Source organism: Kitasatospora sp. NPDC058046, assembly GCF_042885595.1.
Lineage (GTDB): Bacteria > Actinomycetota > Actinomycetes > Streptomycetales > Streptomycetaceae > Kitasatospora.
In genome coordinates, this window is record NZ_JBHVRS010000037.1 from 1 (window position 1) to 56,857 (window position 56,857).

Here is a 56,857-nt window from a genome sequence, read left to right on the forward strand (position 1 = left end):
CCGCGACGACGATCTTCGCGGAGGTGGTGGCGCGGGTGGGGGCGGCCGCGTTAGAGCTTGCGAAGTCCACTGAGGACCCTTTCGAGCAGCGTGACATCGGGCGTTCCGCCCGACTCGCCCGCGGCGGCGGGCTGGTGGATGGCGACGAGACCGGCCTCGGCAAGGTCGGCGACGAGGATGCGGGCGACACCGAGCGGGACGCCGGCCAGTGCGGAGATCTCCGCGATGGACTTGACCTCGCGGCAGAGGCTGACGATCCGGGCGTGCTCGGGCAGCAGCCCGCCGGCCCGGTCGGCCGAGCCGGTCGTGGAGATCAGGGCCTCGATGGCGAGCTGGTACCGGGGGCGGGTCCGTCCGCCGGTCATCGCGTACGGGCGGACCAGCGGCTGCTGCTCGTAGCCGTCGGACTGCTGCCCGCCGTAGCCGCTGCCGTACCCGTTGCCGTACGGGCCGGCGGGTGTCGAAGGCGGGGTCATGGGTCCTCCTAGTGCTGCAGCCTTGGGCAGCCGGTTCCAGCTGGGGCGGTGCCAGCTGAGGCGGGATCAGCTGCCTGAGGGTAGCTGAGGGTGTGGCGCCGGGTCCGGTCGGGTCGGACCCGGCGCGGTCGGGACGGTGGGTGAGCCGCGCGGGTCCCGGTCAGTGCAGGAGACTGCCCTGGAGTTCCGCGCGGAGTGCGGGGGTGAGGACGGCGCCGGCGCGGTCGACGAGCAGGGCCATCTCGTAGCCGACGAGGCCGATGTCGGAGTCCGGCGCGGCCAGGACGGCGAGTGCGGAGCCGTCGCTGACGGCCATCAGGAACAGGAAGCCCCGTTCCATCTCGACGACGGTCTGGTTGACCTCGCCGCCCTCGAAGATCCGGCTGGCGCCGGAGGTGAGGGAGGTGAGGCCGGAGGCGACGGCGGCGAGCTGGTCGGCGCGGTCCCGGGGGAAGCCCTCGGACATGCACAGCAGGAGGCCGTCCGCGGAGACCACCACGGTGTGGGACACCCCGGGGGTGTTGTCCACGAAATTGGTGATCAGCCAGTTCAGGTTCTGTGCGGCCTGGCTCATCTGGTTCAACTCAACGCTCCTGGTGATCTGCGCCGTTGCCGTCGCTCCGGCCACCGAAACTATCGAATCCGGGCTGCTGGGCACCATGCTGGTGGCCCGCCTGGTTGGCGGCCTGCTCGGCCCCGGCGCGGCGGCCCTGCTGGATGCCGCGGCGCAGGTTGGTCAGTCGGCCGCGGACCTCCTCGGGGGCCCGGGAGACCTGCGGGCCGGTCAGCGGCGAGGCCTCGGCGGTGCCGGAGACCAGGTTGGCCTGCGGGGTCCGCCGGGGCAGGCCCGACATGGTGACACCGCTGGTCGAGGGCTCGCGGATCTGCTCGGCGCGGCGCCAGCGCTCGTCGTTCGCGGACGGACGCCACGGCGCGTCGCCGGTGCCCGGCTGCGGCTGGCCCTGCGGCTGCTGCTGGTTCTGCTGCGGCTGGCCCTGCGACTGCTGCGGGGCCTGCTGCTGCGGAGCCGGCTGGGGAGCCCGCTGCTCGTCGGCCGACGGCTGGAACTCCGGTGCGGCGGTGCCGGGGCGGCGCGGCTGGTACGGCCGCGGCCGCGCCTGCTGCGAGCCGTCGGACTGCGGGAACCAGGGCTGCTCCTCGCCGCCCGGTCGGCCCGCGGCCTCGGACGGGCCGGTCGGCAGCGCCATCGGCTCCTGGTGCGGCAGCGGAAGCGGCTGCGGCTGCTGCGGGGCCTGCTCCTGGCGCACCGGTTCCGGACGCGGCGGGTTCGGCACGTTCGGCAGCACCGGCTCGACCAGGCCGAGGCCCAGCGGGTCGCGCGGGTCGATCTGGCTGGCCTCGAAGCGCGGACGGGCGAACTGCTGGGTGCTCTCCACCGGCGCCGGCTCGGCCGACGGCAGCGGCTGGGGCTGCTGCGGGGCCTGCGGCGGCAGCTGCGGCTGGCGGTCGCGCTGCGGCGCGTCCGGGCCGGGGCGCTGCGGACCGCGCGGACCCTGGGCGGCGGGCCGGCCGGGGGCGCCGGGGCCCTGCGGGGCCGGACGGCGCTGCGGCAGGCCGTCCTGCGGACGGTTGCCCGGACGGGCACCCTGCTGCGGCGCGCCGGGGCCACCGGGGCCACCGGGACCGCCGGGGCGGCCGTGCTGCGGCTGCTCGCCAGTCCGGGCACCCGGACCGCCGTCGAACCCGCCGGCGGGACGCGGACGCTCCTGGCCGGGCCGGCCGGGCAGGCCGGGCTGGGACTGACCGGCCTGCGGCTGGCCCTGCTGCGGCTGACCGGGCTGCTGCTGACGGCCGCGGCGGGGCAGGCCGTTCGGGCCGCTCTGCGGCGGGCCCTGGCGACCCGGGGCGCGCTGCGGCAGACCGCCCTGCGGGGCCTGCTGCGGAGCCTGCTGGTTCTGCTGCTTCTGCGGGGCCTGCTGCTTCTGCTGCGGCTGGGCGGGCCGCTGGCCCTGGCCCTGCTGACCGCCGCCCTGTGGGGCGGGGTTCTCCCGCAGCGACTGGCCGACCTTGCGGGTCGGCAGACCGCCGCCGGACGCACCCGGACCGCCCGGCGCACCGGGACCGCCCGGCGCACCCGGACCGCCCTGCGCGCCCGGGCCGCCCTGCGGACCGGGACCGGTCGGAGCGCCCGGACCGCCCTGGCCGAGCTGCGGACGGCCGCCCTGCGGGGCACCGGCGGCCGGACCGCCCTGGCCGAGCGCGGCCGGACCGTTCTGGCGGCCGGGCGGCACCTGGCGCTGCTGGCGCGGCGTCGGGGTGACCCCGCGCTGCTGCTTGCCCTGGCCGGAGCCGGGCCGGCCGGCGCCGCGGCGGTCGCCCGAATTGGTGACGTCCACCGGGAGCATGACCAGCGCGGTGGTGCCGCCGGAGTCGCTGGGGCGGAGCTGGATGCGGATGCCGTGTCGCAGGGACAGGCGGCCGACCACGAAGAGGCCCATGCGGCGGGAGACCGAGACGTCCACCGTCGGCGGGTTGGCGAGGCGCTCGTTGATCTCGGCGAGGTCGTCGGGGCTCAGGCCGATGCCGGTGTCGTGGATCTCGACCAGGACGCGGCCGTCCGGCAGCGCGTGGCCGGTGACCCGGACGCGGGTCTGCGGGCTGGAGAACGAGGTGGCGTTCTCCAGCAGCTCGGCGAGCAGGTGGACGAGGTCGTTGACGACGCGGCCGGCGACCTCGGCCGACGGCACGGCGGCGAGCTCGATGCGCTCGTACTGCTCCACCTCGGAGGCGGCGGCGCGGAGCACGTCGACCAGCGGGACGGGCCTGGTCCAGCGGCGGCCCGGGTCCTCACCGGCGAGGACGAGGAGGTTTTCGCCGTTGCGGCGCATGCGGGTCGCGAGGTGGTCCAGCTTGAAGAGGTTGGCCAGCTGGTCCGGGTCCGCCTCGCGGCTCTCCAGCTCGGAGATGAGCGACAGCTGGCGCTGGATGAGGCCCTGGCTGCGGCGCGAGAGGTTGGTGAACATCGCGTTGATGTTGCCGCGTAGGAGGGCCTGCTCGGCGGCGAGGCGGACGGCCTCGCTGTGCACCATGTCGAACGCGTGGGCCACGTGGCCGATCTCGTCGGTGGAGTCGACGGCGACCGGCTCGACCGTGGTGTCGACGTCGTGCGGGTCGGCCTCGGAGAGGGTCTTGACCAGCTCGGGCAGACGGCGCTCGGCGACGTCCTCGGCCGCGGCCTGGAGGCGGGTCAGCGAGCGCACCATCGAGCGGGCGATCAGACCGGCGCCACCGAGGGCGACGAGCAGCACCAGGGCGACCGCGACACCGATGATCAGGGCGTCGGCGTCGGCCTGGGACTGGAGGTCCTGGGCCTTTCCGTCCAGGTTCTCGATGAGCTTGGACTCGATCCGGCGCTCGGCGGTGATCTTGGAGCTGGCCTTCTCGTACCAGTCCTTGTAGCTGACCGCCTCGGTCTGGCGGATGCCGCTCTGGGTGAGGATCGTGGAGGCGTAGCGGTCGGCGTCGGCGACCACCGAGTTGTAGCTCAGCTGGCTGCGCAGGTTGTCCAGGTCGTGCGCGGTGTAGATGTTGTTGAAGCTCGCGATCGCGTTGTCGTACGAGCTGCGCAGACGGATACCGAAGGACTCGTCGCTGGGGCTGAGGTCCGGGGTCTTCGGGTTGGCGAGCGCGGCGCTGATCAGGGCCCGCTGCTGCGAGGTCGCGTTCTTCGCCAGCGAGAACTGCTGGAGCGCGCGGGTGGAGACGACCAGGTCCTTGTTGTTCGACGCGAGCGCGATGTCCTGGGTGATGGACAGCAGGTCTCGGATGATCACGTCGTAGGCGGTGATCGTCGACTGGATGTTCTGGTTGTTCTGGTACGGCAGGCTGCGGGTGTCCGCGATCGAGTTCAGGTCCTTGCGGATCTGGAGCAACAGCGCCTTGCCGCCGGACAGTTCGAGGTTCTCGAACTTGTCGGAGGACGCGGTGAAGGTGCGGCTCAGGTCGTCGGTGGACTTGCGGGCCGCGACGATGTCGTCGTCCAGCGGGGCGGTCGGGTCGTGGGTGATCGGGCCGGCGCTGATGTCGCGCTCGGTCTGCAGCGCGTCCGCGAGGTTGGTCGCCTTCTTGGCCAGGTCGGACAGGTTGGCCATCTGGGCGAGTTGCTGCGAGTTCTCCATCGAGGTCTGGATGCGCAGGCCACCGAGGACCAGCGAGACCATCACGGGGAGGGCGAGCAGCGCGATCAGTCGGGTGCGGATGCGCCAGTTGCGCATCGCGAGCCGGTTCAGACCGGTGGCGCGGCGCCTGGTCAGCGAGGTCCGGAGTTTGTCCCGGGCGGACTTCCGCTCCTGCCCGTCCTCCTCCGGCCGTCCGAGGGCCTCGGGTGTCACCGGCTCGGCCGGGCCGCCGGGGGCCGCCGCCTGTTGGGGGGCTGCCACAGGCTCGCGCGACTCCGGGTTCCCCGCGGCGCCGCTACCCCTTTTGAAACGTCCCTGCACTGGCGTCGCAACCTCTGGACCGGGCGTCCCGCCGCGTCGCCACGGCCTGGACGGTGTCGAGTTTCCATCCGCCCCCCGGCCGGTCCGGGAGAGCGGGCACCGGGGTGGACCACTCCCTACCCACGGTCCGTCGCATTCCAGCACAGCCGGGGAATCCCAACAAGGGCCGCAGGTACCGGGGGTCCGGCGCTACCGACCGCTTGTGCGATCTCACTGACTGTGCGGTAACAGGACCGGAATACCGCCTTTTTCGGACACTCGCCGGATACATGCCAAGCAGACCCGGGATCGGGAAGAGTCACAGACCTTCCGGAATGCCCCTTATCGGGTGGAATGTCGGAAAGTCCCGGAGCGACGATATGTCGGATATCTGTATTTTGCTCGTCAATTTGTGAGCAAAATCACAGTCTAATGTGTAGCTTTGGTCACGGTCTCTATGGAATGAGATCTCGTAACCTGGCTGTCTCCGGAGCACGGCCCCGATCAGCCTGCCCAGAACCCCTCCGAATCAATCGGAATCCATCAGGCCGGTGCCGATCCGCCGCGGTCGGCCAGGCCATGACCACGAGGTGCTCTCGATGTCCCAGGCGAAGAACGCCACCAAGTCCACGCTGTCCTGCCGCCCCACGGCGAACCCGCGCCGGACGACGCTGGCCTCGGTCGAGGACTTCAGCACGATCCCGGGTGCCCGCAAGCCCGAGGACGTCCTGACCTACGGCACCGAGCTGCCGGCCGCCACGGCCAACCCGCGCCGCACCCAGCTGATGGTCGCCCCGGTCGTCGTCCCGCAGGACTGACCCCGCACGGCACCGCACCGCACCGCGCCGAGGGCGCCGTCGTCACACCGGTGGCGGCGGCGCCCTCGGCGTCGCGCGGTGCGCGCTTCCGTCCCGACCGTCCTGAACAGGGGCAAAGCGGTCAGCCGGGGCCCCACGCGATAGCCTGGAGGCCGATTGACGGGGCCGCGCCCACTGCGGGCGGGAGCCCTCCAGCGCCCGGGCGCGCCCCGGGCGGCCGACGAAGCGAGGGGTAGCCCAGCCGTGCGCATTGCCAGGTTTTCCGTCCGGGAAGGGAGCCCTGCCGCCGGCAGCGTCTCCTTCGGCGTAGTGGAGGGCGACCCTTCCCGGCCCGAGTCGCTGGTCGTCCACGCGCTGGCCGGCCACCCGTTCGGCCAGCCCCAGCCCACCGGCGAGAGCTACCGCTTCCAGGACGTCCGGCTGCTCAGCCCGATGCTCCCGAACAAGATCGTGGCGGTCGGCCGCAACTACGCGGCGCACGCGGCGGAGCTGGGCAACGACGTCCCGGACGTCCCGCTCACCTTCTTCAAGCCGTCCACCTCGGTGATCGGCCCGACCGAGAGCATCGCCTACCCGCCGTTCTCCTCGGACGTCCACCACGAGGCCGAACTCGCCGTGGTGATCGGCCGGATGTGCCGCGAGGTGCCGCTGGACCGGGTGCCCGAGGTGATCCTCGGCTACACCTGCGCCAACGACGTCACCGCCCGGGACGTCCAGCAGCGCGAGGGCCAGTGGGCCCGGGCCAAGGGCTTCGACACGGCCTGCCCGCTGGGCCCGTGGATCGAGACCGACCTCGACCCGAGCGACCTCGCGATCACCTGCACGGTCAACGGCGAGCTCCGCCAGACCGGCCGCACCTCCCTGATGGTCCGCTCGGTCGCCGAGCTGGTCGTCCACATCTCCGAGGCCATGACGCTGCTGCCCGGCGACGTCATCCTCACCGGCACGCCCGCAGGGGTGGGCCCCCTCAACGTCGGCGACGAGGTCGCCGTCTCCATCGAAGGCATCGGCACTCTCACCAACAAGGTGATCAAGCGTGGCTAACACTGACCCGGCCGTCCGGGTTCGCTTCTGTCCCTCCCCGACCGGCAACCCCCACGTGGGCATGGTCCGCACGGCCCTGTTCAACTGGGCCTACGCCCGCCACAACGGCGGCACGCTGGTCTTCCGGATCGAGGACACCGACTCCGCCCGCGACTCCGAGGAGTCGTACAACCAGCTGCTCGACGCGATGCGCTGGCTCGGCCTGGACTGGGACGAGGGCCCCGAGGTCGGCGGTCCGGACGCGCCGTACCGGCAGTCGCAGCGGATGGACATCTACGCCGATGTCGCCCGCCGCCTGCACGAGGCCGGCCACGCCTACCACTGCTACTGCTCCACCGAGGAGCTGGACGCCCGCCGCGAGGCCGCCCGCGCGGCCGGCAAGCCCTCCGGCTACGACGGCCACTGCCGCGAGCTGACGGAGGAGCAGGTCGCCGTCTACAAGCTGGAGAAGCGCGAGCCGATCCTGCGCTTCCGGATGCCCGACAAGACCCTCTCCTTCGACGACCTGGTGCGCGGCACGCTCACCTTCGAGCCGGAGAACGTCCCGGACTACGGCATCGTCCGGGCCAACGGCGCCCCGCTGTACACCCTGGTCAACCCGGTGGACGACGCCCTGATGGGCATCACCCACGTGCTGCGCGGCGAGGACCTGCTGTCCTCCACCCCGCGGCAGATCGCCCTGTACGCCGCGCTCGCCGAGATCGGCGTCGGCGACGGCACCACCCCGCGCTTCGGCCACCTGCCGTACGTGATGGGCGAGGGCAACAAGAAGCTCTCCAAGCGCGACCCGCAGTCCTCGCTCAACCTGTACCGCGAGCGCGGCTTCATCCGCGAGGGCCTGCTCAACTACCTGTCCCTGCTGGGCTGGTCGCTGGCCGAGGACCGCGACCTGTTCGACATGGACGAGATGGTCGCCGCCTTCGACGTCGCCAAGGTGAACGCCAACCCGGCCCGCTTCGACCTGAAGAAGTGCGAGGCGATCAACGCCGAGCACGTCCGCCGGCTGGCCCCGGAGGACTTCGTCCGCCGCCTGGTGCCGTTCCTCCAGGGCGCCGAGCTGCTGCCGGCCGAGCCCACCGCCGAGCAGCTGGACCTGCTCGCCAAGGTGGCGCCGCTCACCCAGGAGCGGATGGTCGTGCTGAGCGAGATCGTGAACATGGCCGGCTTCCTGTTCGTGGCGCCGGAGAAGTTCGCCCTCGACGCGGACGACGCCGCCAAGGTGCTGACCGCGGACTCCCGCCCGGTGCTGGAGGCCAGCATCAAGGCGCTGGAGGAGCTCGCGGACTTCACCCCGGAGCCGATCCAGGCCGCGCTGCGCGAGGCGCTGGTGGAGGGGCTGGGCATCAAGCCCAAGTTCGCCTTCACGCCGCTGCGGGTGGCCGTCACCGGCCGACGGGTCTCCCCGCCGCTGTTCGAGTCCATGGAGCTGCTGGGCCGCCCGGAGACGCTGCGACGGCTGCGGGCCGCCCTGGACGCCCTCCCGGCCGCCTGAGGCACCCTCCCGGGCGCTCGCTGACGGATCCCTGCCGGACCGGCCCTCCACGGGCCGCCGAGCAGGCCGCGGGCCCGGCCTCGTGCCGGGCCCGCGGCGTACCCGGAGGTCATCCGCAGGCCTCCCGCAGGCCGCCCGGGGTTATCGATTTTGGAGCCGGGGCCGACGTCGGGTAATGTTCTTTCTGCGCCGCCCGGGAGGGAACGGACGAGGGAGCGAAAGCCCCTCGGAAGGGACCGACCGAGAGGCGCAACGCCTGAGAAGGGCCCGCAGGGGTTCAACTCTGGTGGGGTATGGTGTAATTGGCAGCACGAGTGATTCTGGTTCATTTAGTCTAGGTTCGAGTCCTGGTACCCCAGCGCAGTACGTGAGTACAGCACACAAAAGAAGATCAAGCCCCCGTTGTGTAGCGGCCTAGCACGCTGCCCTCTCACGGCAGTAGCGCCGGTTCGAATCCGGTCGGGGGTACGGATCCCGCAAGGGATCACCTGGAAAGCCCCCGTTGTGTAGCGGCCTAGCACGCTGCCCTCTCACGGCAGTAGCGCCGGTTCGAATCCGGTCGGGGGTACGGATCCCGCAAGGGATCGCCAGGAAGCCCCCGTTGTGTAGCGGCCTAGCACGCTGCCCTCTCACGGCAGTAGCGCCGGTTCGAATCCGGTCGGGGGTACTTCAGAGCAGGAAGCCGGTGGGCTCGCCCATCGGCCCTTGCTTTGTGTTGGGGTATGGTGTAATTGGCAGCACGAGTGATTCTGGTTCATTTAGTCTAGGTTCGAGTCCTGGTACCCCAGCCAGAAATTGGAAAGGCCCCGGTTGTCCGGGGTCTTTTTCGTTGTGCGTCGAAGGCTTTCCGAAAGGGCCCCACCCGTGACCGGGTGGGGCCCTTTCGGCGTTCCGTGAGGCCTCCGCGCGACCCTTCCCGGGGGTCTTCGCAGGCTCCTCCGGGCAGCCCTCGCGGAGCCTCCGCCGAGCCTCCGCGGGGCCCGGCCGGCCGGGGGCGGACGGGGGGTCGCGCACTGTCCATGCGCTAAGACCGCGATCTCACTCCGCGAGACACAAGTTCAATCTCCGGCGAAAAGCGCCACTCTGGACGGGAGCGGCCCGGGAGTCTCAGGGCGGCGCACACGCTTTGACCTCGACGACACGAGAAGGCCGGCAACGCGGCCGGCTGGAGGGAATCCGATGGGACGGACACTCGCAGAGAAGGTCTGGGACGACCACGTCGTGCGGCGCGCGGAGGGCGAACCCGACCTCCTCTTCATCGACCTCCACCTGCTCCACGAGGTCACCAGCCCGCAGGCCTTCGACGGGCTGCGGCTGGCCGGCCGTACGGTCCGCCGCACCGATCTGACGATCGCCACCGAGGACCACAACACCCCCACCCTCGACATCGACAAGCCGATCGCCGACCCGGTCTCCAAGGTGCAGCTGGAGACCCTGCGCAGGAACGCCGCCGAGTTCGGCGTCCGGATCCACTCGCTCGGCGACGTCGAACAGGGCGTCGTGCACGTCGTCGGCCCGCAGCTCGGCCTGACCCAGCCCGGCATGACCGTGGTCTGCGGCGACTCCCACACCTCGACCCACGGCGCCTTCGGCGCGCTGGCGTTCGGCATCGGCACCAGCCAGGTCGAGCACGTGCTGGCCACCCAGACCCTGCCGCTGGCGCCGTTCCGGACCATGGCGGTCACCGTCGAGGGCGACCTGCCCGAGGGCGTCACCGCCAAGGACCTGATCCTGGCCGTCATCGCGAAGATCGGCACCGGCGGCGGCCAGGGCTACGTCCTGGAGTACCGCGGTTCGGCGATCCGGAGCCTCTCCATGGAGGCCCGGATGACCGTCTGCAACATGTCGATCGAGGCCGGCGCCCGGGCCGGCATGATCGCCCCGGACGAGACGACCTTCGCGTACCTCCAGGGCCGCCCGCACGCCCCGCAGGGCGAGGACTGGGACGCCGCCGTCGCGTACTGGCGGACCCTGGGCACCGACGAGGACGCGGTCTTCGACCACGAGATCTTCATCGACGCGAGCGAGCTGACCCCCTTCGTCACCTGGGGCACCAACCCGGGCCAGGGCGCCCCGCTGGGCTCGAACGTGCCGGACCCGGCCTCCTTCGCCGACCCGCAGGAGCGCCTGGCCGCCGAGAACGCCCTGACGTACATGGGCCTGGAGGCCGGCACCCCGCTGCGCGAGGTCAAGGTCGACGCCGTCTTCGTCGGCTCCTGCACCAACGGCCGGATCGAGGACCTGCGGGCCGCCGCGGCCGTCGTGGAGGGCCGCCGGATCGCCGACGGCGTACGGATGCTGGTCGTCCCCGGGTCCGTCCGGGTCGCGCTCCAGGCCGTCGAGGAGGGGCTGGACAAGGTGTTCACCGCGGCCGGCGCCGAGTGGCGCCACGCGGGCTGCTCGATGTGCCTGGGCATGAACCCCGACCAGCTCGCCCCGGGGGAGCGCTGCGCCTCCACCTCGAACCGCAACTTCGAGGGCCGGCAGGGCAAGGGCGGCCGCACCCACCTGGTCTCCCCGCAGGTCGCCGCCGCGACCGCCGTGCTGGGCCGCCTCGCGTCCCCCTCCGACCTGACCGCCGACGTCGCTCCCGTGGAGGCCTGAGCCATGGAGAAGTTCACCACCCACACCGGCCGGGCCGTCCCGCTGCGCCGCAGCAACGTGGACACCGACCAGATCATCCCCGCCCACTGGCTCAAGAAGGTCACCCGATCCGGTTTCGAGGGCGGCCTGTTCGAAGCCTGGCGCAAGGACGAGTCGTTCATCCTCAACCGGCCCGAGCGGCAGGGCGCCACGGTCCTGGTGGCCGGTCCCGAGTTCGGCACCGGTTCCTCCCGGGAGCACGCCGTCTGGGCGCTCCAGAACTACGGCTTCCACGCGGTCATCTCCTCGCGCTTCGCCGACATCTTCCGGGGCAACTCCCTGAAGAACGGCCTGCTGACGGTCGTCCTGCCGCAGGAGACCGTGGAACGACTCTGGGCGCTCACGGAGAGTGACCCTTCGGCCGAGATCACCGTCGACCTGGAGGCGCGCGAAGTACGGGCCGAAGGCGTCACGGCGGCCTTCGAACTGGACGACAACGTCCGGTGGCGGCTGCTCAACGGGCTGGACGACATCAGCATCACGCTGCGGAACGAGGCCGACATCGCGGCCTTCGAGGAGACCCGTCCGGCCTTCAAGCCCCGTACTCTGCCGGTCGCCTGAGTTCCCCTCAGAACAAGCATTCTGACGATCCACCGCGTGGCCCGTGCCCCCCTCGGGGGGGCCGGGCCATCCGTCGTTCCGGAGCACGAGTTAGCGCCGGGGTCCGCCCCGGATTGCCCATTTGGCTTTGCGGAAGAGGGGCCCGCGCAAGTACAACTGCGGGTAGATGGCACAATCAGTACATGCACCGGCACCATGAACCTCCGTACGCGGGCGGCGAACCCGCGACTGAGGACTCCATGGGCCGGCCATCCGAACGCCGAATTGACGACCGGCCGGACGTCACCTCCGCACCAGCTGAGGGGCCGGACGACCAGGAAGTCGTAGCGCTCTACGCGCTTGTGGCCGAGCGGTTGAAGCAAGCTCACGCCCGCGTGCATGCGCTGAACGTGTCTGCCGATGCAAAGACCGCTCTCACCCGTCAACTCCTCATCGTCACCGAGACCGCCAAGCGCGATCTTCCGGAGGCGGCAAGGCGGTTGAGTCGCTTTGTACATGACCTCGACGAGGGGCCCCCGCCGCTCGACTGAGGTCGCCGACGCGCAAATCCATTGCGACACTAGGGTGATTCGCGCGTTTGGTAATTGAAAGTCCGCAGATACATACCTAACGTGCGAAAAGAACGGATGGAATCATCCGGCGCCCGTTTCCGAAGGGGAAGACGTGAACAAGGCTCAGCTTGTCGAAGCGGTGGCCGAGCAGCTGGGCGGTCGCAAGGCTGCCGCAGAGGCCGTCGACGCAGTGCTCGACACCATGGTCCGTGCCGTTGTGGCCGGTGACCGGGTCTCGGTGACCGGGTTCGGCACCTTCGAGAAGGTGGAGCGCTCCGCGCGCTTCGCCCGCAACCCGCAGACCGGCGAGCGCGTCAAGGTCAAGAAGACCTCGGTCCCGCGCTTCCGTCCGGGCCAGGGCTTCAAGGACCTGGTCAGCGGCAGCAAGAAGCTGCCGAAGGAAGGCCCCTCGGTGAAGAAGGCCCCCAAGGGCTCCCTCACCCCGGGCAAGAGCGGCGTGGCCGCCACCCCGGCCGCCAAGCGTGCCGCCACCAAGCGCGCCGCCGCCGCTGCCGCCGCCCCGGCCGCCAAGAAGGCCGCCGCCAAGAAGACGGCGACCACGGCCGCCGCCAAGAAGGCGACCACCACGGCCGCCGCCAAGAAGACCACGGCGACCGCCAAGAAGTCCGCCGCGAAGACCACCGCCGCGAAGACGACGGCCGCGAAGACCACCGCCGCCAAGAAGGCGACGGCGACCGCGACCAAGGCCGCCGCCACCAAGAAGACGGCCGCCGCGAAGAAGGCGACCACCACGGCCGCCGCCAAGAAGACCACGGCCACCGCCAAGAAGGCGGCCGCCACCGCCAAGAAGACGGCGCCGGCGAAGAAGACCGCCACCCGCAAGACCACCGCGCGCAAGACCTCTGCCAAGTAAGTCCCGCGCGACCGTCTTCGGACGGCCTTCGGCCCAGAGCCGCGGCACCCCCCCTCCCGTGAATTCGCGGAGACCGGTCGCCGCGGCTCTTTCGATTTCCGGGCGCTTAGTCAGGAATCCGCGGCGTGCGTCGGCAGGGGGCGGTTCCGAGCGGGGTGGCGGGGTGCGGGCCGGTCCCCGGCGGGGCCGGTCGGGCCCGAAGGTTCCGGCGGCGTGGGTGGAGCCCGACGGGGCCGTCAGCCCTCGGCGGGGTCGGGGAAGGTCTGGAGCGTCACGAAGACCACCCGGCGGGCCTCGCCGGTGCCCTCGGTGCGGATCCGCACCCGCTGTCCGGGGCGCAGCAGCCGCAGGCCGCCGGCGTCGAAGGCGGCCGCGTCGAACGGCACCGGGGTCCCGTCGTCGAGCAGCACGGAGCCGGCCCGGGTGGCGGGGTCGAAGGTGAACGCGGTGGCCTGCATGCGTGCAGCATAGCGAGCGGCCCCGCCCGGGCCGGGGAGCAGGTCGGCGCCGGGCCGGGCGGGCTCCGGAGGGTGTCGCGGAGGGGCCGGGGCGGGTTCAGCGCAGGCTCAGGCGGGCGAACAGCGCGCTGGTGTGCGGGCCGAGGCCGAGCGCCGCGGCCTCGCCGAGGTCCGTCCCGGTGTCCACGTCCCGGCGCACCGACTCCACGTCCGGCAGGCGCAGTTCGAGCGCGCCGCCGGCCGCGTGCCGGGCCCGTGAGCCGTCCCCGAAGGCGGGGGAGAGCGGGCGCCCGGGCGTGCAGGCGAGCAGGGTGGTGCCGAGGCCGGGGGAGTCCGGCAGGAAGGCCCGGCCGTCCGGCGGCACCGCGCCCAGCACCCGGGTCAGTTCGGCTGGGCGCAGCGCGGGGAGGTCCGCCGAGAGCGCCGCCAGCGGGGCCCGCGGGGCCAGGGCCAGGGCGGCCGCGGCGCCGTGCGCCAGGGCCCGGTTGAGGCCGCCGCCGGGCTCGTCGGCGACCACCAGGGCGCCGAGCGCGGCCAGCCGGGCGCCGGCCTCGGCGTCGCGGGTGACCACCAGGACCCGGTCGACGTCCGGGGTGGCCAGGGCGGCGGCGACGGTGTCCAGGGCGAAGGACAGCGCCAGGTCGGCCCGGTGCGGCCCGGCGTACGGGGCCAGTCTGCTCTTCGCCAGGGCGAGCGGCTTGAGCGGGAGCACCAGCGACCAGCCGGCCGTGGGTGCGGGGGGCGCGACGGGCTCACTGGGGCGTACGGTGTCCTGGGTCACCGGCGTCATTCTGGCGCCGGTCCCGGAGCCCTCGCCAGGCCGTTCGAGCTGTGCGGACGTGCGTTTGATCACGCCCGCCGGGCGGGTTGGCGCGGTTGCTCGACAGCCGGTGAGCGGGCGGGCGACACTGTTCCGCGCCCGTGGCCCGGGCACCGGCGGAAGCGGTGCGCGGCACCGGGACACCAAGACCGCGGTAATCCGTGCCGCATCGGATGAGAAGGAGCTGGGGTGGCCCGCCGCTCGTACGCCAAGTTCGGCAACGCCGACTACGGCATCTGGTACCGCTTCGCGGCCGTGCTGGTGAAGCCGGTGACGACCGCCCTGGTGAAGCCCGACTGGCGGGGCTGGGAGCACGTTCCGAGGAACGGCGGCTTCATCGCCGCGGTGAACCACAACTCGATCATCGACCCGGTGATCTACGCGCACTGGCAGTACAACAGCGGGCGTCCGCCGCGCATTCTCGGCAAGTCCTCGCTGTTCTCCGTCCCCTTCATCGGGTTCATGCTGCGCAAGACCGGCCAGATCCCGGTGTTCCGCGAGTCCACCGACGCCGCGCAGGCCTTCCGGGCCGCGATCGACGCGGTCAACGGCGGCCAGTGCGTGCAGTTCTACCCGGAGGGAACGCTCACCCGGGACCCTGACCTCTGGCCGATGACCGGCAAGAGCGGGGTCGCCCGGGTCGCGCTGATGACCGGTGCGCCGGTCATCCCGGTCGCGCACTGGGGCGCCCACGAGATCATCCCGCCGTACGGCCGTCCCGGTTTCGGGAAGGGCCGGTTCAACCTGTTCCCGCGGCACCGGGTCACCGTCGCGGCCGGGCCGCCGGTGGACCTGAGCCGGTACCAGGGGCAGGAGCTCACCGCCCAGGTGCTCGCCGACGCGACCGAGGACATCATGACGGCGATCACCGCCGTGCTGGCCGAAGTCCGGGGCGAGGAGCCGCCGGCCGAGCGCTACGACATGCGCAAGGCCGCCCGGGAGCGCGCCGCGGCCGCGCTGGCCGAGCGCCGGCGCGCCAAGGGCGAGCCGGGCAAGGGCACCGAGGAGGCCGGCAAGTGACCCGTTGCGCCGTGATGGGAACCGGCTCCTGGGGCACCGCGTTCGCGATGGTGCTCGCCGACGCGGGCTGCGAGGTCGTGCTCTGGGCCCGCCGCCAGGAGCTGGTGGACGCCGTCAACTCCACCCACGAGAACCCGGACTACCTGCCGGGCGTCCGGCTGCCCGACACCGTCCGGGCCACCACCGACGCCGCCGAGGCGCTGGCCGGCGCCGACTTCGCGGTGCTCGTGGTGCCCTCGCAGACGCTGCGCGACAACCTGGCCGCCTGGACGCCGCTGATCGAGCCGCAGACCGTGCTGGTGAGCCTGATGAAGGGCATCGAACTCGGCACCGCCAAGCGGATGAGCGAGGTGATCGACGAGGTCACCGGGGTCGGTCAGGAGCGCGTCGCGGTGGTCAGCGGGCCCAACCTGGCCAAGGAGATCGCCAACCGGCAGCCCGCGGCCAGTGTGGTCGCCTGCTCCGACGAGGCGGTCGCCAAGCGGCTCCAGGCGGCCTGCCACACGCCGTACTTCCGGCCGTACACCAACACCGACGTGGTGGGCTGCGAACTCGGCGGCGCGGTCAAGAACGTGATCGGCCTGGCGGTCGGCATGGCGGCCGGCATGGGGCTGGGCGACAACACCAAGGCGACGCTGATCACCCGCGGGCTGGCCGAGACCACCCGGCTCGGCGAGGTGCTGGGCGCGGACCCGCACACCTTCGCGGGGCTCGCCGGGATGGGCGACCTGGTGGCCACCTGCTCCTCGCCGCTGTCCCGCAACAACACCTTCGGCATGAACCTGGGCCGGGGCATGACGCTGGAGGAGGCCCGCGCGGCCACCCGGCAGACCGCCGAGGGCGTCAAGTCCTGCGAGTCGGTGCTGGACCTGGCCCGGCGCAACGGGGTCGACATGCCGATCGTCGAGGCCGTGGTGGACGTGGTGCACAACGGGCGGCCGACCCAGGAGGCGCTGCGGGCGCTGATGTCGCGTTCGGCCAAGCCGGAGCGGCGCTGACCCGAGCGGCGCTGACCGGAGCGGCGGCGCCGAGGGTGCGGCGCCGCTGACTTCCCGGAAGGGCCTCGCACGGTAGTCTCAAACCCGATATGAGCATCGAACAGTCCTCCCCGAACCGGTCCGACCGGAAGCCGCGCGTCGCGCTGGTCTTCGGCGGGCGCAGCTCCGAGCACGCGATCTCGGTCTCCACCGCGGGCAGTGTGCTCAGGGCGATCGACCGCGACAAGTACGACGTGCTGCCGATCGGCATCACGCACGAGGGCCGCTGGGCGCTGACCAGCGACGAGCCGGCCCGGATGGCCATCACCGACGGGAAGCTGCCGGACGTGGCGCACGTCGCCGAGGGCGTCGACGGCCAGGTCGCGCTGCCGGTCGCCCCGGGCGACCGCGAGGTGGTCCTGACCGAGCCGGGCAGCGCCCCCAAGGCCCTCGGCGAGGTCGACGTGGTCTTCCCGCTGCTGCACGGCCCGTGGGGCGAGGACGGCACGCTCCAGGGCCTGCTGGAGCTCTCCGGCGTCCCGTACGTCGGCAACGGCGTGCTGGCCAGCGCGGCCGGCATGGACAAGGAGTTCGCCAAGCGGATCCTCGCCTCGCACGGTCTGGACGTCGGCCGCTACACCATCGTGCGGCCGCGCGACTGGGAGACCGAGGCGGGCCGCGCGGCGGTGCGCGAGCGGGCCGCCGAGCTGGGCCTGCCGCTGTTCGTGAAGCCCTGCCGGGCCGGCTCCAGCATCGGCATCACCAAGGTGAAGGACCTGGCCGACCTCGACGCGGCGATCGAGGAGGCCCGCCGGCACGACCCCAAGCTGATCATCGAGGCGGGCGTGACCGGCCGCGAGATCGAGTGCGGCGTGCTGGAGTTCGAGGACGGCCCGCGGGCCAGCGTGGCCGGCGAGATCCTGGTCGGCGAGGGCTTCGACTTCTACGACTTCGAGGCCAAGTACATCGACTCCTCGGACGTGAAGATCCCGGCGGACCTCACCGCCGCGGAGCTCGCCGAGATCCAGCGCCAGGCGGTCGAGGCCTTCGAGGCGCTCGGCTGCGAGGGCCTGGCCCGGGTGGACTTCTTCCTGCTGGAGGACGGCACCTGGATGATCAACGAGATCAACACCATGCCCGGCTTCACCCCGATCTCGGCCTTCCCGAAGATGTGGGAGGCCAGCGGGGTCTCGTACCCGGAGCTGATCGACCGGCTGCTCGCGACGGCGCTGCGGCGCTCGACCGGGCTCCGTTAGGGCCTGTCTTCGGACTCGCGTCTGCGGGGCGACGCCGGGGCACGCACCTCGCCGCGTTGTCGTCGGTCGCCAATGGCCCCCAGCCTTCGGCCGGGAGGTGCCCCCACCGCAGTGGCTCCCTCCTCCGCCTTGCGATGCACGCACCCCAACGCCGCCCCGCCCGCCCTCCGGGCGAACGACGGGAGTCCGAGGACAGGCCCAGCGAACGTGCGGAGGGCGGGCCGGGAGCTTCCCGGCCCGCCCTCGGTGCGTCGGGGACCCGTTCGGCTCAGCCCGGGACGTTGGCCTTGACCGCGCCGCTCAGCGCGGCCGCCGGGTCGAAGGGGTTCTTCGCGGCCCCGGCCGGGACGGTCACCTCGACGTAGGCGGCGCGCATGGTCGTCACGAAGCGGTAGCCGCCGTCGGCGAGCTTCTGCGACCACCAGGTGACGTCGTCGACGCTCGGGGACCAGTCCGAGGCGTGGTCGCCGTCCAGCTCCTCCGGCCGGTCGATGCCGCAGCGCAGCACCGTCCGGGGCGAGTCGCCCCAGCCGGCCACGTACGGCGAGGCGGGCGACGGGTCCCGGCGGGCGTGGCCGAGCAGGTCGGCGGGCAGCGCGGCGGCGAGCGCCCGGCAGTACCCGGCCGCCCGGCCGGTCGGCTGCGGGACCTCGACCGCCGGATCGGCCGGGCTCCAGCTGCCGACCAGCGCGACGACGGTGCAGGTCAGGGCGACGGGCAGGGCCAGCCAGCGGACCGGGGCCGGCAGGGCGGTCAGCGCCTCGGGGACGCGCAGTTCTCTGGCCACCCGCCGATGGTAGCCGGGGCCCGGACGGCCGGTACGGGCCGGTGCGCCGGCTCACGGGCACACCGGCTCACGGGTGCACCGGTCTACAGGTGCACCGGTCTACAGGTGCACCACGGGACAGGTGAGCGTGCGGGTGATGCCGTCGACCTTCTGGACCTGGGCCACCACCATGCGGCCCAGCTCGTCCACCGTCTCGGCCTCGGCCTTGACGATCACGTCGTAGGGGCCGGTGACGTCCTCGGCGCTCAGGACGCCGGGGACCCCGGCGATGGTCCGGGCCACGGCGGTGGCCTTGCCAACCTCGGTCTGGATCAGGATGTATGCCTGTACCACGGGGACCTCCCGGCGGCCGGTTAGGGGGGATAGCCGCCGTGATCGCCCGGTCAGGTGTGTGGGTGGGTGGGCTCACCGGCAGTCTGATCACCACGCTACCGCGCTGCGGGCCGGGGAGGGGAGACCTCGATGCTCCCGAAGGGCGTACGCTGCGCGCGGGGGAGCGCGACGGGGACCGAATCGGATGGAAACGCGAGAGGACGGCAGATGCAGGGGACCGTGGGCGAGCTCGGCGAGTTCGGCCTCATCAGGGAGCTGACCGCCCGGGTACCGCTCACCGATGCCGTCGACCTCGGCCCGGGTGACGACGCCGCGGTGGTACGGGCTCCGGACGGCCGGGTGGTGGCGACCACGGACGTCCTGATCGAGAACCGGCACTTCCGCCGGGACTGGTCCACCGCCTACGACGTGGGCCGCAAGGCCGCCGCCCAGAACCTCGCCGACGTGGCCGCGATGGGGGCGGTGCCGACCGCCATCCTGCTCGGCCTGGTCGCCCCCGCGGACCTGCCGACCACCTGGGCCACCGAGTTGATGGACGGGCTGCGCGACGAGTGCCAGGTGGCCGGGGCGACGGTGGTCGGCGGCGACGTGGTGCGCGGCGACACCGTCACGCTGGCCATCACGGCGCTCGGGGACCTCCAGGGGCGGGCGCCGGTGACGCGCTCCGGCGCGCAGGTCGGCGACGTGGTCGCGGTGACCGGCTGGCTCGGCTGGTCGGCCGCCGGCCTGACCGTCCTCCAGCGCGGCTTCCGCTCCCCGCGCGCCTTCGTCGAGGCGCACCGCCGGCCCGAACCGCCGTACCACGCGGGCCCGGCGGCGGCCGACCTGGGCGCGACCTCGATGGTCGACGTGAGCGACGGGCTGGTCGCCGACCTCGGCCACGTCGCCCGGGCCAGCGAGGTGGACATCGACCTCAAGGCCGCCGACTTCGACGTCCCGGCGCAGATGGCCGACATCGGCCAGGCGGTCGGGGTGGACCCGCTGGTCTGGGTGCTCTCCGGCGGCGAGGACCACGCGATCGTCGCCACCTTCCCGCGCGGGATCCAACTCCCGGCCCGCTGGCGGGTGGTGGGCGAGGTGACCGGCCGCCCGACGGGCAGCCGCAGCGGCCGGGTGACGGTCGACGGCGCGCCCTGGGACCGGGTCGGCGGCTGGGACCACTTCGCCGAGTAGCGCGCGGCCGCGCGCCGATCCCCGTACGGCGGGCGGCGCGTGACGCTCCGGTGTGCGGGGGACGGGCTTCGCGGGTGCGTTGTGCGTAGGCTTGCGACACCCCGGCCCGCCCGTCCGGCGCGGGCGGCCCGAACCACTGCGAGCGGGAGCACACCACAGATGCGCATCGGTGTACTGACCAGCGGCGGCGACTGCCCCGGCCTCAACGCGGTGATCCGCTCGGTGGTGCACCGGGGCACCGACGTCCACGGGGACGAGATCGTCGGCATCCTGGACGGCTTCCTCGGACTGATCGAGGGCCGCACCAGGACCGTCACGCACGACGACGTCACCGGCCTGCTCACCCTCGGCGGCACCATCCTGGGCTCGGCCCGGGTGCGGCGGGACCGGATCGCCTGGGCGGTGGAGAACGCCAGGACGCTCGCCCGGGAGATCGGCATCGACGCGCTGATCGCGATCGGCGGCGAGGGGACGCTGACCGCCGCCAAGCTGTTCAGCGACGCCGGACTGCCCGTGGTCGGGGTGCCGAAGACCATCGACAACGACATCGACGCCACCGACGTGACCTTCGGCTTCGACACCGCCGTGCACGTCGCGACCGAGGCGATCGACCGGCTGAAGACCACCGCCGAGTCCCACCAGCGCGTCATGGTGGTCGAGTTGATGGGACGGCACACCGGCTGGATCACCCTCACCGCGGGCATGGCGGGCGGCGCGCACGGCATCCTGATCCCGGAGAAGCCCTTCGACATCGAGGCGGTGGCCCGGATAATCGAGGACCGCTTCGCGCGCGGCAAGAAGTTCGCCATCATCGCCGTCGCCGAGGGCGCCTCCCCGGTGCCCGGCACCATGCGCTTCGACCACGGTGAGGTCGACCAGTACGGCCACCGGACCTTCGGCGGGATCGGCAACCGGCTCGCCCACGAGCTGGAGGACCTGCTCGGCAAGGAGGCCCGCCCCGTCATCCTCGGCCACGTCCAGCGCGGCGGCACCCCGACCGCCCGGGACCGGGTGCTCGCCACCCGGTTCGGCTGGCACGCGGTGGAGGCCGTCCACCAGGGGGCGTTCGGGCACTTCACCGCGCTGCGCCGGACCGGCATCGAACTGCTGCCGATCGGCGACGCGGTGACCCGGCTGAAGACGGTGCCGGAGGACCGCTGGGCGGAGTCCGAAGCGGTGCTGTGAAACGGCGCGGGTAGGTTGGGGCCATGGCTTCGACTGCTCCCCCCCGCGTGCTCACCGTCGCCGGCTCCGACTCCGGCGGCGGCGCCGGCATCCAGGCCGACCTCAAGGCGATGCTCGCCCTCGGCGTCCACGGCATGAGCGTGATCACCGCCGTCACCGCGCAGAACTCGCTCGGCGTCCAGGGCTACTGGGAACTGCCCGCCGAAGCCGTCCGGGCGCAGTTCCGCAGCGTGGTGGACGACATCGGGGTGCAGGCCGTGAAGACCGGGATGCTCGCCTCGGTCGAACTCGTCGAGACCGTCGCCGAACTGCTGGCCGGGGTGGACGCCCCGGTGGTGGTCGACCCGGTCGGGGTCTCCAAGCACGGGGACGCGCTGCTGGTCGCCGAGGCCGTCGCCACCGTCCGCGAGAAGCTGCTGCCGGTCGCCACCCTGGCCACCCCCAACCTGCACGAGGTGACCCAGCTCACCGGGCTGGCCGTCGAGGACGAGTCGCAGATGCTGGACGCCGCCAAGGCGCTGGTCGACCTCGGGCCGCGCTGGGCGCTGGTCAAGGGCGGCCACCTGCCGGGCGAGGCCGCCGACCTGCTGTACGGCGGACCGGACGAGGTGCACTGGTTCCGGGCACCGCGCTACGACAACCGCCACACCCACGGCACCGGCTGCACGCTGGCCAGCGCGATCGCGGCCGGCCTGGCCAAGGGCGAGCCGCTGCCGCTGGCGGTGGCCTCGGCCAAGGAGTACATCACCGGCGCGATCGCCGGGGGCTTCGCCCTGGGCGCCGGCATCGGCCCGGTCGACCACGCCTGGCGCTGGCGCTAGCGGAGGCCCGGAACGTCCGGAACATCCGGAAAACAGCGGTGGGCGGACTCCTCAGAGGAGCCCGCCCACCACGGTCACGTCCGGAAATCGGCGCAACCGGCCACGGAAACAGTGGAGCCGGCCCATCCGAGGATGAACCGGCTCACTGGAGGACCGGCATGCCGGTCTGCGCGTCAGCGCGAGACCTTACCGGCCTTGATGCACGAGGTGCAGACGTTGAGCCGCTTCGGCGTCCGCCCAATCACAGCGCGCACCGTCTGAATGTTGGGGTTCCAACGACGGGGGGTACGGCGGTGAGAGTGGGAGATGCTGTTGCCGAAGCCCGGCCCCTTGCCGCAGACGTCGCAGTTGGCAGCCACAGGAGTCACTCCAAGACTTCAGATCAGATACTTTCGAAAACCCCACTCAGCCACCAGAACACTCGCGTGAACCAGACCGGACAAGGGGGTGAGCCTGGACGGTTCCAGGCAACCGGAAGAGCATACAACGCTTGCTTCCGTCCCACGAAACTACCATGACCGGCCGAGTGATCGCTCCTGCCCGCCGGACCGGACGGCCCTCCCCGCCCCCCGATAACCTGCCGGTATCACCCCTTGCCGCCGCCCGGCCCGCGTCACCGCCCCGGGCCGCCGCGGCGTCCCGTCCGGAGGAGACCTGGTGCTGCACACGCTCGACGCCCCGGCCGTGCGCACCTGGTGCCAGCTCGCCCTGCGCGCGCTCGGCCAGGCCCGCGAGGAGATCGACGCGCTCAACGTCTACCCCGTCCCGGACGGCGACACCGGCACCAACCTCTACCTGACCGTCGAGTCCGCCGCCGCCGAGGTGGAGAGCCGCTTCGCCGACCCCGCCGCCGACCCCGCCGCCGACCCGGCCCCCGGGCTGGCCGAGACGGTCCGGGCGATGGCCCGCGGCGCGCTGGTCGGCGCCCGGGGCAACTCCGGGGTGATCCTCGCCCAGTGGCTGCGCGGCACCGCCGAGACGCTCGCCGAGGGCGGCGGCGCCGAACAGCTGCGGGCCGCCCTGCAGCGGGCCGCCGACTCCGCCTACCAGGCCGTCGCGGAGCCCGTCGAGGGCACCCTGCTGACCGTCGCCCGGGTCGCCGCCCGGGAGGCCCACCGGGCCGGGGACGGGCTCGCCCAGGTCGCCGACACCGCCTACCGGGCCGCCCGGGACGCGCTGCGGCACACCCCCGAGCAGCTCGCCGTCCTGGCCGAGAACGGGGTGGTGGACGCCGGCGGGCGCGGCCTGGTGGCCGTCCTCGGCGCGCTCGCCGACGCCGTCGCCGGGCAGCAGCCGATGGGGCCGGTCGCGCTGCGCGGGGACGTCCGGGCCGTGGAGAGCTGCGAGACGCACCTGCGGCCGCCCGGCCCCGGCCACCCCGCCTTCGAGGTCATCTACCTGCTGGACGCCCCCGACGAGGCGCTGCCCGCGCTGCGCGAGCGGCTCGGCGGGCTCGGCGACTCGCTGGTGATCGGCGGCGGCGACGGCCTGTGGAACGTGCACGTCCACGTGGACGACGCGGGCGCCGCCGTGGAGGCCGGGGTCGGCGCCGGGCGCCCGCACCAGATCCGGATCACCCACTTCGCCGAGGCCGCCGCCCGCTCCGGCACCGCCGCCGAGCGCGGCGAACGCGAGGAACGGGCCCGCGCGGTGCTCTCGGTGGTCTCCGGCGGGGGCCTGGCCGAGCTCTGCGAGCAGGCCGGCGCCGTCGTCCTGCACGCCGACCCGGACCGCCCGCCGGCCAGCGCCGAGCTCGCCGACGCGGTGCGCCGCTCGGCCGCCCGCGAGGTCGTCCTGCTGCTCAACGACCCCGAGCTGCGCGCCGCCGCCGGGGCCGCCGCCGACCAGCTGCGCGAGGAGGGGGTGCGGATCGCCGTCCTGCCCACCCGCTCGCCGGTGCAGGGGCTGGCCGCGCTCGCGGTGCACGAGGGCGGCCGCCGCTTCGACGAGGACGTGGTCGCCATGACCTCCGCCGCCGGCGCCACCCGCTACGCGGAGCTGGCCGTCGCCGAGGGGGAGTCCTGGACGATGGCGGGGGTCTGCCAGGCCGGGGACGTGCTCGGGCTGATCGACGGCGACGTCGCGGTGATCGGCGCCGGGCTGGCCGAGGTCGGCGAGAGCGTGCTGGACCGGATGCTCGGGGCCGGCGGCGAACTCGTCACCCTGGTCCTCGGCGGCGGCACCGACGAGGCGCTCGCCCACCGCCTGGTCGCCCACGTCCGGCACCGCCGGCCCGAGGTGGACGCGGTGGTCTTCCACGGCGGGCAGGAACCGGCACCGCTGCTCATCGGGGTGGAGTAGGGGCGGGGGCCGCCCCTGACCCGGTTTGTCGGCCCGGTGGTGTAAACAAGGCGCTGATGGGCGCTCTCGATGAACCACTGACCAAGCTCGTCGGCGACCGCACCGCGAAGGTGCTCGCCGACAGCCTCAAGCTGCGCACGGTCGGGGACCTGCTGCACCACTACCCGCGCCGCTACGTCGAGCGCGGCCAGCTCACCAGCCTGGACGAGCTGGAGGTCGACGAGCACGTCACCGTGCTGGCCCGGATCGAGAAGGTCACCCTGATCCCGTTCCGCGGCCGCAAGGGCGACCGGCTGGAGGTGGTCGTCACCGACGGCCGCAGCCGGCTCTCGCTGGTCTTCTTCAACCAGGGCTGGCGGCAGAAGGAGCTCAGGGCCGGCGCCCAGGGCCTGTTCGCGGGCAAGGTCGGGGTCTTCAACCGGACCCGCCAGCTGGTCTCGCCGGACTACCAGCTGCTCGACGAGGACGCCGGCTCCGACGCCGCGCGGCAGTTCGCCGGCCGGCTCATCCCGGTGTACGGCGCCAGCGCGCAGATGCCCAGCTGGAAGCTGTCGATCTGCGTCGAGACGGCACTCACCAAGCACCTCGGCGACGTCGGCGAGCCGCTGCCCGCCGAACTGCGCGAGCGGCACGACCTGATCCCGCTGCCCGAGGCGCTGGAGCTGATCCACCGTCCGCGCGGCCACGCCGACCGCGAGCGCGCCCAGAGCCGGCTGCGCTGGGACGAGGCCTTCGTGCTCCAGGTCGCCCTCGCGCAGCGCCGGGCCGCCGACTCCGCCCTGCCCGCCAAGCCGCGCGCGGCCCGCGAGGGCGGCCTGCTGGACGCCTTCGACGCCCGGCTGCCGTTCACCCTCACCGAGGGGCAGCGGAAGGTCTCCGCCGAGATCGCCGCCGACCTCGCCACCGACCATCCGATGCACCGCCTCCTCCAGGGCGAGGTCGGCTCCGGCAAGACCCTGGTCGCGCTGCGCGCCATGCTCGCCGTGGTGGACGCGGGCGGCCAGGCGGTGCTGCTGGCGCCCACCGAGGTGCTCGCCCAGCAGCACCACCGCTCGGTCGTCGAGATGATGGGGGACCTCGCCGAGGGCGGCATGCTCGGCGGCTCCGACCTCGGCACCCGGGTGGTGCTGCTGACCGGCTCGATGGGCGTCCCGGCCCGCCGCCAGGCGCTGCTCGACATGGCCTGCGGGGACGCCGGGATCGCCATCGGCACCCATGCGCTGATCGAGGACAAGGTGCAGTTCCAGGACCTCGGCCTGGTCGTGGTGGACGAGCAGCACCGCTTCGGCGTCGAGCAGCGGGACGCGCTGCGGGCCAAGGGCGAGCAGCCGCCGCACCTGCTGGTGATGACCGCCACCCCGATCCCGCGCACCGTCGCGATGACGGTCTTCGGGGACCTGGAGACCTCCGTCCTGGACCAGCTGCCGGCCGGCCGCTCGCCGATCTCCACCCACGTCGTCCCGGCGCTGGAGAAGCCCAACTTCCTCACCCGGGCCTGGGAGCGGGTCCGCGAGGAGGTCGCCAAGGGCCACCAGGCGTACGTGGTCTGCCCCCGGATCGGGGACGAGGAGCCGGCGGCCGACCCGAAGAAGAAGAAGCGCAAGGCCGCCGAGGACGGCTTCGAGGAGGTCGCCGACGCGGGCGCGGAGAGCGACGAACGGCGGCCGCCGCTCTCGGTGGTGGAGACGGCCGAGAAGCTGGCGAAGGGCCCGCTGAGCGGCCTGCGGGTGGAGATCCTGCACGGCCGGCTCGCGCCGGAGGCCAAGGACGAGGTGATGCGCCGCTTCACGGCCGGCGAGGTGGACGTGCTGGTCGCCACCACGGTGATCGAGGTCGGCGTCAACGTCCCCAACTCCACCGCGATGGTCATCATGGACGCCGACCGCTTCGGCGTCTCCCAGCTGCACCAGCTGCGCGGCCGGGTCGGCCGCGGCAGCGCGCCGGGCCTGTGCCTGCTGGTCAGCGAGATGCCCGCGGGCAGCGCCGCGCGGGCCCGGCTGGACGCGGTGGCGGGCACCCTGGACGGCTTCGAGCTGTCCCGGATCGACCTCGAACAGCGCCGCGAGGGCGACGTGCTGGGCCAGGCCCAGTCCGGGGTGAAGTCCTCGCTCAAGGTGCTCTCGGTGCTGGAGGACGAGGAGGTCATCCTCACCGCCCGCACCGAGGCCACCCGGCTGGTCGCCGAGGACCCGGACCTGGCCGCCCACCCGGAGCTGCGCACCGCGCTGGAGAGCCTGCTCGACGAGGACCGCGCGGCCTACATGGAGAAGGGCTGAGCCGCCTCCGGACGGGCCGCGCGGCCCCGGAATTGTCAGACCCCCGGGAGAGAATGAAGGTGTTCAGGGCGCACCCCCAAGGTGCGTTCCTGGCACGACACTTGGGGGTCAAGCCATGGCATTCCGTCATCTCAACGAGCTCCCGCTGGGCGACAAGGTCTTCCGGATCGAACTCGCCAGCGACGACGACCGCGAGGTCACCCTCACCCTGACCGGCTGGCGCGAGGGGGCGGCCGCCGCACCGCTCGCCTCGGGCAAGCTCCGCCTGCCGGTCGAGGACGTCGCCTCGCTGCGGATCGCGCTCAACCGCGCGCTGCGGGCGCTGGCGATCGTCGCCGACGTCTCCGAGCCCATCCCCGACCGCGACGTGCTGCGCGAGCTGTACCCCGGCCACGGCGCCCCCTGGGTGCCGCAGCACGAGGAGGAGCTGGTCCGGCGCTTCCACGACGGCGAGACCGTCGCCCGGATCGCCGCCCGCTTCGGCCGCACCCCCGACTCCGTCCGGACCAAGCTGCGCGAGCTCGGGCACGACCCGCGCCGCCCCGAGTTCTGCCCGCCCGACGGCTGCCTGTCCTGGTCCCGCTACGCCTCGCCGGCCCTGCTCGGCGCGAGCGTCCCGGCCCAGTCGGCGGGCTCCGAGGCGAGCTGACCACCCGAGTGCGCGGCCGCGGCCCGGTGGGGGATTCCCCGCCGGGCCGCGGCCGTCCGGGGTGGGCACAGGGCCCGTCCGGCGTGAGCGCGGTGCGGTGATCGGGATAGCGTGGTCGGGCAGCGACGAAAGGACCTCCCACCACCATGACCCGCGTGATCGCCGGGGCGGCCGGCGGCCGCCGGCTGGCCGTACCGCCCGGCCGGGGCACCCGCCCGACCTCCGACAAGGCCCGTGAGGCGATGTTCTCCACCCTGGAGGCGCTGCGCGGCACCCTGCACGGGGTCCGGATGCTGGACCTGTTCGGCGGATCCGGCGCGGTCGGGCTGGAGGCGCTGTCCCGCGGCGCCGAGCACGTCCTGCTGGTCGAGGCGGACGCCCAGGCGGCCCGGGTGATCCGGGAGAACGTCCGGACGATCGGCCTGCCGGGGGCCGAGGTGCGGGCCGCCAAGGCGGAGAAGGTGATCGTCGGCCCGCCCCCGCAGAGCCCGTACGACCTGGTCTTCCTCGACCCGCCGTACGCGGTCACCGACGAGGAGGTCCGCGAGATGCTGATCACACTCCTGGCCGGGGGCTGGCTCGCGGAGGACACGCTCGTCACCGTGGAGCGCAGCACCCGCGGCGGCGGGTTCGCCTGGCCCGAGGGTTTCGAGGAGCTGCGCTCCCGCCGTTACGGCGAGGGCACGCTCTGGTACGGTCGCGCCGCCGCCGCGGCCGGCGAGCAGGAGTAGCGGGCCGCGGCCCGCAGCAGCCGTCACCCCACGAGGGAGCACACACGCCATGCGCCGAGCCGTCTGTCCCGGTTCGTTCGACCCGATCACCAACGGCCACCTCGACATCATCGAGCGGGCCTCGAAGCTGTACGACGTGGTGCATGTCGCGGTCCTGATCAACCGGAACAAGCAGGGCATGTTCACCGTCGAGGAGCGGATCGGCCTGATCGAGGAGGTCACCGCCGGCTTCGGGAACGTGGTGGTCGAGTCGCACCACGGCCTGCTGGTGGACTACTGCCGGGAGCGCGGCATCCCCGCGATCATCAAGGGCCTGCGCGCGGTCAGCGACTTCGACTACGAGCTCCAGATGGCCCAGATGAACCACGGGCTGACCGGGGTGGAGACGCTGTTCGTGCCGACCTCGCCGACGTACAGCTTCCTCTCCTCGACGCTGGTCAAGGAGGTCGCCTCGTACGGGGGCGACGTCTCGCACCTGCTGCCGGAGACGGTGCACGGCCGGCTGGTCGAGCGGATCGCGGAGCGCAAGGCGGCGCAGTAGTCCACTGCCTGTCGGTTCCTGCCGGTTCGTCACGTCATGTCCGTTTGCCCGGAGACCGGTTCGGCTCAGGCGTTGTGACCCCGCTGGGCAGTGGCCGTACAGTCTGTATCCCTGCCCCGCGGTGAGGTTCACCGCGTCGGGCCTGCCTCCGCCGGACCGTCGGCGGCACACGGAAAGACGAAGCCCCGTGGACGTGCAGAACAAGGTCGACGAGATCGTGGCGGCGGTCGAGAACGCCCGCTCGATGCCGATGTCGGCCTCCTGCGTGGTGAACCGGGCCGAGCTGATCGGCCTGCTCAACGACCTTAGGTCGGCCCTGCCCGCCGAACTCGCCCAGGCCCAGTCGGTGATGGCCGACCACGAGCAGGTGGTGGCCGGCGCCCAGGCCGAGGCGGACCTGATCATCCAGGGCGCGCACGCCGAGCGCGGCTCGCTGATCTCCGACACCGAGGTGGTCCGCCAGGCCCAGGCGCAGGCCGACCGGATCCTCGCCGAGGCGCGTGCCGAGGTCGACGCCAAGCTGGCCGAGGCCGACGACTACGTGGACAGCAAGCTCGCCAACTTCGAGGTCGTGCTCACCAAGACGCTCGGCGCCGTCGGCCGCGGCCGCACCAAGCTGCGCGGCGACTCCAGCGTCTTCGAGGCCGAGCCCGAGGGCGAGAGCGACGGCGAGGAGTTCCGCCCGCAGCGGATCAGCCCGAGCCCCGAGGTCGACGAGTACGTCGATGTGAAGCTCGCCACCCTGGAGAACGTGCTCGGCGCCACCCTGGAGGCGGTCGGCAAGGGCCGGGACAAGCTGCTCGGCAAGCGGCCCATCGACGAGCTGGGCGCCTACCTGGCCGCCGCCGACCAGGCCCAGGAGGCCAAGGAGCGCGCCGAGGCCGTGGCCGCGGGCTTCGCCCACGACCCCGACGGCGGAGACATCGCCTGGTACCGCGAGGACGTCCCGCAGCAGCAGACCTGGCCGGAGCAGACCCCGGCCGCGGCCGGCTGGCAGGCCCCCGGCACCGACCAGTACGCGGCGGCCCAGCAGCCCGGCGGGCAGTACGCCGAGGTGTACGGCGGCGGCTACGACCCGGCCGGCCAGGGGGACCCGTACAACACCCAGTGGGGCCAGCAGCAGGGCGGCTACCAGCAGCAGGGCTACCCGGACCAGCGGCAGGAGGGCTACGGCTATCCCCAGCAGCAGCCGGGCTACGCCGCGCAGCCGTACGACGACTACGCCTACCCCCAGCAGCCCGCCCTCCCGCCGGCCGTGCCGCACCAGCAGCAGGGGCACGGGCAGGCCCAGGGCCACGGACAGGCGCAGGGCCACGGGCAGGGGCAGGCCCAGGGCCAGGGTCTGGACGAGACCAGCTTCTTCGACACCAGCATGATCGACATGACCAGGCTGCGGGAGCTCGGCGGCCGCTGAACCGGCCCCGCCGCGGCGGTGCGGGAGTCTCCTGACGGGACCGAAGTTGGGCCTGACGGGAGACTCCGGTAGTCTGACCACTCCGGCCTCTCCATGTCCGGCTGTTGGCTTGCCCGCGCAACGCCGACCGGACGGAGACGCAATCGAAGAACCCCCCATGGAAGTCAGGACACCGTGAACCGCCTCGACCACCGCGACCCCCTCGTGTTCGACACGCACGAGCTCGGTCGTCGCCCGGGCTCGATGCGCAAGGTGAGCCGGACCCTGGAGGCCCCCGAGGGCTTCGGGATCATCGACGTGATCGGCGTGCCGGAGAAGAGCCCGATCGAGCTGGACCTCCGCCTGGAGTCCGTGGTCGAGGGCGTGCTGGTCACCGGCACGGCCGAGGCGGGCGTCGAGGGCGAGTGCGTCCGCTGCCTGGAGCCCGTCGAGTTCGACATCGACGTGGACTTCCAGGAGCTGTACTACTACCCGGAGTCCGACGAGCGCCACCGCGCCCGGACCACCGGGACCGAGGACCTCGACGAGGACTCGGAAGAAGAGACTTACCGTCTGGAGGGCGACTTCTTCGACCTCCGGCCGGTGCTGCGTGACGCGGTGGTGCTCGCACTGCCGCTGCAGCCGGTGTGCCAGGAAGACTGCCTGGGCCTGTGCTCCGAATGCGGAGCGCGCCTGAGCGACGACCCGGCGCACCACCACGATGCCGCCGACCCCCGGTGGGCGGCTCTGCAGGGACTCTCCGCCGCCCCCGGCGACGAGGGTGACGGATCTAAGAACAGCGACACCCGTGAGGGTCTCGCCGAGAACCAGGAGAAGTAGCCGTGGCTGTTCCGAAGCGGAAGATGTCGCGCAGCAACACGCGCCACCGTCGGTCCAACTGGAAGGCCGTTGTTCCGGCCCTCGTGGCGTGCGACCGCTGCCACGAGCCGAAGCTGGGCCACATCGCGTGCCCGAGCTGCGGCACGTACAACCGTCGCCAGGTCCTCTCGGTCTGATCGGCGGGGTGTACGGATCGATGTCGGACGGTAACTCCACCCGCAAGGCGACCATCGCCCCGAAGGGTTCCTCTTCGGGCGGCGGCAAGGCCGGCGGGCCGGCTTCGACCGAATACGACGTTCTGGAAGGGCGCCTCGGGTACACGCTCGAGCGCGCCCTTCTGGTACGTGCCCTGACCCACCGCTCGTACGCGTACGAGAACGGTGGGCTGCCCACCAACGAGCGCCTGGAGTTCCTCGGCGACTCGGTGCTGGGCCTCGTGGTGACCGACACCCTCTACCGCGTCCACCCGGACGTCCCGGAGGGCACGCTCGCCAAGCTGCGCGCCGCGGTGGTCAACTCCCGCGCGCTCGCGGACGTCGGCCGCGGCCTGGAGCTCGGCACGTTCATCCGCCTCGGCAAGGGCGAGGAGGGTACCGGCGGCCGCGACAAGTCGTCGATCCTCGCCGACACCGTCGAGGCCGTGATCGGCGCCATCTACCTGGACCAGGGACTGGACGCGGCCACCGAGTTCGTCCACCGGCTGTTCGACCCGCTGATCGAGGAGTCCTCTCAGCTCGGCGCCGGCCTGGACTGGAAGACCAGCCTCCAGGAGCTCACCGCCTCGGTGGGCATCGGAGTACCGGAGTACGTGGTCATGGAGTCCGGTCCGGACCACGAGAAGACCTTCACCGCGGCGGCCCGGGTGGCCGGCGAGGACTTCGGCAGCGGCGTCGGCCGCTCGAAGAAGGAAGCCGAGCAGAAGGCCGCCGAGAGCGCCTGGCGCGCGATCAAGGAGAAGTACGCCGACCGGCTGCCCGCCGGCGCGTGATCCCGCAGTAGCCTTCACTCCTGCTGATCCGTACCGAGCAGGAGGCGTGTTCCCGTGCCCGAACTTCCCGAGGTCGAGGTCGTCCGCCGTGGTCTGGCCACCTGGGTGGCCGGACGGACGGTCGCCGACGTCCAGGTGCTGCACCCGCGCGCGGTGCGCCGCCAGCCGGCCGGCGCGGCGGACTTCACCGCCCGGCTGACCGGCACCACCCTCGGCACCGCGCAGCGGCGCGGCAAGTACCTGTGGGTGCCGCTGGCCGGCACCGGGGCGGGGTTCTCGCTGATCGGCCACCTCGGGATGAGCGGCCAACTCCTCGTCCAGGACCCGTCCGTACCCGACGAGACCCACCTGCGGGTCCGGCTGCGCTTCGCCGACGGCGGGCGCGAACTGCGCTTCGTCGACCAGCGGACCTTCGGCGGCCTGGCGGTCGAGGAGGCCGAGGACGGGGACCCGGAGGGCACCCCGGTCTCGATCGCGCACATCGCCCGCGACCCGCTCGACGCGCGCTTCGACGACGCCGCCTTCGTGGCCGCGCTGCGCGCCAAGCGGACCACCGTCAAGCGCGCCCTGCTCGACCAGACCCTGATCAGCGGCGTCGGCAACATCTACGCCGACGAGGCGCTGTGGCGCTCCAGGCTGCACTACGACCGCCCGACCGCGACGCTCACCCGCCCGCAGGCCCTGCTGCTGCTGGCCAACGCCCGGGACGTGATGAGCGCGGCGCTCGCCGTCGGCGGCACCAGCTTCGACAGCCTCTACGTCAACGTGAACGGCGAGAGCGGCTACTTCTCCCGGGACCTCGACGCCTACGGCCGCGAGCAGGAGCCCTGCCGCCGCTGCGGCACCCCGATCCGGCGGGCGGCCTGGATGAACCGCTCCAGCTACTTCTGCCCCCGCTGCCAGCGCGTGCCGCGCGCCCGCAGCGAGGGCTGAGGCGGGCTACTTCCGGGCGAGTTCGGGTTCGTCGGCGGCCGGTTCCCCGGGTGTGCCGTGGGTGTCCTGGCCGAAGTAGGCGACCCCGACCGCGGCGACCACCGCCAGCAGGAAGCCGATCACGCCGAGCCAGCCCAGGCCGGCCTTGGAGGAGTCGCCGAGCCAGAGCACGCCGACCGCGCCGGGCAGCACCGTCTCGCCGACCACCAGCGCGGCGGTCGCGCCGTTCACCGAGCCGATCTGGAGCGCCACGGTGTGGATGTACATGCCGCCGATGCCGCCGACCAGGACCGCGTACAGCGCCGGGTCGGAGAGCAGCTCGCCGAGCGCGAACGGCTCGATGCCGTTGAGGATGCGCACCCCGACGCCCAGGGCGCCGAAGCCGAGGCCGGAGAGCAGACCGGCGACGATCGCGCCGTTGGCGCCCATCCGCCGCACCAGCAGGCTGCCGCCGACCAGCAGCACGGTGGTGACGATCAGCAGCCACCAGTGGAAGGCCATCGCGGTGTGGTGGCCGCCCTCCGGCCCGGCCGAGACGGCCAGCAGCACCAGCGCCGAGCAGAGCACGGCGATCGAGGCCCACTCCAGCTGCTTGAGCCGGATGCCCAGCAGCTTGATGCTGAGCACCGCGGTGATCACCAGGTTGGCGCTGATGATGGTCTGGGAGAGGAACAGCGGCAGCAGCCGGGCGGCCAGCGCGCCGAGCCCGAAGCCGATCAGGTCGAGCACCGTGCCGAGGATGAACTCCCAGGTGACGGCGGCCTTCGCGGTCGAGGACAGGCTCGGGCCGCCGTGCTCGGTGGTCGAGCTGGTGGCGCCCTTGGCCGCCTCCTCCCGGGCGGAGCGGCGGGATCCGACAGCCTGGAGGACCGAGCCGGTGCCGTAGCAGGCGGATGCCGCCACGGCGGTGACGAGGCCGATGATCACCGAGAACTCCGATCGGGAGGTGGGTCGAGAACGGTCTGGGTAAAGAAAGGGCAATGGGACCGGTGGTCCGGGACCACTATGCCCGCCCGCACGGTACGGTCGGCACGCCCCCCGGAGTGCCCCGGAGCGGGGCCGGGCCTGCCGGGACGTACGTCCGGCGGCCTCCCGCGGTTCCCGCGCGGGCCCCGACTCAGGGGTCACCGGGGGAAACATCATCCCCGAGGAGGGGGCGGCCCCGGCGGTCGGCGGGGAGTCTTGTCAGTACCAGTATGCGAAGGGTATGGCGTGCTCAGGGGCCGGTCACGGTAGCGTCGGGGGCATGAGAACCCTTGCACGACGTTCCCGGGGCGCCGGGCCGCTAGCCCTGGTGGCGGCGCTGCTCGGGCTGCTGCTCCTGCTGGCACCCGCGGCCTCGGCGGCCGGCGGCCTGAGCGACGCCACCGCCGCCCTGAAGAAGGGCCAGGTCTACGTCGACCCGGCCATGACCAGCCGCTTCAGCCAGGCCCAGGCCGACGCCCTGACCAAGAAGATCGACAAGGCCGACAAGCCGATCTTCGTCGCGGTCGTCCCCGACTCGCCGGCCTTCGCCAAGGCGACGGTCTTCAAGGACCTCCGCACCACGGTCGGCGTCGACGGCGTCTACGCGGTCTGGCGCGGTGACCAGTTCACCGCCCGCGCCGACCGCGGCGCGCTCGCCGCCGGCGTCCCGGAGCGGATCTCCGGCGCGGCCTTCCGCTCCCACAACGGCGACATCGACGCCACCCTGAACGACTTCGTCGACCAGGCCGCCCCGCAGACCAAGGGCACCGGGGTCAACCACAGCACCTCGATCGCCTGGGTGGTCATCCCGGTGGTGCTGGTCGCGCTGGCCGGCGCCGGCGTCTTCCTCCTGTTCCGCCGCGCCAAGCAGCGCAAGGAGGCGCAGGCCCGGGCCGAGCTGGAGCAGCTGCGCCGGGTGGTGGACGAGGACATCACCGCCTTCGGCGTGGAGCTGGAGCGGCTCGACTTCAGCCCGGCCGCGGCCGACGCGGACGACGCCCAGCGCACCGACTACAGCCACGCCCTGGACTCGTACGAGAAGTCCAAGCGGCTGATGGACGAGGCGAAGAAGCCCGAGGACGTCAAGCAGGTCACCGAGGCGATCGAGGACGGCCGCTTCTCGCTGGCCACCCTGGCCGCCCGGCGGGAGAAGAAGCCGCTGCCCGAGCGCCGTCCCCCGTGCTTCATGGACCCGCGGCACGGCCCGTCCGTCAAGGACGTGGACTGGACTCCGGCCGGCGGCGCCGCGCGCACCGTCCCGGTCTGCCAGGCCGACGCGGACCGGCTCGCGGCCGGTCTCGACCCGGCGATCCGCACCGTCGACACCGAGCACGGCCCGCAGCCGTACTGGAACGCCGGCCCGGCGTACGCGCCCTGGGCGGGCGGCTACTTCGGCGGCTTCGGTGGCGGCGGCCTGCTGCCGGGCCTGCTGGTCGGCACCATGCTCGGCTCGATGATGAGCTCCCCGGCCTACGCGGCCGCGCCGATGATGGACGGTGGCCACGGCTACCAGGACCAGCACGAGGGCGGTGACTTCACCGGCGGCGACTTCAACGGCGGCGACTTCGGCGGGTTCGGCGGCGGTGGCGATTTCGGTGGTGGCGGCGGCGACTTCGGCGGCGGGGACTGGTAACCCGCTCGACCGACCGCACGCTCCCGCGGCCCCGCCGGTTCTCCGGCGGGGCCGCTCCCGTTCGCGCGGGGGCGTCGTCCGCGGAGGCGGGCCGGGGCCGAGCTGTGACCGGGAGCGCGGACGGCTAGGGTCGGGGCATGCACGGTCGCGACGCCCACAGTGAGGAACCGGTCCGGGTGACCGCCTGGGTCCGGGGGAAGGTCCAGCAGGTCGGGTTCCGCTGGTGGACCAGGGCACGGGCGCTGGAGATCGGACTGAGCGGCTACGCCAGCAACCTCGGCGACGGCCGGGTGCAGGTGGTGGCCGAGGGGCTCGCGGCCGACTGCGAGCAGCTGCTGGCCCGGCTGCGCGGCCCGGGGACCCCGGGGAACGTCAGCGGGGTCACCGAGATCTGGACGGCCGTCGGCCCTGGCTACGAGGGTTTCGAGATCCGCTGAGCCGCGCCGGGCCGGGCCGCCGGCGGTGCTCCGCGCGGGCTCCCGGGAAAAGATCCGGAACCGGCGGTGTCACGAGGTTGCCATCCGGGCAGACTCGTGGTTGACTCCGCATCGAACGATGATCCACGAGCACGCGGTGGACCCGTCCCGAAGCCCCCCAGGCGTGATGACACCGCCGGGCAGGTGACAGGGGCGCGGTAGCGTGCGGTGATCGTGTTGACCCTTTCCGTCTTTGGTGAGACGCTGGAAGCCCGCGCACACGACCGCGTTCTCCCGGTAGGCGCATGCCCCCGTGAGCCCAGCTCACGGTGGTTGTGCCGCAGTGCCCAGCCAGCACTTCCGGTGACGCGCCGCGCGTGCGTCCCCCTTCCCCCTAGACCTGTACCGTTCCGGTTCGGTCACTCAGCGTGGAGGACCATTCATCATGGCAAAGGCGCTTCTCGGGTACGTCGGCGGCCCCGACCCGCGAATGCTCTCCGAGATGCGACGGCTTCAGCAGCGCGTCCAGGACCTTGAAGCGGAGCTCCTTCGGATGCAGGCTGAGAACGACGCTCTCACCGCTGTCGCTGACGAGCACTCGCTGCTCAACAGCATCGATCTGGATCAGCGGGAGCCGGCTCTCACCTGAGTCCCGCCCGGTCCTCGCAGATCGACGCCGTTGCGCACCGAGCCGCCCCGAAAGGGACGCAGCTTGCAAGGGACGCCCTGATGTGGCGTCCCTTCGTCGTGTCCGGCTCCGGATACAGTCGGTTCCCGTCTGAGCGATAGAGGGGACCGGCCGCGTGCACCTGAAGAGTCTGACGCTGCGCGGGTTCAAGTCCTTCGCCTCCAGCACCACCCTGCGCTTCGAGCCCGGCATCACCTGCGTCGTCGGCCCGAACGGCTCCGGCAAGTCGAACGTGGTCGACGCGCTGTCCTGGGTGATGGGCGAGCAGGGCGCCAAGTCGCTGCGCGGCGGCAAGATGGAGGACGTCATCTTCGCCGGGACCAGCGGGCGCGCCCCGCTCGGCCGGGCCGAGGTCAGCCTCACCATCGACAACACCGACGGCGCCCTGCCGATCGACTACTCCGAGGTGACCATCACCCGGACCATGTTCCGCAACGGCGGCAGCGAGTACGCCCTCAACGGTGAGACCTGCCGCCTGCTGGACATCCAGGAGCTGCTCTCCGACTCCGGCATCGGCCGCGAGATGCACGTCATCGTCGGGCAGGGCCAGCTGGACTCCGTGCTGCACGCCGACCCGATGGGCCGGCGCGCCTTCATCGAGGAGGCGGCCGGCGTCCTCAAGCACCGCAAGCGCAAGGAGAAGGCGCTGCGGAAGCTGGACGCGATGCAGGCCAACCTCAACCGGGTCCAGGACCTGGTGGCCGAACTGCGCCGCCAGCTCGGACCGCTCGGCCGGCAGGCCCGGATCGCCCGCCGGGCCGCCGGCATCCAGGCCGACCTGCGCGACGCCCGGCTGCGGCTGCTCGCCGACGACCTGTGCGCGCTCCGCCGGGCCGTCGAGGCCGAGGTCGCGGACGAACTGGCGCTGCGGCTGCGCCGCACCACCGTCGAGCAGGAGCTGGCCCGGGCGGTGCAGCGCGAACGCGTCCTGGAGGCGCAGGTCGAGCAGCTCGGCCCCGGACTGGAGACCGCCCGGCAGACCTGGTACCGGCTCTCCGCGCTCGCCGAGCGCACCCGCGGCACCGTCGGGCTGGCCGAGGCCCGCGCCCGGCACGCCGTCGCCGGGGGCCGGGGCGAGGAGCGGCGCGGGCGCGACCCGGAGGACACGGAACAGGAGGCCGCGCGGGTCCGCGAGGAGGAGGCCGCGCTGACCGAGGCGCTGGAGGAGGCGCGGTACGCGCTGGCCGAGGCGGTCGAGCGCAAGAACGGACTAGAGCGGGAGCTGGCCGCCGAGGAGCGCCGGCTGCGGGACGCCGCCCGGGCCATCGCCGACCGCCGGGAGGGCCTGGCCAGGCTGCAGGGGCAGGCCGCCGCCGCCCGCTCCAGGGCCGCCGCCGCGCAGGCCGAGATCGGCCGGCTCGCCGAGGCCAGGGACGAGGCGCTGCTGCGCGCCGAGGCCGCCCGGGGCGAGCTGGACGAACTCCAGCGGCAGGTGGACGGCCTGGCCGGGGAGGACGAGCAGGCCGAGGCCCGGTACCGGCGGGCGCGCGAGCACCTCGCCGCGGTGGAAGGGGAGCTGGCCGCGGCCCGGGAGGCGTCCGCCGCCGCCGAGCGCGAGCGGGCCGGGCTGACCGCGCGGCACGAGGCGCTCTCCCTCGGCCTGCGCCGCAAGGACGGCACCGGCGCGCTGCTGGACGCGGGGGAGCGGCTGGGCGGGCTGCTCGGCCCGGCGGCCGCGCTGCTGCGGATCGAGCCGGGGTACGAGGTGCCGCTCGCCGCCGCGCTCGGTGCGGCGGCCGACGCGGTGGCCGTCGACTCACCGTCCACCGCCGCCGGGGCCCTGCGGCTGCTGCGGGCCGAGGACGCTGGCCGGGCCGCGCTGCTGATCGCCGGTACCGCCGGCTCCGCCGAGGCGGCCGGGTCGGCGGGGGAGCTGCCGGACGGGGCCCGCTGGGCGGCCGAACTGGTCGACGGCCCGGCCGAGTTGCTCGGGGCGGTCCGGCGGCTGCTGGCCGGGGTGGCGGTGGTCGCGGACCTCGACCGGGCGCTGCGGCTGGTCGCCGGGCACCCCGCGCTGTGCGCCGTCACCGCCGACGGGGACCGGCTCGGCGCCGGCTTCGCCCAGGGCGGCTCCGGCGGCGCGCCGAGCCTGCTGGAGACCCAGGCCGCGGTGGACGAGGCGGCCCGGGCGATCGGCGAACTCACCGTCCGCTGCGCCGAATCGGCCGAGCGGCTGGCCCGACTCGCCGAGCAGCGACGGGAGTCGGCCGCCGAGGTGGAGCAACTCGCCGAGCGGAGACGGCAGGAGGAGAAGGAGCGGGCCCAGGTCGCCGGGGCGCTCGGCCGGCTCGGCGGGCAGGCCCGCGCCGCCGCCGGCGAGGCCGGTCGGCTGTCGGACGCCGCCGCCCGCGCCGAGCAGGGGGTGGCCGAACTGCTCGACGGCGCCGAGGAGCTGGCGCGGCGCCTGGCCGCCGCCGAGGAGTCGGCCCAGGCCGGGGAGGACGAGCCGGACGCCGCCGAACAGCAGCGGCTGGCCGGGGCCGCGAGCGACGCCCGGCAGGCCGAGCTGGAGGCCCGGCTCGCGGTGCGCACCCACGAGGAGCGGGTCCGCGCCCTGGCCGGCCGGGCCGACCAGCTGGACCGGGCCGCCCGCGCCGAGCGCGAGGCGCGCGCCCGGGCCGCCGAGCGCCGCCGGCGCGCCGAGCACGACGCCTCGGTGGCGAACGCCGTCGCGGCGGGCGCCCGGCAGCTGCTGGCCTGCCTGGAGGTGTCGCTGGCCCGCGCGGACGCCGGGCGGGCGGCCGTCGAACAGGCGCGGGCCGAGCGCGAGCACGAGCTGCGCGCGCACCGGGAGCACGGCCGCGGGCTCAAGGAGGAGCTGGACAAGCTGGTCGACGCCGGGCACCGGGACGAGGTGCTGCGGGCCGAGAAGCGGCTGCGGATCGAGCAGCTGGAGGCCCGCGCGCTGGAGGAGTTCGGCATCGACGGCGGCGAGCTGCTCGCCTCGTACGGGCCGGACCAGCCCGTCCCGCCGTCCGCGCCCGAGGAGGGGACGGAACCGGGCGAGCCGTACCCGTACGTCCGGGCCGAGCAGGAGAAGCGGCTGCGGGCGGCCGAGAAGGCGTACCAGCAGCTCGGCAAGGTCAACCCGCTGGCGCTGGAGGAGTTCGCCGCGCTGGAGGAGCGCCACCGGTTCCTCGGCGAGCAGCTGGACGACCTCAAGCGCAGCCGGCGCGACCTGCTGGACATCGTCCGGGAGGTGGACCAGCGGGTCGAGCAGCTGTTCACCTCGGCGTACCACGACACCGCCGCCCAGTTCGAGGGCGTCTTCGCCCGGCTCTTCCCGGGCGGGGAGGGCCGGCTGGTGCTGACCGACCCGGAGAACATGCTCGCCACCGGGGTCGAGGTCGAGGCCCGGCCGCCGGGCAAGAAGGTCAAGCGGCTGTCGCTGCTGTCCGGCGGCGAGCGCTCGCTGACCGCGGTGGCGCTGCTGGTCGCGATCTTCAAGGCCCGGCCCAGCCCGTTCTACGTGATGGACGAGGTGGAGGCGGCGCTGGACGAGACCAACCTGCGCCGGCTGATCGGGATCATGGAGGAGCTGCGGGAGAGCTCCCAGCTGATCGTGATCACCCACCAGAAGCTCACCATGGAGTCGGCCGACGCCCTCTACGGCGTGACCATGAAGGGCGACGGCATCTCGCAGGTGATCAGCCAGCGGCTGCGCGAAGAGCACCGGGAGCGCCGGCCGCGGGCCGTACGCACCGCATCGGTGTAGGGCGGCTGCGGTCCATCCGGGCTCCGGTCGCGGATACTGGAGCGGATATGGAATACGTGATCCTTGCCGTAGTCATCGCCGTGGTCGCCATCGGCGCGATCGCCGGCCTCGTCGTTTCCGGCAGACGACGCCAGCAGCTGCCCCCGAAGTCGCAGGCGCCGGTCATCACGGCGCCGAAGCCCACCCCGCAGGAGCCCCAGGTCGGCGAGGAGGCCGCGCCGCCGACCGAGGCGCCCCGCCGCACCGTCGAGGAGGTGCAACTCCCGGAGGCCGAGGCGCCCGCCGAGGCCGAGGCCACCGAGGCCGAGGTCGTCGAGGCCGCTGAGGCGGCCCCGGCCATCGAGGTGCCCGAGCCCACCGCCGGCCGGCTGGTCCGGCTGCGCTCGCGGCTCTCCCGCTCGCAGAACTCGCTCGGCAAGGGCCTGCTCTCGCTGCTCTCCCGCGAGCACCTGGACGAGGACACCTGGGAGGAGATCGAGGAGACGCTGCTCACCGCGGACGTCGGCGTCGCCCCCACCCAGGAGCTGGTCGAGCGGCTGCGCACCCGGGTGAAGGTGCTCGGCACCCGCACCCCCGACGAGCTGCGCGCGCTGCTGCGCGAGGAGCTGGTCGAGCTGGTCGGCAAGGACTCCGACCGTGCCGTGCGCTCCACCAAGCACGAGGAGGGCCCGGCGGTGGTCCTGGTGGTCGGCGTCAACGGCGTCGGCAAGACCACCACGACCGGCAAGCTGGCCCGCGTCCTGGTCGCCGACGGCCGTACGGTGGTGCTCGGCGCCGCCGACACCTTCCGCGCCGCCGCCGCCGACCAGCTCCAGACCTGGGGCGAGCGGGTGGGCGCGCGCACCGTGCGCGGCCCGGAGGGCGGGGACCCGGCCTCGATCGCCTTCGACGCGGTCAAGGAGGGCATCGCCGAGGGCGCGGACACCGTGCTGATCGACACCGCCGGCCGCCTGCACACCAAGACCGGCCTGATGGACGAGCTGGGCAAGGTCAAGCGGGTCGTCGAGAAGCACGGCCCGGTGGACGAGGTGCTGCTGGTGCTGGACGCCACCACCGGCCAGAACGGCCTGATCCAGGCCCGGGTGTTCGCCGAGGTGGTCGACATCACCGGCATCGTGCTGACCAAGCTGGACGGCACCGCCAAGGGCGGCATCGTGGTCGCGGTCCAGCGCGAGCTGGGCGTGCCGGTCAAGCTGATCGGCCTGGGCGAGGGCGCGGACGACCTGGCCCCGTTCGAGCCGGGGGCGTTCGTGGACGCGCTGATCGGCGACTGACAGCCTCCGCGAAGCGTTCGATCAGGGAAGCGCACGAAGGGCCCGCCCCCTCCAGGGGGCGGGCCCTTCCGCGTGCCGGGGCGGGGCGGTCAGGAGGCCATCCAGGCCGGCTCGGCGGTGCGCTCGCGGCCGCGGTGGCAGGCGTAGGCGAGGGTGCCGAGCAGCAGCCGGGCCTCCGGCGGGCAGCCCGCGTTGTCGCGGGTGGGGCGGCGCAGCCAGCGGACCGGGCCGAGGCCGCCGAGGACGGTGGGCGGGGCGGCGACGTGGCCGCCCTCGCCGTGGCAGACCAGGTCGAGCGCGGCGTCGTCCCAGCCCATCCGGTACAGCAGGTCGGGCAGGCGCCGGGCGGTGCCGGCGGCGACCAGGAACTGGAGCCGGCCGGTGGGGGGCGCGAGCACCGGGCCCACCTGGGTGCCCATCCGCTCCAGCCGGACCAGGGCCTGGAGGCCGGCCTGCTCGGGGACGTCCAGGACGTCGAAGGCGCGGCCGGTGGGGAACAGCACCGCGCCCTCGGTGCGGGCGGCGCGGGCCCGGCCGCCGCCCCGCACGGGGTGCAGGCCGGGCGCGGCGCAGCGGGGGGAGCCGCAGGGACAGCGGGGCGGGGCGGTGGCGCCGGCGACCGGGGTGCCGGTCTCCGGATCGCCGGTGACGACCGCCCAGCCCCAGCGGCCGGTGTACTCCGCGGCGGCCTGGGACGCGGTGACCTTGGTGCGGCGGCGCGCGCCCAGCGGTGCCAGCCGCAGGTGCCCCAGTCGAAGTTCGCCGAACAGGTTGTCCATGCCTCCCCCAACAGGTTCTTGTTGCCGATGGTTACGGGACGGTGACTGTGTGTTGATTGTCAGCCGTGTGGTGCGTAGTGCGGTGGCGGCGCGCAGCGCGTGGTGTGCGCCCGTTCCGGCGGTGCGCCTCGGGCGCCGCCTTGTGGGGGCGGCGCCGATGCCGGATCGTCGTGTTCGTGGGGCTGTCGCCGTCCCGAGTGGACGGTGAACTCGCTTGTGGCTGCGGTGGGTTGCGGGTTCCGCCGGGTCCTCCGGGATGGGCCGGGGGACTTGGCGGCCCGCATATGCCGGGCCGTCGGGACTCCCTAAGTGAAGCGTGTGCCCCCGGGCTTCGGTTCACTCCTGGGGGTGGCGAAAGGTGGCGTTTCGCCAGGGGCGCTCCCATGGGCCCCTCGCGGGGCATTACGTTCAGCGTGCGGATGTCGTCGAGGAGTCTGTCCCGGGCCGTCGGGCAACGGGAGTTGGGAATCTGACGGATCGTCCGCAACGATGGCACACCAGTGCGAGGGCGCTGCGGTACGGCGGCGCCGCGGCACCTCAGGCACGGCACGTCTGGCAAGAGCCCGCAACCGTCGGGCGGTCACGATCGGGGGCCCCGGTAGGGGCCGGGCGGGATGGGGACGTTACCCATGGCAGAGAAGCAACCGAATGAGAAGCTGACCACGTGGTTCGCCCGCAGTGGCTGGTCCAAGGGCGAGTTGGCCCGCCAGGTCAACCGCAAGGCCCGGCAGATCGGCGCCCACCACGTGTCCACCGACACCTCCCGGGTGCGCCGCTGGCTCGACGGCGAGCAGCCCCGCGAGCCGATCCCCAAGATCATGTCGGAACTCTTCTCCGAGCGGTTCGGCTCGGTGGTCTCCATCGAGGACCTCGGCCTGCGCGCCGCGATCCCGGTCTCCACCGTGGGCGGCGGCGTCGACCTGCCGTGGAGCGGCCAGCAGACCGTCCAGCTGATCAGCGACTACTCCCGCAGCGACCTCATGCTCAACCGCCGGGGCTTCCTCGGCACCTCACTGGCGCTGACCGCGGGCGCCGCGCTGATCGAGCCGATGCAGCGCTGGCTCGCCCCCGGCCCGAGCGGCGTCCCCACCCCGATCCTCACCGCGGCCAACGGCGGCGAGGCCTTCACCGGCCGGCTCTCCGAACCCGAGCTCGAACTGCTGGAGCAGACCACGGTCATGTTCCGGCAGTGGGACGCCCAGAACGGCGGCGGGCTGCGCCGCAAGGCCGTCGTCGGCCAGCTGCACGAGGTCACCGACCTGCTCCAGGAGACGTACAGCGAGGACACCACCAAGCGGCTGTTCCGGCTCACCGCCGAACTCGCCCACCTGGCCGGGTGGATGTCGTACGACGTCGGGATGCACCCGAGCGCGCAGAAGTACTACGTGCTCGCCCTGCACGCGGCCAAGGAGGCCGGCGACCGCCCGTTCGGCGCGCTGATCCTCACCGACATGAGCCGCCAGATGATCCACCTCAACCGGGGCGAGGACGCCCTGGAACTCATCCACCTGGCCCAGTACGGCAGCCGCGACGCCGCCACCCCGCGCCAGCAGTCCCTGCTGTACGCGATGGAGGCGCGCGCCTACGCCACCATCGGCGAGGTCAACCGCTGCGCCCGGGCGATCCGGCTGGCCGAGGACACCTTCACCGACATCCGGGACGGGGACCAGGACCCGGACTGGCTGAAGTTCTTCTCGCCCGCCGAGCTGAACGCCGAGAACGCCCACTCCTTCCGCGACCTCGCGTACCACTCGGACAACGCCGAGCTGTACGCCTCGCTGTCCGCGCCGGTGATGGAGACCGCGGTCGACCTGTTCCGCCAGGACGCCGACCACGTGCGCTCGTACGCCTTCAACCTGATCGGCATGGCCAGCGTCCACCTGCTGCAGAAGGAGGCCGAGCAGGCGGTGGTGATGGCCGAGCAGGCGGTGGACATCGCCACCAAGGTGCGCTCGGAGCGGCTGAACTCCCGGGTCCGCAAGACCACGGAGGCCGCGTCGGCCAGGTTCAAGGGCGTGGACGCGGTGAGCCGGCTCAAGGAGCGGGTGGTCCAGGACATCCCGGAGTTCGTCTCGGTGGTCTGACCGGAGGCCCGCCAGGGCCGTCCGAAGGAAAAGCTCCACCGACCGTGGCGGCCGCCGCCGTCACGGTCGGTGGCATGTCCGGCAGCCGATGGTCCGGCCCGGCCGGGCCGCGGCGGCCGCGGTTCACGCAGCCGTAACCCGCGCGTCGCACGCGTCACCGCGGTGAAACAACCGGCCGCACCGGCCGAAACCAGCCTTCGGCACGCTCCTCCTCAACGCCGACACCCCGGGTGGCACCACGGGACGGGTCCCCGGGTGCGGATCGGCCTGGACGCAGAGGAGACGCCGATGCCGGACGGCTTCAGCGCGGGCGACACCGCCTTCGTACTCATCAGTGCGGCCCTGGTCATGCTGATGACCCCAGGGCTGGCCTTCTTCTACGGGGGCATGGTCAGGGCCAAGAGCACGCTGAACATGCTGGCGATGAGCTTCCTCTCGCTCGGCATCGTCAGCGTGCTGTGGGTCCTCTACGGCTACTCGCTCAGCTTCGGGTCCGACTCCTTCGCCGGCCTGATCGGCAACCTGGACCACCTCGGGATGCGCGGCCTAGGCCTCGACGAGCTGACCGGCTCCATCCCGGTCACCGCCTTCGCGCTGTTCCAGCTGATGTTCGCGGTCATCACCCCGGCGCTGATCAGCGGCGCCGTCGCGGACCGGGCGAGATTCGCCGCCTGGGGCCTGTTCATCGCGCTCTGGGTGACGGTCGTCTACTTCCCGGTCGCGCACTGGGTGTTCTTCTTCGACGGCGGCCACGGCGGCTGGCTGGGCGACCGCAACGGCGTGATCGACTTCGCCGGCGGGACGGCCGTGCACATCAACGCGGGCGTCGCCGGCCTCGCGCTCTGCCTGGTGCTGGGCAAGCGGATCGGCTTCAAGAAGGACCCGATGCGCCCGCACAGCCTGCCGCTGGTGATGCTCGGCTCCGGGCTGCTCTGGTTCGGCTGGTTCGGCTTCAACGCGGGCTCGGCGCTGGCCGCCAACGGCGTCGCCGCGATGGCCATGGTGAACACCCAGGTCGCCACCGGCGCGGCGCTGGTCGGCTGGCTGGTCTACGAGCGGTTCAGGCACGGCGCCTTCACCACGCTGGGCGCCGCCTCCGGCGCGGTGGCCGGACTGGTCGCGATCACCCCGGCCTGCGGCTCGGTCAGCCCGCTCGGCGCGGTGGCGATCGGACTGGTCGCGGGCGCGGTCTGCTGCGCCGCCGTCTCGCTCAAGTACCGCTGGGGCTTCGACGACTCGCTCGACGTGGTGGGCGTGCACGCGGTCGGCGGGGCGGTGGGCTCGCTGCTGGTCGGCCTGTTCGCCACCGGCGGGGTCGGCCAGGGCGTCAAGGGCCTGTTCTACGGGGGTGGGATCGGCCAGCTGGGCAAGCAGGCGATGGGCGTGGCGGTGGTCGCGGCGTACTCCTTCGTGCTGTCCTGGCTGCTGGCCAAGGCGGTCGACCGACTGGTCGGCTTCCGGGTCTCCGGCGAGGTCGAGACGGCCGGCATCGACCAGGCCGAACACGCCGAGTCCGCCTACGATTTCACCGCCGTGGGGGCGGGGCTGGCCCGGGCCCTGCCGGGCCTGGCCGCCGCTGCCGCGACGTCCGCCGCCGAGCGGTCCGCCGGACGGTCCACCGAACGGACCGGCGAACGGACCGGCGTCGCGGAACCCGGTGCCGCCAAGCCCGCCGCGCAGCCCGCCGAGAAGAGGACCGAGGTCGACGCCCGATGAAGCTCATCACCGCCGTGATCAAGCCGTACCGACTGGACGAGGTGAAGTCCGCCCTCCAGGCCTTCGGGGTGCACGGCCTCACCGTCACCGAGGCCAGCGGCTACGGCCGCCAGCGCGGCCACACCGAGGTGTACCGGGGGGCCGAGTACACCGTGGACCTGGTACCGAAGGTCAGGATCGAGGTCCTGGTCGAGGACGAGGACGCCGAGGACCTGATCGACGTCCTGGTGAAGGCCGCCCGGACCGGGAAGATCGGCGACGGCAAGGTGTGGAGCGTGCCGGTCGACACCGCCGTACGGGTCCGCACCGGCGAGCGCGGCCCGGACGCCCTGTAGCCCGGCGGCCGGTCGCCCCACGGCCGGTCGCCCCGCGCCGGACGGCGGGCCCGTTCACCCGGGAGGGTGCGGGTCCGCCCGGCGGCGTACCGGCGCTTCCGTACCGGCCTCTCCGGAGCGGCCTCCCCGGACCGGCCGAACGGCCGAACGGTCGACCCGCGGGCAGGACGGTTCACCCAGCACGACGGACGGGACCCACGCGCATGACCACCGAGACCAGCCCCTCCGACCCCGTCGACCCCTCCGACCCCGTCGGCTGTGCCGCCGCCGCCCGGGCCGCGCTGCTCGCCGCCCCCGGCCTGGGCGGCCGCCCCCGCCGCCGGGCGCTCGCCCGGCTCACCGACGACTGGCTGGCCGGGCTGCTCGCGGCCGCCGGCGCCCCGCCCGGCGTCGCGCTGGTCGCGGTCGGCGGCTACGGGCGGGGCGAGCTGTCCCCGCGCAGCGACCTGGACGTCCTGCTGCTGCACGACGGTCCGGTCGCCGGGGAGCTGCCCGAGCGGATCTGGTACCCGGTCTGGGACTCGGGCGCCAGGCTCGACCACGCGGTGCGCACCGTCGCGGAGGCCCGCGCGGTCGCCGCCGCCGACCTCAAGGCCCAGCTCGGCCTGCTGGACGCCCGGCACCTCGCCGGGGACCGGGCGCTCACCGACGCGCTGCGCGCCGCGGTGCTCACCGACTGGCGCGCGAGCGCCCCCGCGCGCCTGCCCGAGCTGCGCGAGCTGGGCCGCGAGCGGGCCGAACGGCAGGGTGAGCTGTCCTTCCTGCTGGAGCCCGACCTCAAGGAGGCCCGCGGCGGCCTGCGCGACGTCGTGGCGCTGGACGCGATCGCCGCCAGCTGGCTGGCCGACGCGCCCCGGGACGGCCTGGACGACGCCGCGCGGTGGCTGGCCGACGTGCGGGACGCCCTGCACCTGGTCACCGGCCGGGCCACCGACCGGCTCGGCCTCCAGGACCAGGACCAGGTCGCCGAGCGGCTCGGGGTGCTGGACGCCGACACCCTGCTGCGCCGGGTCTACGAGGCCGCCCGCACCGTCGCGTACGCGGGCGACGTCACCTGGCGGGCGGTGGACCGGGTGCTCGCGGCCCGCGGCGGCCGCGGCCGGCGGGTGCGCCGGCTGGGCATCCCGTTCGCCGGCTCCGGACGCGGCTCCGGCGCGGTGGCCCGGGGCGCGGTCGAGCGGCGGCCGCTCGCCGAGGGCGTGGTCGAGCAGGACGGCGAGGCCGTGCTCGCCCAGGGCGCCCGCCCGGCCGCCGACCCGGTGCTGCCGCTGCGCGCCGCGGCCGCCGCCGCGCAGAACGGGCTGACCGTCTCGTACGCCACGGTGCGCCGGCTGGCCGCCGAGTGCCGCCCGCTGCCGGTGCCCTGGCCGGACGAGGCGCGCGAGCAGCTGGTCACCCTGCTGGGCGCGGGGGAGTCGGCCGTCCCGGTGTGGGAGGCGCTGGAGGCGGAGGGGCTGGTCCGCCGGCTGATCCCGGACTGGGAGCGGGTGCGCTGCCGTCCGCAGCGCAACGCGGTGCACCGCTGGACGGTGGACCGGCACCTGGTGGAGACGGCGGTGCGGGCCGCCGCGATGACCCGCCGGGTGGCCCGCCCGGACCTGCTGCTGGTCGCCGCGCTGCTGCACGACATCGGCAAGGGCTGGCCGGGGGACCACAGCGAGGCCGGCGAGGTGATCGTCCGCGACCTCGGCGCCCGGATGGGCTTCGGCCCCGAGGACACCGAGACCCTGGCGGTGCTGGTCCGCCACCACCTGATGCTGGTGGACACCGCGACCCGGCGCGATCCGGACGACCCGGCCACCGTCGAGGCGGTCACCAAGGTGGTCGCCACCCTGCCCGAGCTGGAGCTGCTGCACGCGCTCACCGAGGCGGACGCGCTGGCCACCGGCCCGGCCGCGTGGAGCGGCTGGCGGGCCTCGCTGGTGGACGGCCTGGTGGCCCGGGCGGCGGACCGGCTGGCCGGGGCGGGCACCCCGCCGGCGGAGGGCGCGCCGACCGCCGAGCAGGAGCGGCTCGCGGTCGAGGCCGCCCGGACCGGCCAGCCGGCGCTGTCGCTGCGGGCCCGCTCCGAGGGGGCGGAGCCGGGTGCCGAGCCGATGGGCGTCGAGCTGAACCTGGCCGTCCCGGACCGGCCCGGGCTGCTCGGCACCGCCGCCGGGGTGCTCGCGCTGCACCGGCTGGCCGTCCGCTCGGCCGGGCTGCGCGAGCTGGACCCGGTGGGCGCCGGGCCGGTGCTGCTGCTGTCCTGGCGGGTGGCGGCCGAGTACGGCGAGCTGCCGGAGGCGGCCCGGCTGCGGGCCGACCTGCGCCGGGCGCTGGACGGCTCGCTGGACGTCACCCGCCGCCTCGCCGAGCGGGACGCCGCGGCCCCGCGCCGCCGGGGCATCCCCACCCCGCCGCCGCTGGTCGCCGTGGCGCCCGCGGTGGCCTCGGCGACCGCGACCGTGCTGGAGGTCCGCGCGCACGACGCCCCCGGGCTGCTGCACCGGATCGGCCGGGCGCTGGACGGGGCGGGCGTGCGGGTGCGCACCGCGCACGTCTCCACGCTGGGCGCGGAGGCCGTCGACTCGTTCTACCTGACCGACGGGGCGGGCCGTCCGCTGACCGCCCGGCGGGCCGGCGAGGTGGCGGCGGCGGTCCGGGCCGCACTGGGCTGACGCGCCCCGGAGGGCTCCGGCGGCGGGGGCCGTCGGGCCTCGGCGGCGAGGGCGGAGGAGTGCCCGGAACGGGGGTGGAAGAGCTTCGGGAGCAGGGGTGGAGACCGTACCCGGGGCGGCCGGATACCCTGGGGGGCGACGACCGTACCGATTCCGATGCCGCAGAGGACCCGCGACGACGTGTTCGACACCCTTTCCGATCGCCTCGCAGCGACGTTCAAGAACCTCCGGGGCAAGGGCCGCCTGAGCGAGGCGGACATCGACGCCACCGCCCGCGAGATCCGCATCGCGCTGCTGGAGGCGGACGTCGCGCTGCCGGTCGTCCGGGCCTTCATCAAGCAGGTCAAGGAGCGGGCGCTCGGCGTCGAGGTCTCCGGTGCGCTGAACCCGGCGCAGCAGATCATCAAGATCGTCAACGAGGAGCTCATCTCCATCCTCGGTGGCGAGACCCGACGGGTGCGGTTCGCCAAGAGCGGCCCGACGGTGATCATGCTGGCCGGTCTCCAGGGTGCCGGTAAGACCACCCTGGCGGGCAAGCTCGGCCACTGGCTGAAGAAGCAGAAGCACACCCCGCTGCTGGTCGCCTGCGACCTCCAGCGCCCCAACGCGGTCAACCAGCTCCAGGTGGTCGCCGAGCGCGCCGGCGTGGCCTTCTACGGCCCGCAGCCGGGCAACGGCGTCGGCGACCCGGTGCAGGTGGCCAAGGACTCGATCGAGTACGCCAAGCAGAAGCAGTACGACGTCGTCGTCGTCGACACCGCAGGCCGCCTGGGCATCGACGCCGAGCTGATGCAGCAGGCCGCCGACATCCGCGCCGCGGTGAACCCGGACGAGGTCCTGTTCGTCGTCGACGCGATGATCGGCCAGGACGCGGTCACCACCGCGCAGGCCTTCCTCGACGGCGTCGACTTCACCGGCGTGGTGCTCTCCAAGCTCGACGGCGACGCCCGCGGCGGTGCCGCCCTGTCGGTCGCGCACGTCACCGGCCGGCAGATCATGTTCGCCTCCAACGGCGAGAAGGTCGACGACTTCGACGCCTTCCACCCGGACCGGATGGCCTCGCGCATCCTCGGCATGGGTGACGTCCTCTCGCTGATCGAGAAGGCCGAGCAGACCTTCTCGCAGGAGGAGGCGGAGAAGATCGCCGCCAAGCTGCGCGGCGGTCCGAAGCAGTTCACCCTGGACGACTTCCTGTCCCAGCTGGAGCAGGTCCAGAAGATGGGCTCGATCTCCAAGCTGCTCGGCATGCTGCCCGGCATGGGCCAGATCCGGGATCAGATCAACAACATCGACGACAAGGACGTCAACCGGGTCGGCGCGATCATCAAGTCGATGACCCCGGCCGAGCGGGCCGAGCCGGAGCTGATCAACGGCTCCCGCCGGGCCCGCATCGCCAAGGGCTCCGGTGTCCAGGTCGGCGAGGTGAAGAACCTGGTCGAGCGGTTCTTCGAGGCCCGCAAGATGATGTCCGCGATGGCCTCCGGCAAGGGCATGCCCGGCATGCCGGGGATCCCGGGCATGGGCGGCGGCGCCAAGAAGTCCGGCAAGAAGGCCCCGCAGGCCAAGGGCAAGCGCAAGAGCGGCAACCCGCTGAAGCGCGCCCAGGAGGAGGCCGCGGCCGCCGAGCGCCGCGCGCTCGGCCCGGGCGCCGGCCAGGGCCCGGCGGACGGCGGCGCGTTCGGCCTCGGCGCGGGCAAGGGCCCGGCCGACTTCGAGCTGCCCAAGGAGTTCAAGGACCTGCTGTAGTCCTCCGACCGGCTCCCGTCGGCCCGTCGTCCGGTGTTTCCGGGCGGCGGGCCGATCGCGTGTCCGATGATGGGGGGCATGCGAGTGATGATCAGGGCCCCGAGGGCCGACGACACGGCCGGGTACGCCGAAGCGGTCCGGCGGTCCGCCGAACACATCGGACGGTGGAACCCGGTCGAGCCGGACGGGCTGCCCGACCTGCTGAAGCGCCAGGGGTCCGGGCTGCGCACCTTCCTGATCGTCGACCGGGAGACCGGCGGACTGGTCGGCAAGGTGAACGTCGCCAACATCGTGATGGGCCGGTTCTGCAACGCCTCGCTGGGCTACGACTCGTACGTCCCGTTCAACGGCACCGGGCGGATGACCGAGGGCATGCGGCTGGTCGTGGACCGCTGCTTCGCCCCGCAGACCGCCGACGGGCTCGGGCTGCACCGGCTGGAGATCAACGTGCAGCCGGAGAACGAGCGCTCGATCGCGATGGCCAAGCGGCTGGGCTTCCGGCACGAGGGCTTCACCCCGCGGATGCTGTTCCTCCAGGGCGACTGGCGCGACCACGAGCGGTTCGCGCTGACCGCCGAGGAGTGGCCGGGCGCAGCCGCATAGTCGCTGGTGGGAGGGGTCGGCGCGGCCGTCCGGCGGTCCGGGCGCGGCGTTGCGATTGGCCCGCCCGAGCACCTGTCCGTATTGTCCGATGGGTGACCGAACCCGTGCCGCCACGTCAGACCCCCGACCAGCCCTGGCGTTCGGAGGGCGCCCCGCCCCCGCCGCCGCCCAAGCGCCGGATGCCCGGCGGCTGGGTGGGCCTCGCCCTCACCGCCCTCGTGGTGTTCCTGATCTCGGACCTGCTGCTGTCCTTCTTCGGCCCCGCCGGTGCCACCACGATCTCGTACACCGAGTTCAACAACCAGCTGAACAAGGGCAACATCACCAAGATCTACGCCAAGGGCGACGCGATCGAGGGCACCCTCAAGAGCGCCCAGCCCAAGCCGGACGGCGGCAAGGGCGACTACACCGAGTTCGACACCCAGCGGCCCTCCTTCGCGGGCGACAACCTCTGGACCACCCTGCAGCAGCAGGGCGTCGAGGTCACCGCCACCTCGCCGGTCCAGCAGCGCAGCTTCCTCACCAACCTGCTGATCTCGCTCGCCCCGATGCTGCTGCTGATCTTCATCTGGGTGCTGCTCGCCCGCCGGATGGCCGGCGGGCTCGGCGGCGGACCGCTCGGCCGCAAGGCCCCGCCGAAGCCGGTCACCGCAGAGGAGGGCAAGCGCACCACCTTCGCCGACGTGGCCGGCATCGACGAGGTCGAGGCCGAACTCACCGAGGTCGTCGACTACTTGAAGAACCCCGAGCGGTACCGCAGGCTCGGCGCCAAGATGCCGCGCGGCGTGCTGCTGAGCGGCCCGCCCGGAACCGGCAAGACCCTGCTGGCCCGGGCCGTGGCCGGCGAGGCGAACGTGCCGTTCTTCTCCGCCTCCGCCTCCGAGTTCATCGAGATGATCGTCGGCGTCGGCGCCAGCCGGGTCCGCGAGCTGTTCGCCGAAGCCCGCAAGGTCGCCCCGGCGATCATCTTCATCGACGAGATCGACACCATCGGCCGCCAGCGCGGCGCCGGCGGCGGCATGGGCGGGCACGACGAGCGCGAGCAGACCCTCAACCAGATCCTCACCGAGATGGACGGCTTCAGCGGCTCCGAGGGCGTCATCGTGATCGCCGCGACCAACCGGGCGGACGTGCTCGACCCGGCCCTGCTGCGCCCCGGCCGCTTCGACCGGCGGATCACCGTCAGCCCGCCCGACCGGGAGGGCCGCGCGGCGATCCTGCGCATCCACAGCCGCAGCGTCCCGCTGGCGGGCGACACCGACCTCAACCAGCTGGCCAAGGTCACGCCGGGGATGACCGGCGCCGAACTCGCCAACCTGGTCAACGAGGCCGCGCTGCTGGCCGTCAAGCGCAAGCAGGACGCGGTCAACGAGCGGGACCTCTCGGACGCGCTGGAGAAGGTCCAGCTCGGCGCGGTGCGGCCGCTGGTGATGCCGCAGGAGGAGCGCGAGCGGACGGCATACCACGAGAGCGGGCACGCGCTGCTGGGCATGCTCCAGCCCGGCGCGGACCCGGTCCGCAAGATCACCATCGTGCCGCGCGGCCGGGCGCTCGGCGTCACCCTCTCCACCCCGGAGAACGACCGCTACTCGTACACCGAGCCGTACCTGCGCGGCCGGATCATCGGCGCGCTCGGCGGCATGGCGGCCGAGCAGGTGGTCTACGGGGTGATCACCACCGGTGCGGAGAGCGACCTGGAACAGGTCACCAACATCGCCCGCGGGATGGCCGGACGCTGGGGGATGAGCGAGCGGGTCGGCCGGCTCACCGCGGTGCCCTCCGACCCGCAGGGCGCGTACGGGCTCTCCGCCGCGCCGACCACCCTGGACGCGGTGGACGAGGAGGCGCGGCGGATCGTCTCCGAGTGCTACGACGACGCGGTGCGGATCCTGACCGAGCAGCGGCACCGGCTGGACGCGCTGGCGGCGGCGCTGCTGGAGGCGGAGACGCTGGACGAGGCGGCGGCGTACCGCGCGGCGGGGGTGCCGCGGGAGGGCTCCGAGGGTTCCGACGGGCCTGCCGGCGGGTCTGGCAGGCCTGGTGGGTCCGACGGGGCCGACGGGAAGTCGATCGACCGGGCGTGAAGCCGGGGGCCGGGGGCGCTCGCCATGGTGGCGGGCGCCCCCGGTTTTTCGTCCCCCCTGCGGACTCCTCGCCCCTCCTCGCCCCTCCTCGTCCCGCCTAGCGCGACCGTTCGGCGACCAGGTAGCGGAACAGGTTCTCCATCCGTACCGAGCCGTCCGCGCGCAGGTACGGCTGGAGCACCTCCTCCAGCTCCTTGGCCACCAGCGAGGCCCCGGAGAACTCCTCGGCCGGCTCGAACAGGCCGGTGGAGAGCAGCCCGCGCACCGCGCTGTCGAGGTCGGCGTAGGCGAACGGGCAGCTCACCCGGCCGCTGCCGGCCGGACGCAGGCCGGCCGGGGCCAGCAGGTCCTCCAGCGCGCCGGGCGCGCTCAGCTCGAACGGGTCGCGCGCGGTGGTCCGGCCCGCCATCCGCCGGGCCACGTCCAGCACCGGGGCGCTCTCGCAGCGCTCCGGCGGGCCCCAGGCGGCCAGCACCACGTGCCCGCCCGGGAGGGTGAGCCGGGCGGCCTCGGCGACCACCGGCCCGGCGTCGGCGGCCCCGGGTAGCTGCTCGAAAACCGTCACCAGCGAATGGGCCGAGCGGGCGACGGCCGCCGACGTCCGGGGCCCCGCGCACACCCGCAGCCGGCGGTCGTGGGCCAGCTCGCGCAGCTCGTCCCGCGGCTCCTGCCCGGCGACCTGGGCGCCCCGGCCGGCCGCGAGCAGCAGGGCCAGCCCGGAGCGGCAGCCCAGGCCCAGCACGCTGCTCGCCGGGCCGACCTCCAGCCGGTCGTAGACCGCTTCGTAGAGCGGCACCAGCATGCGTTCCTGGATCTCCGCCCAGTCGCGCGCCCGCGCGGGGCGGGCCGTCCCGGTCCGCGGGTGGTGCGGGCGTGCGCCCGTCGGTCGTGCGGTCGTGCCGGTCGTGCCGGTCGTGCGAGCTGAAGCCATGGCGGCCTCCCATCCGGTCCTTCGGTGCGCTGCTACGGCTCCCCCAAAGTCCCGCCCCACACCAGCGAACAGCGGGTCGGGCCCGGCGTCCAGAGGGGTGCAGGGTGGTGCGCGCGTGTCGCGGTGGTGCGCCCCCGCCCGGTGATACCGATTCGAAACCGGGGCCCCGGGCCCCGTACCATTCGCCCCATGGCTAAGGCACCCGTTCTCACCCCTCAGGCGGAAGACTTCCCGCGCTGGTACCAGGACCTCATCAACAAGGCCGAGCTGGCCGACAACGGTCCGGTGCGCGGCACCATGGTCATCCGACCGTACGGCTACGGCCTGTGGGAGCGGATGCAGCAGGAGATGGACGCGCGGATCAAGAAGGCCGGCGCGCAGAACGCCTACTTCCCGATGTTCATCCCGCAGTCCTACCTGACCAAGGAGGCCGAGCACGTCGAGGGCTTCGCCCCCGAGCTCGCGGTGGTCACCCACGGCGGCGGCAAGCAGCTGGAGGAGCCGGTCGTCGTCCGGCCGACCTCCGAGACGATCATCAACGAGTACTTCTCGAAGTGGGTGCAGAGCCACCGCGACCTGCCCCTGCTGATCAACCAGTGGGCCAACGTGGTCCGTTGGGAGCTCCGCCCGCGCGTCTTCCTGCGCACCACCGAGTTCCTCTGGCAGGAGGGCCACACCGCCCACGCCACCTACCAGGACGCCCGCGAGTACGCCTCGATGATCCACACCCAGGTCTACGGCGACTTCATGACGAACGTGCTCGGCATCGACGTCGTGCTCGGCCGCAAGACCGCCAAGGAGCGCTTCGCCGGCGCCATCAACACCCTCACCCTCGAGGGCATGATGGGCGACGGCAAGGCGCTGCAGATGGGCACCAGCCACGAGCTGGGCCAGAACTTCGCCAAGGCGTTCAACACCACGTACCAGCTGCAGGGCGCCGAGCGCGAGTACGTCTGGCAGACCTCCTGGGGCGTCTCGACCCGCATGGTCGGCGGCCTGATCATGTCCCACGGCGACGACAACGGCCTGCGGGTGCCCCCGCGCCTGGCCGCCGTCCAGGCCGTCGTGCTCGCGATCAAGGGCGACGACGCGGTCATCGCCAAGGTCCGCGAGATCGGCGCCCAGCTGGAGGCTGTCGGCATCCGGGTCGTGGTCGACGACCGCACCGACACCCCGTTCGGTCGCCGTGCCGTCGACTGGGAGCTCAAGGGCGTTCCGCTGCGCATCGAGGTCGGCCCGCGCGACCTGGAGAACGGCACCGCGATGCTGGCCCGCCGCATCCCGGGCGGCAAGGAGCCGGTCTCCATCGACGCCCTGGCCGCGCTGCTCCCGGGCGTGCTGGAGGAGGACCAGGCGCTGCTGCTGCGCCAGTCCCGCGAGCGCCGCGAGTCCCGCACGGTCGACGTCAAGACCATCGACGAGGCCATCGAGGCCGCCGCGACCGGCTGGGGCCGGATCTCCTGGGCCGACCTCGGCGCGGAGGGCGAGGCCAAGCTGGCCGAGCAGGGCGTCACGGTCCGCTGCATCGTCGCGGCCGACGGCTCGGTGCCGCTGGCGGACGACCAGGAAGGCAATGTCGCGCTCGTCGCCCGGGCGTACTGACATCCGTTCGGTGTTCGGTGGATGTCCGGTGGATGTCCGCCGGACGCCGGTCGCCCACGGGTAATGACCGGCACCGGCGACATTTGCCCGGAATGCGGATGGGTAAGAATCCGGTAACTGTTCCGGTGCGTCCCCGCGGGGGACATCCCTACTGGCCGGTCAACTCCCGGTATTAACCGAATAGCGGTACGGTGTACGGCCCGTGGCCCTGTCAATCCGGCAGGCCCACGGGCCGTACGTCCTGGGTGGCGACAGCCCGCCCCCCGGACGGAATTCATCAGGCCCGCCGACGTTGCGACGGGCCCAAACCGGCAGGGGGTTGGTCTTGCGTCAGATCCGGAACGCGCAATTCGCGCGCGGCCTCGCATTCCTGGGAGTTCCCTGTGAATTCCCCGGGAACGAGAACATGCGGAACATCGGCTCGCACTCCATCGTTGGTCTAGCGTGAGCACGACACAGCCCCTCGTTCTCGCGGCCGAACTGGCCGCCGCCTGGAGTGACATCCAGGCCTACCACCAGGACCTTCCCGATCTGGCCTCGCCCGAGGCCCTGATCGGCGAGTCCTCCTCGGCCTGCGGGACGCGGCTCGGTTTCGAGCGCCTCCTCCACGAGGCCGCCCACGGTCTGGCCGCGGCCCGGGACATCCGGGACACCTCGCGCGCCGGCCGCTACCACAACCGGCGCTTCCTGATGCTCGCTTCCGAGCTGGGCCTGGCGCACCCGGTCGAGCCGCACGCGAGCAGCGGCTTCTCCCAGGTGACCATGCTCAAGGAGACCCAGGAGCGGTACGCCGAGACCATCGAACGCCTGGACCGTGCCCTCGGGGCGCACCAGGAGGCGGTGGCCGGCGACGGCGCGACGCGCGCCTTCCGCGGCCCGGCGGCCCGGCACGGCTCCTCCGGGGGCGGCGTGCGGGTCAAGGCGGTCTGCGGGTGCGGGCGCAACGTCCGGGTCGTTCCCTCGGTGCTCGCGCAGGCGTCCATCGTCTGCGGCGCGTGCCAGCAGCCGTTCAAGATCGCTTAAGTCGCTCACGCCGCTCACGTCGCTTGAGCGGTCGACGTCCCGACGGGCTGCTGTGCGGGCAGCGGTCCGGCCGGATGGGCGGCGCGGAGCGGAGTGGAGCGGTACGGGCGGTGCACGCGGGGCCGGCGGTACCGGCAGCGGCGGCAGCGCCGAGTGAGCGGTGACAGGCGGTAGCAGTACCAGGCGGTACAGGCCGTACGAGCAGTACGGAACGAGCGGTACAGC

The 56,857-nt window shown here is 73.3% G+C and carries 48 protein-coding genes and 5 tRNA genes; 42 read left to right on the plus strand and 11 right to left on the minus strand.

All coding sequences use genetic code 11. The features are described from left to right. Positions 1–50 precede the first annotated feature (50 nt). From ACFVU7_RS41730 to ACFVU7_RS41740, 3 genes are all read right to left on the minus strand, one after another. Positions 51–476, minus strand: coding sequence for a DUF742 domain-containing protein (locus tag ACFVU7_RS41730; RefSeq protein WP_049658630.1), 426 nt, complete (start codon positions 474–476; stop codon positions 51–53). A gap of 160 nt (positions 477–636) precedes the next feature. Beyond that, positions 637–1,050, minus strand: coding sequence for a roadblock/LC7 domain-containing protein (locus ACFVU7_RS41735; RefSeq protein ID WP_030248297.1), 414 nt, complete (start codon positions 1,048–1,050; stop codon positions 637–639). A 10-nt stretch (positions 1,051–1,060) separates the two neighbouring features. After that, positions 1,061–4,876: a nitrate- and nitrite sensing domain-containing protein gene (locus ACFVU7_RS41740; RefSeq protein WP_388051552.1), complete on the minus strand. Its 3,816-nt coding sequence runs from the start codon at positions 4,874–4,876 to the stop codon at positions 1,061–1,063. Positions 4,877–5,514: 638 nt separating this feature from the next. Between ACFVU7_RS41740 and ACFVU7_RS41745 the strand changes: the two genes are divergently transcribed. From ACFVU7_RS41745 to ACFVU7_RS41800, 12 genes are all read left to right on the plus strand, one after another. Continuing rightward, the gene (locus ACFVU7_RS41745; protein ID WP_049658602.1) at positions 5,515–5,733 is read left to right on the plus strand and encodes a hypothetical protein; all 219 of its coding nucleotides are present in this window, start codon (positions 5,515–5,517) and stop codon (positions 5,731–5,733) included. Positions 5,734–5,976: 243 nt separating this feature from the next. Beyond that, the gene (locus tag ACFVU7_RS41750) at positions 5,977–6,777 is read left to right on the plus strand and encodes a fumarylacetoacetate hydrolase family protein (protein ID WP_049658604.1); all 801 of its coding nucleotides are present in this window, start codon (positions 5,977–5,979) and stop codon (positions 6,775–6,777) included. Then, the gene (gene gltX / locus ACFVU7_RS41755) at positions 6,770–8,269 is read left to right on the plus strand and encodes a glutamate--tRNA ligase (protein ID WP_049658606.1); all 1,500 of its coding nucleotides are present in this window, start codon (positions 6,770–6,772) and stop codon (positions 8,267–8,269) included. The genes ACFVU7_RS41750 and gltX overlap by 8 nt, the downstream gene beginning before the upstream one ends. Before the next feature lie 287 nt (positions 8,270–8,556). After that, positions 8,557–8,628: transfer RNA gene (locus tag ACFVU7_RS41760), tRNA-Gln, on the plus strand. Between the two features lie 36 nt (positions 8,629–8,664). Then, positions 8,665–8,737 (plus strand) — tRNA-Glu (locus ACFVU7_RS41765). 27 nt (positions 8,738–8,764) lie between these two features. Continuing rightward, positions 8,765–8,837, plus strand: a tRNA-Glu gene (locus ACFVU7_RS41770). A 26-nt stretch (positions 8,838–8,863) separates the two neighbouring features. Continuing rightward, a tRNA-Glu gene (locus ACFVU7_RS41775) sits at positions 8,864–8,936 on the plus strand. A 49-nt stretch (positions 8,937–8,985) separates the two neighbouring features. Next, positions 8,986–9,060, plus strand: a tRNA-Gln gene (locus ACFVU7_RS41780). Positions 9,061–9,448: 388 nt separating this feature from the next. Beyond that, positions 9,449–10,873, plus strand: coding sequence for a 3-isopropylmalate dehydratase large subunit (leuC, locus tag ACFVU7_RS41785; RefSeq protein ID WP_388051555.1), 1,425 nt, complete (start codon positions 9,449–9,451; stop codon positions 10,871–10,873). A 3-nt stretch (positions 10,874–10,876) separates the two neighbouring features. Continuing rightward, entirely contained in the window at positions 10,877–11,473 is a 597-nt protein-coding gene (leuD, locus tag ACFVU7_RS41790) for a 3-isopropylmalate dehydratase small subunit (protein WP_049659169.1), read from the plus strand. Between the two features lie 182 nt (positions 11,474–11,655). Beyond that, positions 11,656–12,003 carry a hypothetical protein gene (locus ACFVU7_RS41795; RefSeq protein ID WP_369808362.1) on the plus strand — a complete coding sequence of 116 codons (348 nt, stop codon included), beginning with the start codon at positions 11,656–11,658 and terminating at the stop codon, positions 12,001–12,003. A 133-nt stretch (positions 12,004–12,136) separates the two neighbouring features. Beyond that, positions 12,137–12,898 (plus strand): HU family DNA-binding protein, encoded by a 762-nt coding sequence (locus tag ACFVU7_RS41800; RefSeq protein ID WP_049659168.1) that lies wholly within the window; start codon positions 12,137–12,139, stop codon positions 12,896–12,898. 236 nt (positions 12,899–13,134) lie between these two features. Here the strand turns inward: ACFVU7_RS41800 and ACFVU7_RS41805 are convergent, their stop codons facing one another. Both ACFVU7_RS41805 and cofC read right to left on the minus strand, forming a co-directional pair. Further along, positions 13,135–13,356, minus strand: a complete 222-nt coding sequence (locus ACFVU7_RS41805) for a hypothetical protein (protein WP_030257846.1) — start codon at positions 13,354–13,356, stop codon at positions 13,135–13,137. Between the two features lie 97 nt (positions 13,357–13,453). After that, the gene (gene cofC, locus ACFVU7_RS41810) at positions 13,454–14,146 is read right to left on the minus strand and encodes a 2-phospho-L-lactate guanylyltransferase (protein WP_388051558.1); all 693 of its coding nucleotides are present in this window, start codon (positions 14,144–14,146) and stop codon (positions 13,454–13,456) included. Between the two features lie 219 nt (positions 14,147–14,365). Between cofC and ACFVU7_RS41815 the strand changes: the two genes are divergently transcribed. From ACFVU7_RS41815 to ACFVU7_RS41825, 3 genes are all read left to right on the plus strand, one after another. Beyond that, positions 14,366–15,196, plus strand: a complete 831-nt coding sequence (locus tag ACFVU7_RS41815; RefSeq protein ID WP_049656319.1) for a 1-acyl-sn-glycerol-3-phosphate acyltransferase — start codon at positions 14,366–14,368, stop codon at positions 15,194–15,196. Beyond that, entirely contained in the window at positions 15,193–16,194 is a 1,002-nt protein-coding gene (locus ACFVU7_RS41820) for an NAD(P)H-dependent glycerol-3-phosphate dehydrogenase (RefSeq protein WP_375877280.1), read from the plus strand. The genes ACFVU7_RS41815 and ACFVU7_RS41820 overlap by 4 nt, the downstream gene beginning before the upstream one ends. A gap of 89 nt (positions 16,195–16,283) precedes the next feature. Further along, complete coding sequence (locus ACFVU7_RS41825; RefSeq protein ID WP_375877281.1) at positions 16,284–17,429, plus strand: D-alanine--D-alanine ligase family protein; 1,146 nt, start codon at positions 16,284–16,286, stop codon at positions 17,427–17,429. A 268-nt stretch (positions 17,430–17,697) separates the two neighbouring features. Here ACFVU7_RS41825 and ACFVU7_RS41830 read toward each other — a convergent pair whose 3' ends face one another. Continuing rightward, positions 17,698–18,216 (minus strand): DUF3515 family protein, encoded by a 519-nt coding sequence (locus ACFVU7_RS41830; RefSeq protein ID WP_388051561.1) that lies wholly within the window; start codon positions 18,214–18,216, stop codon positions 17,698–17,700. A 99-nt stretch (positions 18,217–18,315) separates the two neighbouring features. Further along, on the minus strand, positions 18,316–18,549 hold the full coding sequence (locus tag ACFVU7_RS41835; protein WP_049656326.1) for an Lrp/AsnC family transcriptional regulator: 234 nt from the start codon (positions 18,547–18,549) through the stop codon (positions 18,316–18,318). Positions 18,550–18,756: 207 nt separating this feature from the next. Between ACFVU7_RS41835 and ACFVU7_RS41840 the strand changes: the two genes are divergently transcribed. The 3 genes from ACFVU7_RS41840 (at position 18,757) to thiD (ending at position 21,728) form a co-directional block, all read left to right on the plus strand. Beyond that, positions 18,757–19,722 carry a thiamine-phosphate kinase gene (locus ACFVU7_RS41840; RefSeq protein WP_049656327.1) on the plus strand — a complete coding sequence of 322 codons (966 nt, stop codon included), beginning with the start codon at positions 18,757–18,759 and terminating at the stop codon, positions 19,720–19,722. A 159-nt stretch (positions 19,723–19,881) separates the two neighbouring features. After that, complete coding sequence (locus ACFVU7_RS41845; RefSeq protein ID WP_049656329.1) at positions 19,882–20,907, plus strand: ATP-dependent 6-phosphofructokinase; 1,026 nt, start codon at positions 19,882–19,884, stop codon at positions 20,905–20,907. 23 nt (positions 20,908–20,930) lie between these two features. Then, positions 20,931–21,728, plus strand: a complete 798-nt coding sequence (gene thiD / locus ACFVU7_RS41850; RefSeq protein ID WP_049656332.1) for a bifunctional hydroxymethylpyrimidine kinase/phosphomethylpyrimidine kinase — start codon at positions 20,931–20,933, stop codon at positions 21,726–21,728. Between the two features lie 173 nt (positions 21,729–21,901). Here the strand turns inward: thiD and rpmB are convergent, their stop codons facing one another. Then, positions 21,902–22,087, minus strand: a complete 186-nt coding sequence (gene rpmB / locus ACFVU7_RS41855; RefSeq protein WP_014138233.1) for a 50S ribosomal protein L28 — start codon at positions 22,085–22,087, stop codon at positions 21,902–21,904. 298 nt (positions 22,088–22,385) lie between these two features. Between rpmB and ACFVU7_RS41860 the strand changes: the two genes are divergently transcribed. The 10 genes from ACFVU7_RS41860 to mutM all read left to right on the plus strand — a co-directional run bounded on the left by ACFVU7_RS41860 (position 22,386) and on the right by mutM (position 32,380). Next, positions 22,386–24,029 (plus strand): DAK2 domain-containing protein, encoded by a 1,644-nt coding sequence (locus tag ACFVU7_RS41860; protein ID WP_388051564.1) that lies wholly within the window; start codon positions 22,386–22,388, stop codon positions 24,027–24,029. Positions 24,030–24,085: 56 nt separating this feature from the next. Further along, positions 24,086–26,305: an ATP-dependent DNA helicase RecG gene (gene recG, locus ACFVU7_RS41865; protein WP_388051567.1), complete on the plus strand. Its 2,220-nt coding sequence runs from the start codon at positions 24,086–24,088 to the stop codon at positions 26,303–26,305. A gap of 115 nt (positions 26,306–26,420) precedes the next feature. Beyond that, positions 26,421–26,954, plus strand: coding sequence for a hypothetical protein (locus ACFVU7_RS41870; RefSeq protein WP_049653379.1), 534 nt, complete (start codon positions 26,421–26,423; stop codon positions 26,952–26,954). A gap of 146 nt (positions 26,955–27,100) precedes the next feature. Then, positions 27,101–27,685, plus strand: a complete 585-nt coding sequence (rsmD, locus tag ACFVU7_RS41875) for a 16S rRNA (guanine(966)-N(2))-methyltransferase RsmD (protein ID WP_375877283.1) — start codon at positions 27,101–27,103, stop codon at positions 27,683–27,685. A gap of 49 nt (positions 27,686–27,734) precedes the next feature. After that, a complete protein-coding gene (gene coaD / locus ACFVU7_RS41880) occupies positions 27,735–28,226 on the plus strand; it encodes a pantetheine-phosphate adenylyltransferase (protein ID WP_049653382.1) in 492 nt (163 codons plus the stop codon). Between the two features lie 187 nt (positions 28,227–28,413). Next, positions 28,414–29,640 (plus strand): cell division initiation protein, encoded by a 1,227-nt coding sequence (locus tag ACFVU7_RS41885; protein WP_375877284.1) that lies wholly within the window; start codon positions 28,414–28,416, stop codon positions 29,638–29,640. A 174-nt stretch (positions 29,641–29,814) separates the two neighbouring features. Further along, on the plus strand, positions 29,815–30,459 hold the full coding sequence (locus ACFVU7_RS41890; protein ID WP_049653386.1) for a DUF177 domain-containing protein: 645 nt from the start codon (positions 29,815–29,817) through the stop codon (positions 30,457–30,459). A gap of 2 nt (positions 30,460–30,461) precedes the next feature. Continuing rightward, a complete protein-coding gene (gene rpmF / locus ACFVU7_RS41895) occupies positions 30,462–30,635 on the plus strand; it encodes a 50S ribosomal protein L32 (protein ID WP_030056747.1) in 174 nt (57 codons plus the stop codon). A 20-nt stretch (positions 30,636–30,655) separates the two neighbouring features. Then, entirely contained in the window at positions 30,656–31,447 is a 792-nt protein-coding gene (rnc, locus tag ACFVU7_RS41900; protein ID WP_049653387.1) for a ribonuclease III, read from the plus strand. Between the two features lie 54 nt (positions 31,448–31,501). Continuing rightward, entirely contained in the window at positions 31,502–32,380 is an 879-nt protein-coding gene (mutM, locus tag ACFVU7_RS41905; protein WP_049653390.1) for a bifunctional DNA-formamidopyrimidine glycosylase/DNA-(apurinic or apyrimidinic site) lyase, read from the plus strand. A 6-nt stretch (positions 32,381–32,386) separates the two neighbouring features. Here the strand turns inward: mutM and ACFVU7_RS41910 are convergent, their stop codons facing one another. Continuing rightward, positions 32,387–33,307, minus strand: coding sequence for a hypothetical protein (locus ACFVU7_RS41910; RefSeq protein ID WP_049653392.1), 921 nt, complete (start codon positions 33,305–33,307; stop codon positions 32,387–32,389). Positions 33,308–33,626: 319 nt separating this feature from the next. On the opposite strand from ACFVU7_RS41910, the gene ACFVU7_RS41915 reads away from it, so the two are divergent. From ACFVU7_RS41915 to ftsY, 5 genes are all read left to right on the plus strand, one after another. After that, complete coding sequence (locus tag ACFVU7_RS41915; protein ID WP_074001512.1) at positions 33,627–34,979, plus strand: hypothetical protein; 1,353 nt, start codon at positions 33,627–33,629, stop codon at positions 34,977–34,979. A gap of 137 nt (positions 34,980–35,116) precedes the next feature. Beyond that, positions 35,117–35,416, plus strand: a complete 300-nt coding sequence (locus tag ACFVU7_RS41920; protein WP_049653395.1) for an acylphosphatase — start codon at positions 35,117–35,119, stop codon at positions 35,414–35,416. 424 nt (positions 35,417–35,840) lie between these two features. Next, positions 35,841–36,044, plus strand: a complete 204-nt coding sequence (locus ACFVU7_RS41925; protein ID WP_045702518.1) for a hypothetical protein — start codon at positions 35,841–35,843, stop codon at positions 36,042–36,044. A 154-nt stretch (positions 36,045–36,198) separates the two neighbouring features. Continuing rightward, positions 36,199–39,798 carry a chromosome segregation protein SMC gene (smc, locus tag ACFVU7_RS41930; protein ID WP_388051571.1) on the plus strand — a complete coding sequence of 1,200 codons (3,600 nt, stop codon included), beginning with the start codon at positions 36,199–36,201 and terminating at the stop codon, positions 39,796–39,798. A 47-nt stretch (positions 39,799–39,845) separates the two neighbouring features. Then, positions 39,846–41,072, plus strand: a complete 1,227-nt coding sequence (gene ftsY, locus ACFVU7_RS41935) for a signal recognition particle-docking protein FtsY (protein ID WP_388051574.1) — start codon at positions 39,846–39,848, stop codon at positions 41,070–41,072. Positions 41,073–41,161: 89 nt separating this feature from the next. On the opposite strand, the gene ACFVU7_RS41940 is transcribed toward ftsY, so the two are convergent. Further along, a complete protein-coding gene (locus tag ACFVU7_RS41940) occupies positions 41,162–41,851 on the minus strand; it encodes a bifunctional DNA primase/polymerase (protein ID WP_074001515.1) in 690 nt (229 codons plus the stop codon). A 629-nt stretch (positions 41,852–42,480) separates the two neighbouring features. On the opposite strand from ACFVU7_RS41940, the gene ACFVU7_RS41945 reads away from it, so the two are divergent. The 7 genes from ACFVU7_RS41945 to ftsH all read left to right on the plus strand — a co-directional run bounded on the left by ACFVU7_RS41945 (position 42,481) and on the right by ftsH (position 53,076). Continuing rightward, complete coding sequence (locus ACFVU7_RS41945) at positions 42,481–43,935, plus strand: hypothetical protein (protein WP_181970686.1); 1,455 nt, start codon at positions 42,481–42,483, stop codon at positions 43,933–43,935. 288 nt (positions 43,936–44,223) lie between these two features. Next, on the plus strand, positions 44,224–45,651 hold the full coding sequence (locus ACFVU7_RS41950) for an ammonium transporter (protein ID WP_388051576.1): 1,428 nt from the start codon (positions 44,224–44,226) through the stop codon (positions 45,649–45,651). Then, on the plus strand, positions 45,648–45,986 hold the full coding sequence (locus ACFVU7_RS41955; protein WP_049659191.1) for a P-II family nitrogen regulator: 339 nt from the start codon (positions 45,648–45,650) through the stop codon (positions 45,984–45,986). The genes ACFVU7_RS41950 and ACFVU7_RS41955 overlap by 4 nt, the downstream gene beginning before the upstream one ends. 203 nt (positions 45,987–46,189) lie before the next feature. Next, positions 46,190–48,643 (plus strand): [protein-PII] uridylyltransferase, encoded by a 2,454-nt coding sequence (locus ACFVU7_RS41960; RefSeq protein ID WP_388051578.1) that lies wholly within the window; start codon positions 46,190–46,192, stop codon positions 48,641–48,643. 180 nt (positions 48,644–48,823) lie between these two features. Then, positions 48,824–50,389, plus strand: a complete 1,566-nt coding sequence (gene ffh, locus ACFVU7_RS41965) for a signal recognition particle protein (protein WP_117491973.1) — start codon at positions 48,824–48,826, stop codon at positions 50,387–50,389. 78 nt (positions 50,390–50,467) lie between these two features. Beyond that, the gene (locus ACFVU7_RS41970) at positions 50,468–50,992 is read left to right on the plus strand and encodes a GNAT family N-acetyltransferase (RefSeq protein ID WP_388051581.1); all 525 of its coding nucleotides are present in this window, start codon (positions 50,468–50,470) and stop codon (positions 50,990–50,992) included. A 92-nt stretch (positions 50,993–51,084) separates the two neighbouring features. Then, positions 51,085–53,076 (plus strand): ATP-dependent zinc metalloprotease FtsH, encoded by a 1,992-nt coding sequence (gene ftsH / locus ACFVU7_RS41975; RefSeq protein ID WP_388051583.1) that lies wholly within the window; start codon positions 51,085–51,087, stop codon positions 53,074–53,076. A 97-nt stretch (positions 53,077–53,173) separates the two neighbouring features. Here ftsH and ACFVU7_RS41980 read toward each other — a convergent pair whose 3' ends face one another. Beyond that, positions 53,174–54,007, minus strand: coding sequence for a class I SAM-dependent methyltransferase (locus ACFVU7_RS41980; protein ID WP_388051585.1), 834 nt, complete (start codon positions 54,005–54,007; stop codon positions 53,174–53,176). 189 nt (positions 54,008–54,196) lie between these two features. On the opposite strand from ACFVU7_RS41980, the gene proS reads away from it, so the two are divergent. Together proS and ACFVU7_RS41990 are read left to right on the plus strand one after the other, a co-directional pair. Continuing rightward, positions 54,197–55,609 (plus strand): proline--tRNA ligase, encoded by a 1,413-nt coding sequence (proS, locus tag ACFVU7_RS41985; protein WP_388051588.1) that lies wholly within the window; start codon positions 54,197–54,199, stop codon positions 55,607–55,609. 444 nt (positions 55,610–56,053) lie between these two features. Further along, positions 56,054–56,632 carry a hypothetical protein gene (locus tag ACFVU7_RS41990; protein WP_049650398.1) on the plus strand — a complete coding sequence of 193 codons (579 nt, stop codon included), beginning with the start codon at positions 56,054–56,056 and terminating at the stop codon, positions 56,630–56,632. The last annotated feature ends 225 nt before the right edge of the window (positions 56,633–56,857 follow it).

Excerpts from the sequence above, each read along its gene's own strand:
- ACFVU7_RS41970 (WP_388051581.1), top strand. The coding sequence starts at position 50,468 with ATGCGAGTGATGATCAGGGCCCCGAGGGCCGACGACACGGCCGGGTAC.
- proS (WP_388051588.1), top strand. The coding sequence starts at position 54,197 with ATGGCTAAGGCACCCGTTCTCACCCCTCAGGCGGAAGACTTCCCGCGC.
- cofC (WP_388051558.1), bottom strand. The coding sequence starts at position 14,146 with ATGACGCCGGTGACCCAGGACACCGTACGCCCCAGTGAGCCCGTCGCG.
- coaD (WP_049653382.1), top strand. The coding sequence starts at position 27,735 with ATGCGCCGAGCCGTCTGTCCCGGTTCGTTCGACCCGATCACCAACGGC.
- ACFVU7_RS41825 (WP_375877281.1), top strand. The coding sequence starts at position 16,284 with ATGAGCATCGAACAGTCCTCCCCGAACCGGTCCGACCGGAAGCCGCGC.
- ACFVU7_RS41960 (WP_388051578.1), top strand. The coding sequence starts at position 46,190 with ATGACCACCGAGACCAGCCCCTCCGACCCCGTCGACCCCTCCGACCCC.
- ACFVU7_RS41735 (WP_030248297.1), bottom strand. The coding sequence starts at position 1,050 with ATGAGCCAGGCCGCACAGAACCTGAACTGGCTGATCACCAATTTCGTG.
- ACFVU7_RS41840 (WP_049656327.1), top strand. The coding sequence starts at position 18,757 with ATGCAGGGGACCGTGGGCGAGCTCGGCGAGTTCGGCCTCATCAGGGAG.
- ACFVU7_RS41950 (WP_388051576.1), top strand. The coding sequence starts at position 44,224 with ATGCCGGACGGCTTCAGCGCGGGCGACACCGCCTTCGTACTCATCAGT.
- ACFVU7_RS41730 (WP_049658630.1), bottom strand. The coding sequence starts at position 476 with ATGACCCCGCCTTCGACACCCGCCGGCCCGTACGGCAACGGGTACGGC.
- leuC (WP_388051555.1), top strand. The coding sequence starts at position 9,449 with ATGGGACGGACACTCGCAGAGAAGGTCTGGGACGACCACGTCGTGCGG.
- ACFVU7_RS41805 (WP_030257846.1), bottom strand. The coding sequence starts at position 13,356 with ATGCAGGCCACCGCGTTCACCTTCGACCCCGCCACCCGGGCCGGCTCC.
- ACFVU7_RS41795 (WP_369808362.1), top strand. The coding sequence starts at position 11,656 with ATGCACCGGCACCATGAACCTCCGTACGCGGGCGGCGAACCCGCGACT.
- ACFVU7_RS41980 (WP_388051585.1), bottom strand. The coding sequence starts at position 54,007 with ATGGCTTCAGCTCGCACGACCGGCACGACCGGCACGACCGCACGACCG.
- ACFVU7_RS41925 (WP_045702518.1), top strand. The coding sequence starts at position 35,841 with ATGGCAAAGGCGCTTCTCGGGTACGTCGGCGGCCCCGACCCGCGAATG.
- recG (WP_388051567.1), top strand. The coding sequence starts at position 24,086 with ATGGGCGCTCTCGATGAACCACTGACCAAGCTCGTCGGCGACCGCACC.
- ACFVU7_RS41945 (WP_181970686.1), top strand. The coding sequence starts at position 42,481 with ATGGCAGAGAAGCAACCGAATGAGAAGCTGACCACGTGGTTCGCCCGC.
- thiD (WP_049656332.1), top strand. The coding sequence starts at position 20,931 with ATGGCTTCGACTGCTCCCCCCCGCGTGCTCACCGTCGCCGGCTCCGAC.
- ACFVU7_RS41745 (WP_049658602.1), top strand. The coding sequence starts at position 5,515 with ATGTCCCAGGCGAAGAACGCCACCAAGTCCACGCTGTCCTGCCGCCCC.
- leuD (WP_049659169.1), top strand. The coding sequence starts at position 10,877 with ATGGAGAAGTTCACCACCCACACCGGCCGGGCCGTCCCGCTGCGCCGC.
- ACFVU7_RS41955 (WP_049659191.1), top strand. The coding sequence starts at position 45,648 with ATGAAGCTCATCACCGCCGTGATCAAGCCGTACCGACTGGACGAGGTG.
- ftsY (WP_388051574.1), top strand. The coding sequence starts at position 39,846 with ATGGAATACGTGATCCTTGCCGTAGTCATCGCCGTGGTCGCCATCGGC.
- ACFVU7_RS41870 (WP_049653379.1), top strand. The coding sequence starts at position 26,421 with ATGGCATTCCGTCATCTCAACGAGCTCCCGCTGGGCGACAAGGTCTTC.
- ACFVU7_RS41845 (WP_049656329.1), top strand. The coding sequence starts at position 19,882 with ATGCGCATCGGTGTACTGACCAGCGGCGGCGACTGCCCCGGCCTCAAC.
- rnc (WP_049653387.1), top strand. The coding sequence starts at position 30,656 with ATGTCGGACGGTAACTCCACCCGCAAGGCGACCATCGCCCCGAAGGGT.
- ACFVU7_RS41940 (WP_074001515.1), bottom strand. The coding sequence starts at position 41,851 with ATGGACAACCTGTTCGGCGAACTTCGACTGGGGCACCTGCGGCTGGCA.
- ACFVU7_RS41920 (WP_049653395.1), top strand. The coding sequence starts at position 35,117 with ATGCACGGTCGCGACGCCCACAGTGAGGAACCGGTCCGGGTGACCGCC.
- ACFVU7_RS41915 (WP_074001512.1), top strand. The coding sequence starts at position 33,627 with ATGAGAACCCTTGCACGACGTTCCCGGGGCGCCGGGCCGCTAGCCCTG.
- rsmD (WP_375877283.1), top strand. The coding sequence starts at position 27,101 with ATGACCCGCGTGATCGCCGGGGCGGCCGGCGGCCGCCGGCTGGCCGTA.